Source organism: Massilia sp. TSP1-1-2 (assembly GCF_049896185.1).
Lineage (GTDB): Bacteria > Pseudomonadota > Gammaproteobacteria > Burkholderiales > Burkholderiaceae_D > Telluria_A.
Genome location: NZ_JAFCTU010000022.1, coordinates 1 through 53,592, shown reverse-complemented (window position 1 = coordinate 53,592; position 53,592 = coordinate 1). Strand labels below are relative to the sequence as shown.

Annotated in this window: 58 protein-coding genes, 1 tRNA gene and 3 pseudogenes (1 of these 62 only partly in view); 36 read left to right on the top strand and 26 right to left on the bottom strand. The window is 62.2% G+C overall.

The window, feature by feature from the left end; genetic code table 11:
- The 13 genes from atpA to ACP7BV_RS18260 all read left to right on the top strand — a co-directional run.
- Positions 1-462, top strand: the 3' end of a protein-coding gene (gene atpA, locus ACP7BV_RS18320; RefSeq protein WP_426105841.1) for a F0F1 ATP synthase subunit alpha. It extends 1,080 nt beyond the left edge of the window; 462 of the gene's 1,542 nt are visible here — the last part of the coding sequence; its start codon lies off the left edge, out of view; it ends in the stop codon at positions 460-462.
- 62 nt (positions 463-524) lie between these two features.
- Positions 525-1,400: a F0F1 ATP synthase subunit gamma gene (atpG, locus tag ACP7BV_RS18315; protein WP_426105840.1), complete on the top strand. Its 876-nt coding sequence runs from the start codon at positions 525-527 to the stop codon at positions 1,398-1,400.
- A 32-nt stretch (positions 1,401-1,432) separates the two neighbouring features.
- Positions 1,433-2,833, top strand: a complete 1,401-nt coding sequence (gene atpD, locus ACP7BV_RS18310; protein WP_426105838.1) for a F0F1 ATP synthase subunit beta — start codon at positions 1,433-1,435, stop codon at positions 2,831-2,833.
- Positions 2,834-2,855: 22 nt separating this feature from the next.
- Positions 2,856-3,281 carry a F0F1 ATP synthase subunit epsilon gene (locus tag ACP7BV_RS18305; protein ID WP_426105837.1) on the top strand — a complete coding sequence of 142 codons (426 nt, stop codon included), beginning with the start codon at positions 2,856-2,858 and terminating at the stop codon, positions 3,279-3,281.
- A gap of 178 nt (positions 3,282-3,459) precedes the next feature.
- On the top strand, positions 3,460-4,050 hold the full coding sequence (locus tag ACP7BV_RS18300) for a hypothetical protein (protein WP_426105836.1): 591 nt from the start codon (positions 3,460-3,462) through the stop codon (positions 4,048-4,050).
- Positions 4,051-4,129: 79 nt separating this feature from the next.
- A complete protein-coding gene (locus tag ACP7BV_RS18295) occupies positions 4,130-4,504 on the top strand; it encodes a hypothetical protein (protein ID WP_426105834.1) in 375 nt (124 codons plus the stop codon).
- Between the two features lie 139 nt (positions 4,505-4,643).
- Positions 4,644-6,311, top strand: a complete 1,668-nt coding sequence (locus tag ACP7BV_RS18290) for a serine hydrolase (RefSeq protein ID WP_426105833.1) — start codon at positions 4,644-4,646, stop codon at positions 6,309-6,311.
- Between the two features lie 257 nt (positions 6,312-6,568).
- Positions 6,569-7,360: a DUF2726 domain-containing protein gene (locus tag ACP7BV_RS18285; RefSeq protein WP_426105831.1), complete on the top strand. Its 792-nt coding sequence runs from the start codon at positions 6,569-6,571 to the stop codon at positions 7,358-7,360.
- Between the two features lie 232 nt (positions 7,361-7,592).
- On the top strand, positions 7,593-8,378 hold the full coding sequence (locus tag ACP7BV_RS18280) for a hypothetical protein (protein WP_426105830.1): 786 nt from the start codon (positions 7,593-7,595) through the stop codon (positions 8,376-8,378).
- Between the two features lie 131 nt (positions 8,379-8,509).
- Positions 8,510-8,929 (top strand): CoA-binding protein, encoded by a 420-nt coding sequence (locus ACP7BV_RS18275; RefSeq protein ID WP_426105828.1) that lies wholly within the window; start codon positions 8,510-8,512, stop codon positions 8,927-8,929.
- A gap of 15 nt (positions 8,930-8,944) precedes the next feature.
- Positions 8,945-9,781, top strand: coding sequence for a PPK2 family polyphosphate kinase (locus tag ACP7BV_RS18270; RefSeq protein ID WP_426105827.1), 837 nt, complete (start codon positions 8,945-8,947; stop codon positions 9,779-9,781).
- Between the two features lie 92 nt (positions 9,782-9,873).
- Positions 9,874-10,470, top strand: coding sequence for a glutathione peroxidase (locus tag ACP7BV_RS18265; RefSeq protein ID WP_426105825.1), 597 nt, complete (start codon positions 9,874-9,876; stop codon positions 10,468-10,470).
- A gap of 3 nt (positions 10,471-10,473) precedes the next feature.
- On the top strand, positions 10,474-11,646 hold the full coding sequence (locus ACP7BV_RS18260; RefSeq protein WP_426105823.1) for an esterase/lipase family protein: 1,173 nt from the start codon (positions 10,474-10,476) through the stop codon (positions 11,644-11,646).
- On the opposite strand, the gene ACP7BV_RS18255 is transcribed toward ACP7BV_RS18260, so the two are convergent.
- A complete protein-coding gene (locus ACP7BV_RS18255) occupies positions 11,643-12,038 on the bottom strand; it encodes a rhodanese-like domain-containing protein (protein WP_426105822.1) in 396 nt (131 codons plus the stop codon). The genes ACP7BV_RS18260 and ACP7BV_RS18255 overlap by 4 nt on opposite strands.
- Before the next feature lie 92 nt (positions 12,039-12,130).
- Here ACP7BV_RS18255 and ftrA point away from each other — a divergent pair, with 92 nt between their 5' ends.
- On the top strand, positions 12,131-13,093 hold the full coding sequence (gene ftrA, locus ACP7BV_RS18250) for a transcriptional regulator FtrA (RefSeq protein WP_426105821.1): 963 nt from the start codon (positions 12,131-12,133) through the stop codon (positions 13,091-13,093).
- An 85-nt stretch (positions 13,094-13,178) separates the two neighbouring features.
- Here the strand turns inward: ftrA and pabB are convergent, their stop codons facing one another.
- The 3 genes from pabB to ACP7BV_RS18235 all read right to left on the bottom strand — a co-directional run bounded on the left by pabB (position 13,179) and on the right by ACP7BV_RS18235 (position 16,429).
- Positions 13,179-15,002 (bottom strand): aminodeoxychorismate synthase component I, encoded by a 1,824-nt coding sequence (gene pabB, locus ACP7BV_RS18245; protein WP_426105820.1) that lies wholly within the window; start codon positions 15,000-15,002, stop codon positions 13,179-13,181.
- A 41-nt stretch (positions 15,003-15,043) separates the two neighbouring features.
- Positions 15,044-15,622 (bottom strand): nucleoid occlusion factor SlmA, encoded by a 579-nt coding sequence (gene slmA, locus ACP7BV_RS18240; protein ID WP_426105819.1) that lies wholly within the window; start codon positions 15,620-15,622, stop codon positions 15,044-15,046.
- Between the two features lie 78 nt (positions 15,623-15,700).
- The gene (locus ACP7BV_RS18235; protein ID WP_426105818.1) at positions 15,701-16,429 is read right to left on the bottom strand and encodes a pyrimidine 5'-nucleotidase; all 729 of its coding nucleotides are present in this window, start codon (positions 16,427-16,429) and stop codon (positions 15,701-15,703) included.
- 41 nt (positions 16,430-16,470) lie between these two features.
- Here ACP7BV_RS18235 and ACP7BV_RS18230 point away from each other — a divergent pair, with 41 nt between their 5' ends.
- On the top strand, positions 16,471-17,358 hold the full coding sequence (locus tag ACP7BV_RS18230) for a TraB/GumN family protein (protein WP_426105817.1): 888 nt from the start codon (positions 16,471-16,473) through the stop codon (positions 17,356-17,358).
- Positions 17,359-17,384: 26 nt separating this feature from the next.
- On the opposite strand, the gene ACP7BV_RS18225 is transcribed toward ACP7BV_RS18230, so the two are convergent.
- Together ACP7BV_RS18225 and argB are read right to left on the bottom strand one after the other, a co-directional pair.
- Positions 17,385-17,459 (bottom strand) — tRNA-Thr (locus tag ACP7BV_RS18225).
- Between the two features lie 40 nt (positions 17,460-17,499).
- Entirely contained in the window at positions 17,500-18,426 is a 927-nt protein-coding gene (gene argB / locus ACP7BV_RS18220) for an acetylglutamate kinase (protein ID WP_426105816.1), read from the bottom strand.
- A 325-nt stretch (positions 18,427-18,751) separates the two neighbouring features.
- Between argB and ACP7BV_RS18215 the strand changes: the two genes are divergently transcribed.
- The 4 genes and pseudogenes from ACP7BV_RS18215 (at position 18,752) to ACP7BV_RS18200 (ending at position 19,745) form a co-directional block, all read left to right on the top strand.
- Positions 18,752-18,946, top strand: coding sequence for a cysteine-rich CWC family protein (locus ACP7BV_RS18215; protein ID WP_426105815.1), 195 nt, complete (start codon positions 18,752-18,754; stop codon positions 18,944-18,946).
- 58 nt (positions 18,947-19,004) lie between these two features.
- A pseudogene (locus ACP7BV_RS18210) lies at positions 19,005-19,088 on the top strand (DUF29 domain-containing protein); the annotation flags it as partial.
- Between the two features lie 4 nt (positions 19,089-19,092).
- Positions 19,093-19,437: a DUF29 domain-containing protein gene (locus tag ACP7BV_RS18205; RefSeq protein WP_426105814.1), complete on the top strand. Its 345-nt coding sequence runs from the start codon at positions 19,093-19,095 to the stop codon at positions 19,435-19,437.
- Positions 19,438-19,475: 38 nt separating this feature from the next.
- On the top strand, positions 19,476-19,745 hold the full coding sequence (locus tag ACP7BV_RS18200) for a SemiSWEET transporter (RefSeq protein ID WP_426105812.1): 270 nt from the start codon (positions 19,476-19,478) through the stop codon (positions 19,743-19,745).
- A gap of 36 nt (positions 19,746-19,781) precedes the next feature.
- Here ACP7BV_RS18200 and ACP7BV_RS18195 read toward each other — a convergent pair whose 3' ends face one another.
- Both ACP7BV_RS18195 and ACP7BV_RS18190 read right to left on the bottom strand, forming a co-directional pair.
- Positions 19,782-21,050, bottom strand: coding sequence for an extracellular catalytic domain type 1 short-chain-length polyhydroxyalkanoate depolymerase (locus ACP7BV_RS18195; RefSeq protein ID WP_426105811.1), 1,269 nt, complete (start codon positions 21,048-21,050; stop codon positions 19,782-19,784).
- A 22-nt stretch (positions 21,051-21,072) separates the two neighbouring features.
- Complete coding sequence (locus ACP7BV_RS18190; RefSeq protein ID WP_426105810.1) at positions 21,073-21,486, bottom strand: CopG family transcriptional regulator; 414 nt, start codon at positions 21,484-21,486, stop codon at positions 21,073-21,075.
- Positions 21,487-21,620: 134 nt separating this feature from the next.
- Here ACP7BV_RS18190 and ACP7BV_RS18185 point away from each other — a divergent pair, with 134 nt between their 5' ends.
- The 6 genes from ACP7BV_RS18185 to ACP7BV_RS18160 all read left to right on the top strand — a co-directional run bounded on the left by ACP7BV_RS18185 (position 21,621) and on the right by ACP7BV_RS18160 (position 25,011).
- Positions 21,621-21,983 carry a VOC family protein gene (locus ACP7BV_RS18185; protein ID WP_426105809.1) on the top strand — a complete coding sequence of 121 codons (363 nt, stop codon included), beginning with the start codon at positions 21,621-21,623 and terminating at the stop codon, positions 21,981-21,983.
- Positions 21,980-22,402: a thioesterase family protein gene (locus ACP7BV_RS18180; protein ID WP_426105808.1), complete on the top strand. Its 423-nt coding sequence runs from the start codon at positions 21,980-21,982 to the stop codon at positions 22,400-22,402. Before ACP7BV_RS18185 ends, ACP7BV_RS18180 begins: the two co-directional genes overlap by 4 nt.
- Positions 22,399-22,608, top strand: a complete 210-nt coding sequence (locus ACP7BV_RS18175; protein WP_426105806.1) for a DUF1289 domain-containing protein — start codon at positions 22,399-22,401, stop codon at positions 22,606-22,608. Before ACP7BV_RS18180 ends, ACP7BV_RS18175 begins: the two co-directional genes overlap by 4 nt.
- Positions 22,605-23,048, top strand: coding sequence for a hypothetical protein (locus ACP7BV_RS18170; protein WP_426105805.1), 444 nt, complete (start codon positions 22,605-22,607; stop codon positions 23,046-23,048). The genes ACP7BV_RS18175 and ACP7BV_RS18170 overlap by 4 nt, the downstream gene beginning before the upstream one ends.
- Positions 23,045-23,965 (top strand): MBL fold metallo-hydrolase, encoded by a 921-nt coding sequence (locus tag ACP7BV_RS18165; RefSeq protein ID WP_426105804.1) that lies wholly within the window; start codon positions 23,045-23,047, stop codon positions 23,963-23,965. Before ACP7BV_RS18170 ends, ACP7BV_RS18165 begins: the two co-directional genes overlap by 4 nt.
- A 92-nt stretch (positions 23,966-24,057) precedes the next feature.
- Positions 24,058-25,011: an NAD(P)H-dependent flavin oxidoreductase gene (locus ACP7BV_RS18160; RefSeq protein ID WP_426105803.1), complete on the top strand. Its 954-nt coding sequence runs from the start codon at positions 24,058-24,060 to the stop codon at positions 25,009-25,011.
- Between the two features lie 378 nt (positions 25,012-25,389).
- Here ACP7BV_RS18160 and ACP7BV_RS18155 read toward each other — a convergent pair whose 3' ends face one another.
- From ACP7BV_RS18155 to ACP7BV_RS18095, 13 genes and pseudogenes are all read right to left on the bottom strand, one after another.
- On the bottom strand, positions 25,390-26,385 hold the full coding sequence (locus tag ACP7BV_RS18155) for a cupin-like domain-containing protein (RefSeq protein WP_426105900.1): 996 nt from the start codon (positions 26,383-26,385) through the stop codon (positions 25,390-25,392).
- Between the two features lie 112 nt (positions 26,386-26,497).
- Positions 26,498-27,739 (bottom strand): annotated as a pseudogene (locus tag ACP7BV_RS18150) (glycoside hydrolase family 18 protein); the annotation flags it as partial.
- Positions 27,740-27,758: 19 nt separating this feature from the next.
- Positions 27,759-27,941 carry a hypothetical protein gene (locus ACP7BV_RS18145; protein WP_426105903.1) on the bottom strand — a complete coding sequence of 61 codons (183 nt, stop codon included), beginning with the start codon at positions 27,939-27,941 and terminating at the stop codon, positions 27,759-27,761.
- Between the two features lie 50 nt (positions 27,942-27,991).
- A pseudogene (locus tag ACP7BV_RS18140) lies at positions 27,992-28,153 on the bottom strand (glycoside hydrolase family 19 protein); the annotation flags it as partial.
- A gap of 332 nt (positions 28,154-28,485) precedes the next feature.
- On the bottom strand, positions 28,486-29,067 hold the full coding sequence (locus tag ACP7BV_RS18135) for a hypoxanthine-guanine phosphoribosyltransferase (RefSeq protein WP_426105802.1): 582 nt from the start codon (positions 29,065-29,067) through the stop codon (positions 28,486-28,488).
- Positions 29,068-29,177: 110 nt separating this feature from the next.
- Positions 29,178-30,449, bottom strand: coding sequence for a phenylacetate--CoA ligase family protein (locus tag ACP7BV_RS18130; protein WP_426105800.1), 1,272 nt, complete (start codon positions 30,447-30,449; stop codon positions 29,178-29,180).
- Positions 30,446-30,799, bottom strand: a complete 354-nt coding sequence (locus tag ACP7BV_RS18125; protein ID WP_426105799.1) for an MmcQ/YjbR family DNA-binding protein — start codon at positions 30,797-30,799, stop codon at positions 30,446-30,448. Before ACP7BV_RS18125 ends, ACP7BV_RS18130 begins: the two co-directional genes overlap by 4 nt.
- A gap of 188 nt (positions 30,800-30,987) precedes the next feature.
- Positions 30,988-31,809: an ABC transporter ATP-binding protein gene (locus tag ACP7BV_RS18120; RefSeq protein ID WP_426105797.1), complete on the bottom strand. Its 822-nt coding sequence runs from the start codon at positions 31,807-31,809 to the stop codon at positions 30,988-30,990.
- 4 nt (positions 31,810-31,813) lie between these two features.
- Positions 31,814-33,118 (bottom strand): ABC transporter substrate-binding protein, encoded by a 1,305-nt coding sequence (locus ACP7BV_RS18115; protein WP_426105796.1) that lies wholly within the window; start codon positions 33,116-33,118, stop codon positions 31,814-31,816.
- 20 nt (positions 33,119-33,138) lie between these two features.
- Positions 33,139-34,197 carry a branched-chain amino acid ABC transporter permease gene (locus ACP7BV_RS18110; protein WP_426105795.1) on the bottom strand — a complete coding sequence of 353 codons (1,059 nt, stop codon included), beginning with the start codon at positions 34,195-34,197 and terminating at the stop codon, positions 33,139-33,141.
- Between the two features lie 3 nt (positions 34,198-34,200).
- On the bottom strand, positions 34,201-35,097 hold the full coding sequence (locus ACP7BV_RS18105) for a branched-chain amino acid ABC transporter permease (RefSeq protein ID WP_426105793.1): 897 nt from the start codon (positions 35,095-35,097) through the stop codon (positions 34,201-34,203).
- Entirely contained in the window at positions 35,094-35,942 is an 849-nt protein-coding gene (locus ACP7BV_RS18100; protein WP_426105791.1) for an ABC transporter ATP-binding protein, read from the bottom strand. The genes ACP7BV_RS18105 and ACP7BV_RS18100 overlap by 4 nt, the downstream gene beginning before the upstream one ends.
- A 5-nt stretch (positions 35,943-35,947) precedes the next feature.
- A complete protein-coding gene (locus ACP7BV_RS18095) occupies positions 35,948-37,894 on the bottom strand; it encodes an AMP-dependent synthetase/ligase (RefSeq protein WP_426105899.1) in 1,947 nt (648 codons plus the stop codon).
- 138 nt (positions 37,895-38,032) lie between these two features.
- Between ACP7BV_RS18095 and ACP7BV_RS18090 the strand changes: the two genes are divergently transcribed.
- From ACP7BV_RS18090 to ACP7BV_RS18065, 6 genes are read left to right on the top strand one after another with little or no spacing between them, the layout of a single operon-like run.
- Positions 38,033-38,692: a Crp/Fnr family transcriptional regulator gene (locus ACP7BV_RS18090; RefSeq protein ID WP_426105790.1), complete on the top strand. Its 660-nt coding sequence runs from the start codon at positions 38,033-38,035 to the stop codon at positions 38,690-38,692.
- Positions 38,693-38,745: 53 nt separating this feature from the next.
- A complete protein-coding gene (locus tag ACP7BV_RS18085; RefSeq protein WP_426105788.1) occupies positions 38,746-40,557 on the top strand; it encodes a M24 family metallopeptidase in 1,812 nt (603 codons plus the stop codon).
- Complete coding sequence (locus tag ACP7BV_RS18080) at positions 40,557-40,820, top strand: hypothetical protein (RefSeq protein ID WP_426105786.1); 264 nt, start codon at positions 40,557-40,559, stop codon at positions 40,818-40,820. The genes ACP7BV_RS18085 and ACP7BV_RS18080 overlap by 1 nt, the downstream gene beginning before the upstream one ends.
- A 22-nt stretch (positions 40,821-40,842) precedes the next feature.
- A complete protein-coding gene (locus ACP7BV_RS18075; protein ID WP_426105784.1) occupies positions 40,843-41,589 on the top strand; it encodes an MgtC/SapB family protein in 747 nt (248 codons plus the stop codon).
- A complete protein-coding gene (locus tag ACP7BV_RS18070; protein WP_426105783.1) occupies positions 41,589-42,200 on the top strand; it encodes a DUF924 family protein in 612 nt (203 codons plus the stop codon). Before ACP7BV_RS18075 ends, ACP7BV_RS18070 begins: the two co-directional genes overlap by 1 nt.
- Complete coding sequence (locus ACP7BV_RS18065) at positions 42,200-43,030, top strand: Rossmann-like and DUF2520 domain-containing protein (protein ID WP_426105781.1); 831 nt, start codon at positions 42,200-42,202, stop codon at positions 43,028-43,030. Before ACP7BV_RS18070 ends, ACP7BV_RS18065 begins: the two co-directional genes overlap by 1 nt.
- A 112-nt stretch (positions 43,031-43,142) precedes the next feature.
- Here ACP7BV_RS18065 and ACP7BV_RS18060 read toward each other — a convergent pair whose 3' ends face one another.
- The gene (locus ACP7BV_RS18060; protein ID WP_426105779.1) at positions 43,143-44,627 is read right to left on the bottom strand and encodes a sensor domain-containing diguanylate cyclase; all 1,485 of its coding nucleotides are present in this window, start codon (positions 44,625-44,627) and stop codon (positions 43,143-43,145) included.
- A gap of 298 nt (positions 44,628-44,925) precedes the next feature.
- On the opposite strand from ACP7BV_RS18060, the gene ACP7BV_RS18055 reads away from it, so the two are divergent.
- Positions 44,926-45,288, top strand: a complete 363-nt coding sequence (locus tag ACP7BV_RS18055; protein ID WP_426105777.1) for a hypothetical protein — start codon at positions 44,926-44,928, stop codon at positions 45,286-45,288.
- Positions 45,289-45,334: 46 nt separating this feature from the next.
- Here the strand turns inward: ACP7BV_RS18055 and ACP7BV_RS18050 are convergent, their stop codons facing one another.
- The gene (locus tag ACP7BV_RS18050; RefSeq protein ID WP_426105775.1) at positions 45,335-45,913 is read right to left on the bottom strand and encodes a molybdopterin-dependent oxidoreductase; all 579 of its coding nucleotides are present in this window, start codon (positions 45,911-45,913) and stop codon (positions 45,335-45,337) included.
- 46 nt (positions 45,914-45,959) lie between these two features.
- On the opposite strand from ACP7BV_RS18050, the gene ACP7BV_RS18045 reads away from it, so the two are divergent.
- Both ACP7BV_RS18045 and ACP7BV_RS18040 read left to right on the top strand, forming a co-directional pair.
- Positions 45,960-46,556: an alpha-ketoglutarate-dependent dioxygenase AlkB family protein gene (locus ACP7BV_RS18045; protein WP_426105774.1), complete on the top strand. Its 597-nt coding sequence runs from the start codon at positions 45,960-45,962 to the stop codon at positions 46,554-46,556.
- A gap of 191 nt (positions 46,557-46,747) precedes the next feature.
- On the top strand, positions 46,748-47,314 hold the full coding sequence (locus ACP7BV_RS18040; protein ID WP_426105772.1) for a porin family protein: 567 nt from the start codon (positions 46,748-46,750) through the stop codon (positions 47,312-47,314).
- A gap of 78 nt (positions 47,315-47,392) precedes the next feature.
- Here the strand turns inward: ACP7BV_RS18040 and ACP7BV_RS18035 are convergent, their stop codons facing one another.
- Together ACP7BV_RS18035 and ettA are read right to left on the bottom strand one after the other, a co-directional pair.
- A complete protein-coding gene (locus ACP7BV_RS18035; protein ID WP_426105771.1) occupies positions 47,393-47,896 on the bottom strand; it encodes an REP-associated tyrosine transposase in 504 nt (167 codons plus the stop codon).
- Between the two features lie 147 nt (positions 47,897-48,043).
- Positions 48,044-49,711, bottom strand: coding sequence for an energy-dependent translational throttle protein EttA (ettA, locus tag ACP7BV_RS18030; RefSeq protein ID WP_426105770.1), 1,668 nt, complete (start codon positions 49,709-49,711; stop codon positions 48,044-48,046).
- A gap of 226 nt (positions 49,712-49,937) precedes the next feature.
- Between ettA and ACP7BV_RS18025 the strand changes: the two genes are divergently transcribed.
- Together ACP7BV_RS18025 and ACP7BV_RS18020 are read left to right on the top strand one after the other, a co-directional pair.
- Positions 49,938-50,990, top strand: coding sequence for a hypothetical protein (locus tag ACP7BV_RS18025; RefSeq protein ID WP_426105768.1), 1,053 nt, complete (start codon positions 49,938-49,940; stop codon positions 50,988-50,990).
- Positions 50,991-51,144: 154 nt separating this feature from the next.
- Positions 51,145-51,924 carry a YfaP family protein gene (locus tag ACP7BV_RS18020; protein ID WP_426105767.1) on the top strand — a complete coding sequence of 260 codons (780 nt, stop codon included), beginning with the start codon at positions 51,145-51,147 and terminating at the stop codon, positions 51,922-51,924.
- Positions 51,925-51,943: 19 nt separating this feature from the next.
- Here the strand turns inward: ACP7BV_RS18020 and ACP7BV_RS18015 are convergent, their stop codons facing one another.
- Positions 51,944-53,296, bottom strand: a complete 1,353-nt coding sequence (locus ACP7BV_RS18015; protein WP_426105766.1) for a hypothetical protein — start codon at positions 53,294-53,296, stop codon at positions 51,944-51,946.
- Between the last annotated feature and the right edge of the window lie 296 nt (positions 53,297-53,592).

The window sequence follows — 53,592 nt, the reverse complement described above, 5'->3', positions numbered from 1 at the left end:
AACTCCGGTGTGCGTCCTGCGATTAACGCCGGTATTTCGGTATCCCGCGTCGGTGGCGCTGCCCAGACCAAGGTCATCAAAAACCTGTCCGGCGGTATCCGTACCGACTTGGCGCAGTACCGTGAATTGGCTGCGTTCGCGCAGTTCGCTTCCGACCTCGATGAATCGACCCGCAAGCAGCTCGACCGCGGTGCCCGTGTTACTGAACTGCTCAAGCAGTCGCAGTACTCGCCGCTGCCGATCTCGCTGATGGCCGTGTCGCTGTTCGCAGTGAACAAGGGTTTCTTCGACGATGTTGAAGTCAAGCGCGTACTGGCTTTCGAAGCCGGCCTGCATGGCTACATGAAGACCAAGCAAGCTGCCCTGCTGTCCAAGATTGAAGAGACGAAACAGCTGGACAAGGATGGCGAAGCTGCCATGGCTGCCGCTGTTGCTGACTTCAAGAAATCCGGCGCATATTAATTGACTGACGGCGCCGCCAGCAGGTAGGGCGGCGCCCGATAGCGCATAAGGGGTAAGGACTCATGGCATCAGGCAAAGAGATACGAGGCAAGATCAAGAGCGTAGAAAATACGAAGAAGATCACGAAGGCGATGGAAATGGTCGCCGCATCGAAAATGCGCAAAGCGCAAGATCGCATGCGGGCAGCCCGTCCCTACAGTGACAAGATTCGTAATATCGCCGCCAATCTTGCTGGCGCGAATCCGGAATACACGCACCCGTTCATGGCGCATGCCAAGACCGTGCAAGCAAAAGCAGTTGGCTTCATCGTCGTCACGACCGACAAGGGTCTGTGCGGCGGCATGAACACCAACATTTTGCGGATGGTGACGCAAAAAACGCGCGAGCTGGAAACAGCTGGCAACAAGGTTGAAGCAGTTGCCATTGGCAACAAGGGTTTGGGTTTTATGAATCGGGTTGGTGTCCGGGTCGTGTCGCATGCGATTCAGATCGGCGACACCCCGCACCTGGAAAAGTTGATCGGACCTGTCAAGGTCATGCTCGACGAGTACCAGGAAGGCAAGCTCGACGCAGTCTACATCTGCTACACCAAGTTTATCAACACGATGAAGCAAGAACCGATCGTGCAGCAATTGCTGCCGCTGTCGGCCGACAAGTTAGAAGGCGACAAGGGGAATCACTCTTGGGACTATATCTACGAGCCGGAAGCGCAAACCGTGATCGATGAACTGCTGGTGCGTTATGTAGAAGCACTGGTGTACCAGGCGGTTGCTGAAAATCTGGCGTCCGAGCAATCGGCGCGGATGGTCGCGATGAAAGCGGCAAGCGACAACGCCGGTAGTGTTATCGGTGAACTGAAGCTGGTCTACAACAAGACCCGCCAGGCTGCGATTACCAAAGAACTCTCCGAGATCGTCGCCGGTGCGGCAGCGGTCTAACCCGTTTTTAAATATATATAGAAGGAACGAACATGGCTGATGGCAAAATCGTTCAGTGTATTGGCGCTGTTGTTGACGTTGAGTTTCCACGCAACGCAATGCCTAAGGTTTTCGACGCACTGAAAATGGCAGGCTCCGAACTGACCCTGGAAGTACAGCAGCAGCTGGGCGACGGCATTGTCCGTACCATTGCACTGGGTACCTCCGACGGCTTGCGTCGCGGCATGGCAATCCAGAACACCGGCAAGCCAATCATGGTACCGGTCGGCAAGGCTACCCTGGGCCGTATTCTGGACGTGCTGGGCAACCCGATTGACGAATGCGGTCCTGTATCGCACGAGCAAACCGCATCGATCCACCGCGTGGCCCCTGCGTACGACGAACTGTCGCCATCGCAAGAGCTGCTGGAAACCGGCATCAAGGTGATTGACCTGGTGTGCCCGTTTGCAAAAGGCGGTAAAGTCGGCCTGTTCGGCGGCGCCGGCGTGGGCAAGACGGTCAACATGATGGAACTGATCAACAACATCGCTAAAGCTCACTCGGGTGTTTCCGTGTTTGCCGGTGTGGGTGAGCGTACTCGTGAAGGTAATGACTTCTACCACGAGATGGCTGATGCCAAGGTTGTCGATCTGGAAAATCCAGAGAACTCCAAAGTAGCGATGGTCTACGGCCAGATGAATGAGCCGCCAGGTAACCGTCTGCGCGTGGCGCTGACCGGCCTGACGATCGCTGAATCGTTCCGTGACGAAGGCAAAGACGTGCTGTTCTTCGTGGACAACATCTACCGCTTCACGCTGGCAGGTACCGAAGTATCCGCACTGCTGGGCCGTATGCCATCGGCCGTGGGTTACCAGCCAACGCTGGCCGAAGAAATGGGCCGTCTGCAAGAGCGCATCACTTCGACCAAGACCGGTTCGATTACTTCGGTGCAAGCCGTGTACGTTCCAGCGGACGATTACACCGATCCGTCGCCAGCAACCACCTTTGCTCACTTGGATTCGACCGTTGCACTGTCGCGTGACATCGCTTCGCTGGGTATCTACCCTGCGGTCGATCCACTCGACTCGACCTCACGCCAGCTGGACCCGCTCGTCGTCGGCCAGGAACACTACGACACCGCGCGCGCTGTCCAGGGCACCCTGCAGCGCTACAAGGAATTGCGTGACATTATCGCGATTCTGGGCATGGACGAATTGGCGCCTGAAGACAAGCTGCTCGTTTCCCGTGCACGTAAGATGCAGCGTTTCCTGTCGCAGCCGTTCTTCGTTGCTGAAGTGTTTACCGGCGCGCCAGGCAAGTACGTTTCGCTGAAAGACACGATCAAAGGCTTCAAGATGATCGCATCGGGCGAACTGGACCACCTGCCGGAGCAAGCGTTCTACATGGTTGGCACGATCGAAGAAGCAATCGAAAAAGCCAAGAAGCTCAACTAAGTAAGAGCCGATAGGACACCTTATGGCAAACACAATTCACGTTGACGTGGTATCGGCCGAAGAGCTCATCTTTTCGGGCGAAGCCGAATTCGTCGCGTTGCCGGGTGAAGCGGGTGAGCTGGGGATTTATCCCAAGCACACCCCGCTGATTACCCGCATCAAGCCGGGTGCTGTACGGATCAAGGTTGTCGGCCGTGACGAAGAAGAGTTCGTCTTCGTCGCCGGCGGCATCCTGGAAGTACAGCCGAACGGTGTGACGGTTCTGGCCGACACCGCAATTCGCGGTCAAGACCTGGACGAAGCAAAAGCAATGGCCGCCAAAAAAGCTGCTGAAGAAAACTTGGTCAACAAGGATTCCAAGGTCGACTACGCGATGGCGCAAGCTGAACTTGCCACGGCGATCGCGCAACTGGCGGCAATCGCCAAGCTGCGCAGCACCAGGCGTTAAGCTGGCAATACATGCAGTACAAGAAAGGCAGCTTCGGCTGCCTTTTTTTATTCGCGGCATCCGATGGCAGCGACACCGTAGTCCTTGCCCAGCATTTTTGTTTAAATGTTTACCAAGGGCATTGTCGGGTACCTCATAATGAGTCGTTATTCTTTCGCTACCACCGCCAAGGCCACCCATGAAATTTGCCGTATTGCCTATCGCGTTAATCTGTCTCCACACCACAGTCGCCAGCGCACAAACGCCGAATGACTGGTCGCTCGTGATACAGCAACAGGGCAAGCAATTCAGTATTCAATCGCCGATCAAACTGAAGAAGGCGCCTTTTGAATTTGTCTTCCAGGGTCCGAACGAGATGGCCTACGGCATCCTGGCGTCCAGCCAATGCGAAGAGCTCGTAGCGCTCAAAACCGAGGCGCAGATCGCAGCAGCAATTCGGCCGACAAATATCGGGGCTGAATCGAACGCCCGGAACGATCGCTTTTTGGTAGTCAATGTAGCTGGGGAAGTCCAATCCGGCGACAACACCGCGCATGTGTGGCGTGAAGACAAGGACAACCAGCAATACAGCTTTCAACGCTACGTACCGACGCCAAAGAGCGGTGCGAGCGCGACACGGGAGGTCACGACGTTTATGTTCCAGACCTCCGACATGATGGCAATGAAGCAGTATCCTGAGCCACGGCTGTGCGTGCTGGTCACAGGATTGCCGCCGGTCGGCCACATGGCCCACGTTAACCCAAAGCTCGTCCAGATTGTCTTCAAGTGATCCCCTCGCCTTGCGAGCAACAGAATATCCCGATCCCGACAGTCCATACCGCGCACGCAAGCAACACCACGGAGCAACCATGATCGATCTTCAGGCAAGCGATATTCGTCCATTCCTCCCTGCGCGGGACTTTGAAATGTCCAAGGCGTTCTATGTCGGTCTGGGTTTTACCATTCCCTGGTCGGACGCCAACATGGCATTGCTGGAAGTGGGCAACCAGCGTTTTTACCTGCAGCGCTATTCGGTCAAGGATTGGGCGGACAACAGCATGCTGCACATTACCGTGGCCGACGCCCAGGCCTGTTACACCCAGATCACCGCGCTGCTGGCCACTGGCAAGTTTCCCGGCGCCCGCGTGGCCGAGCCCAAGCAGGAACAGTACGGCGCACTGGTCACCTACGTGTGGGACCCGAACGGCGTTCTGTTACACCTGGCGCAGTGGGACAAGCAATAGCGGGCGAGAAATGCACGCCGCTCGCAGCACCTGCGTGTACGTTCATCGGTAGAAATCGACTGTCCGTCGCATTGGCGGGGCCATCCTCACGGCGCGGGAATATAGTCAGGGCTGCTTAATTCACACATTAGGGATAGACATGCTCAAACTTTCGCCGCTGTGCCTCGCCGCGCTTTTACTGCTTCAGTTGCCGCTTGCCGCGGTCCACGCCGCACCGGTCGCCGCTGTCGTCGATCAGGCGCTGGCCGCGCGTATCGATGCGCTCGTGGCGCCCTACTACAAGCCGGGCCAGCCGGGAGCGACCCTGATTGTCGTCAAGAACGGCAAAACGCTGTTGCGCAAGGCCTACGGCATGGCGGACGTCGAGCACCAGGTCGCAATGCGGCCTGAGGCCACGCTGCGACTGGGATCGATCACCAAGCAATTCACCGCCGTGGCCATCATGATGCTCGCTGACGAAGGCAAGCTTGCCACAACGGACCCGATCACTAAATTTTTGCCCGACTACCCGACCCAGGGCAAAGTGATCACCATCGAACACTTGCTCACGCATACATCGGGCATTGTCAGCTATACCGGCAAACCGGACTTTCGCACCCAGTCGCTGCGCGACGTGACGGTGCCGCAGATGATCGACTATTTCAAGAATGATCCCATCGAATTTACTCCCGGAACCAAGCACGAGTACAACAATTCCGGCTACTTCCTGCTCGGCGCAATCATCGAAAAGCTGTCGGGACAGTCGTACGCCAAGTTTGTCGAACAGCGTATTTTTATTCCACTAGGCATGACCCACACTGCCTACGAAGGCCATGAGCGCGCCGTCGTGCTGCGCGCCGCAGGACATGAACAAACCCCTGCAGGCTTCGGGCCGAGCCAGCCACTGAGCATGAGCCAGCCCTACGCGGCCGGCTCGCTGGTATCGACCGTGGACGACCTGGCCAAGTGGGATGCAGCCATCAGCGCCGGCACGCTGCTTAAACCAGCAAGCTGGAAACAGGCATTCACCCCCTATATCCTGGCCAATGGCACATCGACCGGCTATGCCTATGGCTGGGCAGTGGGCAAGTTGCGCGGCAGCCAGGCCGTGTCGCACGGCGGGGGCATCAATGGCTTTTCTACTTACGCCGTGCGGCTGCCCGCCGAAAAAGTGTATGTTGCCCTGTTGACCAACAGCGACAGCGGCATGCCGGCGCCAAGTCTGGTGGCGCGCCAGGCAGCGGCCGTGGCCATTGGCAAGCCGTTCCCCGAGTACAAGGCCATTGTGCTGGGCGCGGCCGCGCTCGACGCCTTTGACGGCAGCTACAAGGTGGACGAAAAATCGAGCCGGGTAGTGCGGCGCGAAGGTGATCGCCTGCTCATGCAGCGTACTGGCCGCGGGGCGGTGGAACTTATTCCGTTTTCACCAGACAATTTTTTCGTCAAGGAATCGACCGATACCTTCACCTTCCATCGCAACGCCCAGGGCCAGGTCGACCAGGTCACGCTACATGCTGACGACGCCGACATCGTCTTCCCCAGGACGGGTGCGGCGCCGGCGCCGCGCGTGAGCGTCACGCTCGGCCAAGCCGCGCTCGACACGTTTGTCGGGCGCTACGAGTTAAAGCCAGGTTTTGTCCTGGCGTTGACGCGCGATGGCGATCAACTGTTCGGCCAGGCAACGGGGCAACCCAGGTTGTTGTTGACGCCAGTGTCGCGTACCACTTTTTACGTCAAGGAAATCGACGGCGAGATTCGTTTCGACGCAGGCAATGCCCAGTTGACGCTGCTGCAAGGGGGGCGCGCGGTGGTGGCCAAGCGCCTGTAATGGTCGCCCGCCGCTTTAGCCAGGAGCGGCGTTGGCAGCGAAACGCGAGCGCGGCACCCTCATCACAGCGGCGCCATCTTTCTATCGAGAAATATCGCCACAGGTAAACAATGTCGGCAGGCGTCCAGCTGGGCGCGGCCGCCCACGAAAGCGTATTCATATTGCAACGGATGATGTAATTTTATCTTGCTTGATGAGCAATCTGAACGCACACTGATCCCTTATGTCGAATTGCATCAGGAAATGGGGCGCACATCATGCTATCTCGCTTGCTCAAAAAGTCGCAGCAGCTGGGTCCGGCCTACGGAAAAAAGCCTTATATCAATGCCGAGCAACTGGCGTTTTACCAACGCTTGCGCCAGGCGCTGCCTAATTGCACTGTTTTCCCCGATGTCGCCCTGTCCGCCCTGATCAAACCCCTCGCCGACGATACCCGCCAGTTACGCCAGCAACAGGAAAAACTGGCCGGACGCCGCCTTGCCTATGGCGTGTTCACCGATATGCTCGAATTACTGTGCGTAATAGAACTGACCAGCGCCGGCGAGCAGTCCGAGGAGCGAGCACTCACTCTGGCGTGCCTGCAAGATGCCGGCATCCCTTGTTTTAGTTGGGAGCAAGCAAACTTGCCGTCGCGCGACCAGATTTTGCGGACCATGGCGGCGTTCACCGACATCGCGCCCGCCAGGCTCCAGCCTGCTGCCAACAGCGTCATGCGCAGCGATTTCCCGGCGCCCGACAGTGTCTTGCCGGTGCGCGGCCCGGCGGTTTTCTCGCTGACGGTCGAGGAGCTGCAAAAGCTCACGCCCAACGGCCACGTCAAGGCAGCCTATCCCCACATCTGGGAGCGCATTTGCCTGTTCTGCCCGGAGCCGCGCCATCTTGAGCAGTACCTAAGCTCGCTTTCGCTGCAAGACCGCAGCAGCAAGCGCACGGGCTTTTCGGAAAGCGTGATCGTTGAACTGGCCGACCTGCAAGGCGCCAACGCGCGCTTCATTCCCACCCAGGTCCGCGTGCGCGGGGCCTGGAACGATATCTTCGAAAACCGCTGAGCACCAATAAAGCAGCCGGGGCCGCCTTAACCGCCGGGCTTGCTTGTAAGTTGCGCTCAGAATCACGCCTGAAAACGGCTGCCCGCTGCCGGAAAACGACAGAGCTAGTGTCCGAGAATGGCGCGCGGATTTTAAATTTGCACAACGCTTGTAGCGGTTTTACTATTTTTTTCTTGTGTTAATTGGATAGAAATCGCACACTAACAGCCCATCCATTAGTTAATAAGCCGCCATGCTTTCGCGCCTGCTGAAGAAAAATACGAGTCCTGAAGCTATCCCGGCCTTTACCAAAAAGCCGTTTTTCAGAAGCGAACAAAAGGCGTTCTATGGCCGTCTGAGACGCGCCTTGCCGAAGTGCTATGTGTTTCCCGACGTGGAATTGCGCGCACTGATGACGCCGATTAGCAACGATACCAAGCAGCGCCGCTCGGAAAAGGAATACCTGGTCGGACGCAAGGTCGACTACGCCGTGTTCGACGCCCGCCTGAGCCTGATCTGCGTGATCGAACTGAAGACCGGCGGCGTGATCGACAATACGCCCGGCTCGAACGCCCAGCTGTTCAAGGGCGCCAGCATCAGGCATTTTTGCTGGGACAAGCAAAAGCTGCCGACCAGCGAGCAGATGATGCGCCTGTTCGGTTCAGTGGTGCTGCCGGCCAAAAAAGATACGGCGGCCGGTGCTGCCGTCTCGAACTCGGAGTTTGGCGGCCCGCACAGCGAAGTGATGATGCCGCGCCGCGCCTCGCTGACCATCGAGGCGCTCGAACAGCTGGCCCCGCTCGGACACACCAAGGCGGCCTACCCGCACGTGTGGGAACGCATCCGCATGTTCTGCACCGAGCCGAACCATCTGGAAGACTATCTGCTGTCGCTGTCGATCCAGACCCGCGCCAGCAAGCGCGCCGGCTTCCCGGTCGAAGTGCTGACCGAAATTAACGACATCGAAGCGGCCAACGCCCCCTTCATCACCCGCCTGCCGGAAAAGCCCAGCTGGAACGACGTATTCGCAAACCGCTGAAAGGCTCGAATGTTGAAAGGCTCGCACGTTAAAAGGCTCGCACGTTTTAGCGCTCGAACGTTTATCCGTTCGCGGTTTTGATGGCAAATCTGCTACTCTGGCGATGACTTAACATTAACCAGGGCAAGACGATGAAAACCGTTCCGCAGATTCTCAAGGACAGCAAGACGATTGCCATCGTCGGCCTGTCGACCAACCCCGAGCGCGCCAGTCACGGCGTGGCGCATTACCTGCAGCAGCACGGCTACCGCATCGTGCCCGTCAACCCCACGTATGCGGGGCAGGACATCCTCGGTGAAAAAGTCCACGCCGGCCTGCAGCAGGCGGCCGACGCGCTGGCCGCGAGCGGCGCGCGCATCGACGTCGTCGACTGCTTCCGCAAGTCCGAAGACATGCTGCCGGTGGCGCGCGAAGCGGTGGCCGTTGGCGCCGGCTGCCTGTGGATGCAGATCGACGTGGTCAACCAGGAGGCCGCCGACCTGGCCGCAGGTGCGGGACTCGATGTCGTGATGGACCAATGCATGAAGGTCCAGCATGCAGCGATGCAGTAAGTCAAAGGAGAAAATGTGAAAGCACGTGAACGGTTCAGGGCGGGTGCCGACGTCAAGCTACGCGAAGGCGATGCCGGCAGCACCCCGCTGCGCGACCCCAAGGACCGCGACAAGCTGTCCAAGGACGAGATCAAGCAGCAGGAGCGCGACACCACCGCGCAACTGACGGCGCACATCGCGCAATGCCAGGAGATGCTGTATGCGCAGCGCCAGCGCAAGCTGCTGATCGTGCTGCAAGGGATGGACACGTCCGGCAAGGACGGCACCGTGCGCGCGCTGTTTAGCCAGATCAATCCCATGGGCCTGCGCGGGGTGACTTTCAAGGCGCCCAATCCGCAGGAACTGGCGCACGACTATTTGTGGCGCGTGCACCAGCAAGTGCCCACCAAGGGCGAAATCGCCATTTTCAACCGCAGCCATTACGAAGACGTCCTGATCACCATCGTGCAGGACATGATCGACGAAAAGGAATGCAAGCGGCGCTACGCGCATATCCGCGATTTCGAGCGCATGCTGGCCGAAACAGGGACCGTGATCGTCAAGATCTTCCTGCACATTTCGCGCGACGAGCAGCGCAAGCGCCTGCAGGAGCGGCTGGACGACCCGGACAAGCAATGGAAATTCGACGAGGGCGATCTGGTCCAGCGTCTGAAGTGGGACGACTACCAGCGCGCCTACGAGCGCGCCATCATGGCCACCGATGCCGACCACGCGCCGTGGTACATCATCCCGGCCGACTCCAAAACCCACCGCAATCTGCTGATCTCGACCTTGCTGCTCGAGATCATGCAGGGCTTGAAGCTGTCGTTTCCGGAACCTGATCCGCGGCTGACCAAGATGAAGGTCGTTTGACGAGACCTGCAGCCGCTTTTCCTGGCAACGGGCAGTTGCGCCCGAATTGGCATAGAATGAACCTCCACCTTCGTCATTGCCAGGAATCGCCCATGCTCAACACTTCCGCCATCCTGCGCGCCGCTTTCGGCGCCACCGTCCTGGCCAGCACCTGCGCCATGGCGCAGACACCGGCGCCGGCTGCGCCGGCTGCGCCGGCGGCCCAGGGTTGCCCCGCGTTGCTCAATCAATCCTTCAAGCGCCTGCAGGACGACGCGCCCCAGAACCTGTGCCAGTACGCGGGCAAGGTGGTCCTGGTGGTCAACACCGCCAGCTACTGCGGCTACACCAAGCAGTACGAAGGCCTGGAAAAATTGTATGCAAAATACGGCGGCAAGGGACTGGTCGTCCTGGGCTTCCCGTCCAATGACTTCGGCAAGCAGGAGCCGGGCAATGCCAAGGAAATCGCCGACCTTTGCTACAACACCTACGGCGTCAAATTCCCCATGTTCGCCAAATCCGTAGTCAGTGGCGCCGCCGCCAATCCGCTGCACGCGCAGCTGATCAAGGCCACCGGCGAAGAGCCGAAATGGAACTTCACCAAATACCTGATCGACCGCAAGGGCAAGGTCATCGGACACTTCCCGAGCAAGGTCACGCCGGAAGACGCCAAGCTCGTGGCCAAGGTCGAACAGGCGCTCGGTTCCTAGGTCATGGCCGCCAAACGCGCCATCGGCGCCGACCTGGCCGGCGCCTCGCGCCTCGCGATCGAAGCGCTGACGGGCGTGACCGAGCTGGTCGAAGCGGTGCACATGAATGTACTGAACAAGGCCATCGGCACGGGCGTGGTGCGGCCCGTGGCAGGCGTGACGTCGCTGGTGTACCGCAGCGTCAAGGGCGTCACGCGCCTGGTCGGCGGCTCTCTTGATGCGGTGCTGGCCAGGCTGGTGCCCGACCTTGGCGAACCGGCCGCCTGGGCCGGGCGCGACGCGCTGCTGGCCGCCCTGAATGGCGTGCTGGGTGACCGCCTGGCAGCGAGCGGCAATCCACTGGCAATTCCCATGCGCTTGCGGCAGGGCGGCAAACCGCTCGCGCTGCATGCCCTCGCCGCGCCGTCGGGGCGCATCCTGGTGCTGGCCCACGGCCTGTGCATGAATGACCTGCAGTGGCAGCGCGACGGCGTCGACCACGGCGCCATGCTGGCCGCCGAAGGCGGCTACACGAGCGTCTACCTGCACTACAACAGCGGGCGCCACATCTCCGTCAACGGACGCGAATTCGCGCAGCAACTGCAGGCGCTGGTCGATGGCTGGCCGGTGCCGGTGGCCGAACTCGTCATCCTTGGCCACAGCATGGGCGGCCTGCTGGCGCGCAGCGCCTGCCATTACGCTGCTCAGGCAAAGCAGGGCTGGCTTGGCCACCTGAGCAAAATGGTTTTTCTCGGCACGCCGCACCTGGGCGCCCCACTTGAACGGGGCGGCAACTGGGTTCACCTGTTCACCGATCTGTCAGCCTACAGCGCGCCGTTTTCGCGTCTGGCCAAAATCCGCAGTGCCGGCATTACCGACCTGCGCCACGGCAGCGTGCTCGATGACGACTGGGATGGCCAGGACCGGTTTGCGCATGGCACGCCGCTGCCGCAGCATGTGCCGCTGCCGGAAGGGGTGCGCTGTTATGCGCTTGCGGCCACCATCGGCAAGCGCGAAGGCGACCTGGCCGACCGTTTGCTGGCGGGCGATGGCCTGGTGCCTGTATCGAGCGGTCTGGCCGAGTCCGACGATCCTGCTCGCAGCCTGGCGTTTGAGCGGCATGTGGTGTACCAGACCAATCACATGCAGCTGCTGTCGTCCCCGCAAGTGAGCGAGCGCCTGCTGGCGTGGCTTTAAGCGCCCGTCGCCAACGCAAATCCTTCGTCGATCCAGCCGGTCACGCCACCCGCCATCATCTTGACCGGCTTGCCAAGCTTGGCCAGGCGAATCGCCGCGCGCGCCGCGCCGTTGCAATGCGGGCCGGCGCAATACGTGACGAAGAGCGTGCCTGGCGAAAATTGTTCAAGCCTCGATCCGATGATTTTGCGCTGCGCCATATCGACCGCTCCCGGCACATGGCCGGCGGCGAATTTCTCGCTGCCGCGCACGTCGAGCAGCACGAAGTCAGGCTCGCCGCAGTGCAGGCTGTGGTGCACATCCCAGCAATCGGTCTCGAAGGCGAGGCTGCTCTGGAAATGGGCCAGCGCGGCGGCGCTGGGCGCTGGTGGGACTTCGGTGACGATGGACATGGTGGAGCTCCGTGGTTGGCGAGTTCTCATTGTCGTGCGCCTGCGCCTGGGCCGGCAGTGGCGCAAACGCCATTGTGCGGTAAGATCGCGCCATGAAAAAGCATCTTGTCGTTGTCCTTGCCTATGACCGCCTGTGCACCTTCGAGTTCGGCTGCGCGGTGGAACTGTTCGCGCTCGAGCGTCCCGAGCTTGGCGTCGAGTGGTACCAGTTCGCCGTGTGCGCGATCGAACCCGGACCAATCCGCGCCGCCGGCGGTATCACCATCGTTGCCCCGCATGACGCCACGCTGCTGGCGCTGGCCGACACCATCGTCATTCCCGGCTGGCGCGATGCCGACGAAGCGCCGCCGCCGGCCTTGCTGCAGCAGCTGCGCGACGCACACGCGCGCGGTGCGCGCCTTTGCTCGATCTGTTCGGGCGTCTTCATTCTGGCCGCCGCCGGCCTGCTCGATGGCCAGCGCGCCACCACGCACTGGCGCTACGCCGACAAGCTGGCCCGCCGCTATCCGGCCATCGATGTGCAGAGCGACGCTTTGTATGTCGATGCCGGCCAGCTGATTACGTCGGCCGGGTCGGCCGCGGGGCTCGACATGCTGCTGCATCTGGTGCGGCGTGACTATGGCGCGCATGTGGGCAACCTGGTGGCGCAGCGGCTGGTGGTGCCGCCGCATCGCGAGGGCGGCCAGGCGCAATTTCTGCCGCGCCCCATGGCCCATGACGAGAAAGGGCGGCTGACCCGCTTGATGGATTGGGTGCGCAGCCATCCGGCCGAGCGGCATAGCGTGGCCAGCATGGCCAGCCGCGCGGCAATGAGTGTGCGCACCTTGCAGCGCCAGTTCCAGGAAGCGACCGGGTTCGGGCCGGCGCAGTGGGTCACGCGCGAGCGCATTGCGCTTGTGAAGGATTTGCTCGAGACCAGTGAACTGCCGCTGGCGCTATTGGCCGAGAGGGCGGGGTTTGGGTCGGAGGAATCGCTGCGGCATCATTTTAGGCGGCTGACGTTGACCACGCCCGCGGCCTATCGGCGCCAGTTTGCCGAGGCCAGCGCTGTGTAGCTTGGACAAGGCCGAAGGCGCCTGGGTGGCCCCTTTTTTGACAAGCGCCGAGACGCGCAATGCGGGCGGCCTGCTCTCTTCGGCGCTACAGTGTGGCGGGAATCGCGCCTCTGAGGGAATTGCACACGATGATGCGGGTGGCGCGGGCGAACATCGCTTTCGTGATCACGCGCTCCTCTGCCTGCCACGCGGGGTCGGCCAGCATGGCGGCGCGCATGATCCCGGGCAGCACGCCCGCCGACAGGGGCGGCGTGCACCATACCCCGTCCAGCATCACGAACACATTGCTGCGCCCACCCTCGGTCAGCTCACCGCGCTCGTTGAAGAACAGGCAGTCGAAGCCGCCGCGCGCCTCCGCCTCGCGCCACGCCGCGTCGTAAAGCGCGCGCACACTGGTCTTGTGGCGCAAGAAAATATCGTCCGCACGGGTGACATGGTCGCTGACGAATACCTTCACCGGCCCGGCCGGAACGATCAGCGCGCCGCTGCAGATGGCCAAGCTCCCATCGGGCCCCAGCCCCAGGCGCAGCCGGAACAGTGCGCCCGGCGCAAACTGCGCGCATGCGCCTTCCAGCGCCTCTCGGGCCTTTTCCACCTCGAACGGGTAGCCGAAATAACGCGCCGACGCCTGCATGCGCGCCAGGTGCGCCTGCACGCGCGCGCACCCGTTCACGCTGGCCTGCATCGTCTCGAAGATCTCGAACTCGTTCGCCAGCCCCGTCAAGAAGCGCGCCTTGAGCTGGCATTCCGCGTATTCGTCCTGCGCGTCGCTGTCGAACACAATGCCCGCGCCCACGCCCATTTCGCCGCGCCGCGCGCCGCCTTGTTCGCTCTGCAGTGCAAGCGTGCGGATCGGCACCGACAGACAAAAATCACCCACGGCCTGCTCCTGCCCGGACGGGTCGAACCAGCCAATTGCGCCGGTGTAGAGGCCGCGCGCGGCCGGTTCAAGCTCGCCGATGATCTCCATCGTGCGCCGCTTGGGCGCGCCGGTGATCGAGCCGCACGGGTACAGCGCTGCGAACACTTCGGCCAAGGTGACGCCGGGCCGCAGCTGCGCGCGCACGGTCGACGTCATCTGCAGCACGCTGCTGTAGCGCTGCACGTCGAACAGCGCCGGCACCTGCACGCTGCCGGTGAGCGCAATGCGCCCCAGGTCATTACGCAGCAGGTCGACGATCATCACATTTTCGGCGCGGTTCTTGGCATCTGCGGCCAGCGCGGCGGCGCGGCGCGCGTTCTCGGCCTCGTTGTCGCTGGCCGGGGCGGTGCCTTTCATCGGCCGCGTCACCAGTTCGCCGCCGGCGTGGCGCACGAACAGTTCGGGCGACAGCGACAGGATGGCGCCGCCGTCAGGCAGGCCGACCAGCGCGCCATACGGCACCGGCTGGCGCGCGCGCAGCCGCGCATACAGCGCATGCGGCGAGCCGAAGGCGTCAAAACGCAGCCGGTACGTGTAGTTGACCTGGTAGGTGTGTCCAGCTTCGATGTAGGCGTGGATGGCGCCGAGTGCGCGCGTGAACTCGGCCTGGTCGATATTCGCATGCACGTTGGCGATGCCGGCCGGGGCTGCGCCGGCGCCGGCAGCTGACTCCAGCCACGCCTTCACTTCAGACGGGGACAGGTGCGTGCACTGTTCGAACAGCAGCACTTGCGCCAGCGGGCCTGGCAGCGGATGGGCGTCAAGCCCCATCAGGTGGCAGCCCAATTCATACGTCAGTAGCGGCACTGCGAACAGGCCGCGCTGCAAGGCCGCCTGCATCTCGGCCAGCAGCTGCGGCCAGCCGGCGCCGTCATGGCAGGCGAGGGTGCCGGCATGCGCGCTGTACAGGCGCGAGCGCGCGTGGCGCGGGTCGAACGCGCTGGCGTCGTCCAGCAGGGCAAAGCAGGCGCTCATTGCGGGCAGCATCGGGTGGCGAGCATTAGGCGGCGAGCATCAGGTGGCGAGCATCAGGCGGCCAGCATGAGCGCCAGGTGCAGCGCGCTGCCTTCGCCCGGCTGGTGCCGAAAGCCGCTCTTGGCAAAGCGGTGCCAGCGGCCTGTCACGTAGCTCACCAGCAGGCCCGCGCGCGCGGTCACGTCGGCTTCCTGGCCGTGGCCCTGGGTGACGGCCAGGCGCAGCGACTGCTTGCAGGCCAGTTCCACCTTGTCGTAGAACTGGTTCATGCGCAGCTGCAGGCGTTCGTCTTCGCCCACCAGCGCGTCGCCGATCAATACCCGCGTCATGCCCGGGTTGTTGGTGGCAAAGCTCAGGAGCATCTGCAAGGTCGCATGCAGCTGGTCGACGCCGCCCGCTTCGCGCTCCGCGATCTGGTTGATCAGACCGAACACGCTCGACTCGATAAAGTCGATCAAGCCTTCGAACATCTGCGCTTTGCTGGCGAAGTGGCGGTACAGCGCGGCCTCCGATACCTCGAGCCGCCGGGCCAGCGCCGCGGTGGTGATTTTTTCGCCCTTGGGCTGCTCCAGCATCGCCGCCAGGGCCTGGAGGATTTGGAGTTTGCGCTGACCCGGCTTGGTGCTTGCCATGTAATCTCGATGGTGAAGGGGGAGGGATCTTCAGTTGCTACTTCAGTTTCAACTTCAGTTTCAACTTCAGTTTCAACTTCAGCGCAGCCGGTGCAGACGGGCAGGCAGCTGGCGTAACGATTTTACTTTGACATCCACAAATGCGGGGCGCTTTCGCATCCGGGGCAAGATGGCGCTGCCGATCGGGTCGCTCATCTGCAGGTACTGCGTGACCCACACGGTGCGCAGCCCGACTTGTTTGGCGCTGCGCAGGTTGGCCAGCGTGTCTTCGACCAGGATGCAGCGGCGCGCGCTGGCGCCATGCTTGCGCATCAGGCGGCGCAGCATCAGCTTGGACGGCTTGGGCCGCAGCTGGCCGTGCACGCGCATGTCTTCGATGGCGATGTGGTGGCTGAAGTGCCGTTGCAGGCCGAGGTGGCGCAGCACTTCGCGCGAATAGCGCGTCGGCGCATTGGTCAGCAGGATTTTGCGGCCGGGCAGGCGCCTGAGCATGCGGCCCAGGCCACGCTCGAAGCGCATTATGGCGCGCAGGTCGGCCAGGTCATGGGTCTGGTGCAGAAAATCGGCGGCGCTGACGTTATGATGCTTGATCAGGCCGAGCAGCGTGGCGCCGTAGCGCTTCCAGTAACCGATGCGCGCCGCGTCGACCGCCGCCTGGCTGGCCTCGGTCACGCCGTCGCCCAGCAAGCGCGCGATAAAGGTGTTCATGTTGGCGCTGATGCTGGGGAAGATCGCGTGCGAGGCGTCGTGCAGGGTATTGTCCAGATCAAACAGCCACAGGGGGGGGGACGCGGTAATATTCGGCACAGGTTACGCTTTAGGCAAAGATTGTTCATCAAGGAAATTGCATGCGACGTCAGATTATAGTGGTGTTCTTCAGTCTGCTCTGCCTGGCGCTGCCGCCGACATGGGGCGCGGACCGCGGAGCGTTGTTCAAAGTCACCGCGTATAACCACACCATGTATCTATTTGGCACCATGCATGTCGGCACGCCGGAATTTTACCCGCTCGAGCCGCGCATTGCCGATGCCGTCAAGGGCGCGTCGACACTGGCCCTCGAAATCGATCCGGGCCTGGATCCGGCCATCGCCGCCCACGCGCTCAAGACGTACGGCATGACCATCCCCGGCGCCACCCGACAGGCCCTGGCGCCGGCCATGCGCGCCCGGCTCGACCGCGCGCTGGCCAAGGCCCACATCGATCCCGAAGCGGTGGTGCCGCTCAAACCGTGGCTGGTGGCCACGGTGCTTGCCATGGCCGAGTACGCCCGCCAGGGTTACCGCACCGACCTGTCGGTCGACGCCCACCTGGCCCAGCTGGCGCGTGCAAGCAAGGTGCCGGTGGTGGGTCTGGAGTCGGCCGGCTCGCAAATGAGCTTGTTCAATCGCCTGACCATGGCCGAGCAAGTGGGTTTTCTGGAAGAGAGCATCGGCCTCATCGAATCAGGCAAGCAGGGCGTGGAAGTGAGCAAGATCGTCAACGCCTGGCGCACCGCCGACCAGGGAGCGTTCGACGAGATCGCGGCGCGCGCGTCGAGAGACACCAGCGTGTCGGGAAAGTTCGTCAAGCATATTTTGCTGGAGGAGCGCAACAATGCACTGGCGGAAAAACTGGCGCAATTGCTCGAGCGCGAAGCCAGCACGGTCGCCGCCATTGGCGTATTGCATTTGATAGGAGAAAACAGCGTACCGTCGCTGCTGGGCGAGCGCGGCATGTCGGTGGAGCGGGTGTATTAAAGCGGAGGGAAGGAGGCAAAAGCAGTTGGTGCCCTTTACGTGGATTGAACACGTGGCCTCTCCCTTACCAAGGGAGTGCTCTACCACTGAGCTAAAAGGGCGGTACCGGTGCGGCGCGGTTTGGCTGCGCCGCCGAAAATATTAGTGCGACCGGATCATAGTTCCAAAAGCTTGTTCGGTCAAGACTTCGAGCAGTAAAGAGTGCTCGATGCGACCGTCGATAATGTGCACCGTGTTCACGCCCGACTTGGCAGCGTCCAGCGCGGACGAGATTTTTGGCAGCATGCCGCCGGAAATTGTTCCATCAGCAAACATCTCATCGATCTCGCGGGCCGACAGGTCGGTCACGAGGTTGCCTTTTTTATCTTGCACGCCGGCGATGTTGGTCATCATGATCAACTTTTCAGCTTTCAGGATTTCCGCAATTTTGCCTGCAACTACGTCGGCATTGATGTTGTACGCCTGGCCGTCTTGGCCGAAACCGATGGGCGAAATGATCGGAATGAACGCGTCGTCCTGCAGCGCCTTGACCACGGCCGGGTTGATGGCGTCGATCTCGCCGACAAAACCGATGTCGAGAAACTCGCCCGGGTTTTCCTTGTCGGGCATCGCCATTTTGCGCGCGCGGATCAGGCCGCCATCTTTGCCGGTCAAGCCCACGGCCTGACCGCCGTAGTGGTTGATCAGCATCACGATATCCTGTTGAACTTCACCGCCCAGTACCCACTCCACCACTTCCATGGTTTCTTCGTCGGTAATGCGATGGCCTTGCACGAAGGTGCCTTGCTTGCCGATTTTTTTCAGGGCATTGTCGATCTGGGGGCCGCCGCCGTGTACCACGACCGGGTTCATGCCGACCAGTTTGAGCAAAATGACGTCGCGCGCGAAGCCGTGCTTGAGGCGCTCGTCGGTCATCGCGTTACCGCCGTATTTGATGACAATCGTCTTGCCATGGAAATTGCGGATGTAAGGCAGCGCCTCAGCCAGGATCTGCGCCTTGATCTGCGGAGAGACCTTGGTCAAGTCGTCTGTCTGGTCGTTGGGTACAGCGGGCAAAGGTGCGGTCATGGCGGGTCCGTTTTGGAAATTTTGCGAGATTTTACAGGCATAGGGCGAACCCCGTAGGCATTATAGGGCCTAGCAGTCTGTCGGACTAAACGCAGGCGGCCGAGAAATCCACCTGACCGGGCCATATTTCACCGCTTTTTCGGTCAATAGAACCACTATTGACCTTCAAAATCGTCGAAATCTGTCCTCGGCCAGCTGAATTTCCGGCTCGCCTCGTTTAGACCGACAGACTGCCAGTTGTTGTATTTTAATTCTTGATCCGTCAGGCTGAACTTCACATGACTACAACCGTCCCTCCAAAGGCCCTTTTCCCAAGGGCTGCGCAATGAGCACCTGCCCCCGCTGCGGCGCCACCTTCGGCTGCGCGATGGCCGACGCGCTTGACGCTCCTTGCTGGTGCACCGCCTTTCCCGCCGTGGTGGCGGTGCCCGGCGTGGATGCCAGTTGCTGGTGCCCTGCCTGCCTGAAACTGCACATCGGCGCGCAGCAAAGTTCGCCGGAAACGCCACCGCGCGATTGAGGGCGGGACTGGTGTTCCCTTGTCTGCGACATGCAATGCGTTTCGGGAGGTAGCTGGAATGGGCAAACTATACAACACCGATATCGTCGCCTGGGCAGAGGAGCAGGCTGCCTTCCTGCGACGCGGGGAGTGGTCCAGCCTCGACATTGCCAACCTTGCCCAGGAGATCGAGGACGTGGGCAAAAAGCGAGCAGCGAGAACTGAACAGCCGGCTGGCCGTTCTGCTGAGCCAATTGCTCAAGTGGCAGTTCCAGCCTGGGTTGCGCGGCAAGCGCTGGCGTTCCACCATGACAGTTCAGCGGCGCTTGATCGCGCGCAGACTGCGTAAAGCGCCGAGCTTGCGGCGTTCGCTGTCGGACGAGGAATGGCTGGAAGACGCATGGGACGACGCCATCGGCCTGGCCATCGGCGAAACTGGTCTGCACGAATTCCCTGACGAGCCAATCTGGCGCTTGACTGACATCCTTGATCCAGCATTTTTGCCAGACTGAACTATAATTGGGCCTATGCCAGTTATTGAAAGTTCGGGATGAATTTGGATGTGAACCACCTCGGTTTTGCCGCTGCGGTGTGCACCACAGGTGCGTTTGTTCCACAGGTGCTGATGGTATGGCGCGAACGCGGCGCACCGGGCGTATCCATCGGCATGTACCTGATGTTCATCGCTGGCATTGCATTATGGTTTCTCTACGGCCTGGCGCTGCGTTCGTGGCCAATGGTCATCGCCAACGGCATCACGCTGTTGCTGGCCTCTTGCGTACTGGGCATGAAACTGTATTTCGAGCGCGCCGGCCGGTGAGCCGGCGCGCATCGGCTACGCCGTGGGTTAAACCACTCAGGCCCGCTTGGTCTGGAAAAACCGCATCATTTCCCGGCTAGCATCCGGCCCCTTGCCGTCGGTATAGCTGCCGTGCGCGCTGCCGCCCGACCAGGCATGCCCGGCGCCATGGATCAGCCACTGCTCGGCCTGCGGCGAGCCGTCGGCGCGCTGGTGCACGGTACGGGTATAGGCGTGCCCGTCCGGAACTCGCCCCGGCTCGACCACGATCTCCTTGGATGCCGCATGTGCGCCCCGCTTGATGATTTCCTCGCCGCAGGCCGGGTGCACGGTCGTGTCCTTGTCGCCGTGGAAAACAATGATCGGCACCGACTTGGCGCCCGGCTTGCCGGGAGCAAAACTGCCCTTCATCGCCGCCAGCGCCGACGGCAAGTCCTTGGCCGACGCAAACGGCAAGCCCGAGTGCACGCCGACGGCCGCATACAGCTCCGGATACAGCGTGCCCATGATGGTCGCCATCGCCCCGCCCGCCGACAGCCCGGCCACATACACCTGGTCGCGGTCGATGGCATGCTCGTGCATGATGGTTTCGGTAATGCCCGCGATGATGGACGGCTCGCCCTGGCCGCGCGTCTGGTCGACCGCGCTGAACCAGTTCCAGCAGCGCGAGGCATTCGCCTGCTGCGACTGGGCAGGATAAACCACCAGGCAACCCATTTCCTCGGCCAGCAGGTTCATCTGCGTGCCGTTGGCGAAATCATCCGGATCTTGCGTGCAGCCGTGCAGCATGACCACCAGGGGCACCTTGGCGCCGCTGTGCGTGCTGGGAATATACAGCTTGTAGGTGCGCGTCCCGGCGGCATTGGTAAAACTGCCGTCGATAAACTTGCCGGGCAGGGCAGGCGCGGGCGTACGCACTCCGGCCATTCCACCAGGCAAATCAAAATCGGGCATCTTGAACTTCTTGAAGCTGCCCGCGCCGCCCGCGCGGTCCAGATTGGCCATCATCTCGGGCATCAGGCTTTTCAGCTTTTCCGTCATTTCTTCCATTGGCGTGCGGGCGGCCGGCGGCGCGCTTTCCGCCTGGGCTTGCGGTGCCGGTTTAGCGCTGGCTTGCGGGGCCGCTTTGGCGCCGGCTGGCGGCGGATTGATGTCGCGCATGGTCGGTCCGGGCGGCGCCTGCGCCGCCTGCGCAGGTGCGGCATTATTAGGCTGCAATATCTTTAAGGCATCCTGGATCACGGCAGTCGCTGCTTGCGGCCCCTTGCCAGACAAGGCCCGGGTTGCCGCGCGCATGCGGTCCATCAGTTTTTCATTGAATTTCATGTGTGTTCCTTCCTTGGGCAGTTCACAAAATGCGTCCCGCCAGTGCAGTCTTGATGACATTGCTTGCTTGTAGCGAGCCAAGCACGAAAATGGAGTCGATGGTGGCCAGCGCCAGTTCCACCGATACGTCGTTGGCGATACTGGCCAGGCCCAGCACCTGGATCTGCAAGCGCTCGCCCGCTTTTAAAGCGGCCTCGAGGTCTGCCCGGGAATAATGATGCATGCCCAGCACTAGGCTCTTGCGTGCAACCGTCTGGCGCACCACGTCCGCGTGCGTGTTGAGCAAGTTGCGAATTGCCGTGCGGATCAGATCGGTACGATTCGAATAAAACCCTTCATTGACCAGCAAATCGATCTGGCCCAGGTCAATCAAACCCAGGTTGATGGTGATCTTTTCCGATTCGGAAAATTTCGGTTTCAAGTCGTGGGCGTTCATATATCTCCAAATAACATCCTTGTGGCATCCGTACGCCATCTGTATGGATGGTAGTGTACCTGTTTGGGTCATCAGGTCAAGCGTGATTCGCTTGAATGCGATAATGTGGCATTCGAGTCACAGCGGAGCGGCAGATGGCATTTATCACAGGAATCGATCACGTCCAGCTGGCCATGCCCGTCGGCGCCGAAGACATTGCGCGCCGCTTTTACAGCGGCGTGCTGGGGCTGGCCGAAATCCCCAAGCCGGCGCTGCTGGCCGTGCGCGGCGGCGTCTGGTTCGCGTGCGGGAGTGCGCAATTGCACCTGGGCGCTGACCCCCACTTCCAGGCTGCGCGCAAGGCCCATCCGGCGCTGCTGGTGGCCGACTTTGACGCCTTTGCCGAGCATCTGGCCAGCCACGGCGCGCAGCTCAAGCCTGAAGAAGAGGTAAGCGGGCGCCGGCGCGCCACCTTGGCCGACCCGTTTGGCAACCGCCTTGAACTGATCTGCGCATGAGTCCAGAACTGAAACCCGGCCTGCGCTTTGACTGGACCTACGTGGTGCCCGCGCGCGCCACCGTGCCGCAGCTGTATCACGACACCGCGTTTTGCCTCGACATGCCCGACGTGCTGGCCACCGGCTACATGGTCGGCATGATGGAACTGGCCTGCGTGCACGGCATGATGCCTTTCATGGACTGGCCGCGCGAACAGAGCGTCGGTACACAAGTCGACTTTGCCCACTTCGCCCCCACGCCGCCCGGCATGAAGCTGCGCATCGCAGGCGAAGTGCTAGCAGTGGAAGGGCGGCGCGTCAAGTTCAAGATCGAGGCGTGGGACGACCTGGAACGCATCTGCGAAGGCACGCACGAACGGCAGGTGATCGACCCGCAGCGCTTTGCGGCGAAGGTCGCACAAAAGAAGGCTGCCGCATGACGCGCCAGGTCCTCGCGCCCGAACTGCAAACGCCGGTGCCCTCGCCTTGCATCAGCATGTGCAAGATGGCGCCCGATACGGGCTTGTGCGAAGGGTGCCTGCGCACCATCGACGAAATCATCGGCTGGGCGTCGCAGCCGGACGACTACAAGCGCGCGGTGTGGGCCGAGATCCGGCGCCGTGAAGCGGCAACGGACTTCACATGAGTTTTTACCAGCCCGCCAAGGCGGTTACCGGCCCCGCCTATGGCGCCGGTTTCAAAGGAACCGCAACGACCATCACGCTGGCGCTGGTGGCCTACACCGCCAGCGTGTTGTGGCGCTTTCCGCTGCTCTCGTTCGGCCTGGGCGTCAAGGCCCTGCTGCTGGGCGCGGCCGTCATGCTCGGCGTGAGCTATTACTGGTTTTTGCGCGCCCAAGTGACGATCGACGCCCGAGGCATTCGCCAAAGCTGGGTGGTCGACAAGCAGGTGCTGTGGGACGAAGTGCGCGGCGCCAAGATGATCGGCATTCCCTATCTGTCGTGGCTGTTCCCGCCGCGACTGGTGGTGCGCACCGGCAGCGCGTTCATGACCTTCAATGGCGGCTCGCCCAAGGTGCTGATCGAGTTCGCCAAAATTTCGCTGGCCTTCCAGATGAAGAAATGAGCGCCATCAGCCTGCCTGCGACGATCCGCGTGTTCGAACGCGGCTGGCTCTCGTCGAACAACATCCTGTTCACCGGTCCCGGGCCCGCCACGCTGGTCGACAGCGGCTACCTGATTCACGCCGCGCAGACGCTGGCGCTGGTCGAACACGTGCTTGGCGAGCGTCCCCTTGAACGGCTGATCAACACCCACCTGCATTCCGACCATTGCGGCGGCAACGCGGCGCTGCAGGCGCGCTACGGCTGCCGCACCTTGATCCCGGTCGCCGAAGCGGACAAGGTGCGCGCCTGGGACGAGGCGGCGCTCAGTTTCCAGGCCACCGGCCAGCAGTGCGAGCGCTTCGGCTTTGACGGCACGCTCGCGCCGGGCGACCCGCTCGAGATGGGCGGCATGCACTGGCAAGTGCTCGGCGCGCCAGGGCACGACCCGCATTCGCTGATTTTTTACTGCCCCGCCGAAGCTATTCTGATCTCGGCCGACGCGCTGTGGCAGCACGGCTTTGGCGTCATCTTCCCCGAGCTCGAAGGCCAGTCCGGCTTTGCCGAAGCGCGCGCCACGCTGGCGCTGATCGACGCGCTCGACGTGCGTCTCGTCATTCCCGGCCATGGCGCGCCGTTCACCGACGTCAAGCCGGCGCTGGCGCGCGCCTTTTCACGGCTCGACTTCCTGCAGGCCGACCCGGTGCGCAACGCCGAAAACGCGATCAAGGTCATGCTCAAGTTCCTGCTGCTCGAGCGCCAGCATTTTGCGCTGGACGCGCTGCCGGCGATGTTCGCGCACAATCCCGTGATCGAAAGCGCGCGCCGGCGCTACCTGGACAAAACGCCGGCCGAGCTGGCCGCATGGGCGGTGCAAAGTCTGGTGCGCGCCGGCGTGGCGCGGCGCGACGGCGGGCAGCTGGTCAATCACGACCTGTAAATATCGCGGCCTTTTTCTGGCACGATCGTTCTTTTTCCGAACTATAATGGGCAGGAATTGTTCCCTTTCATTTTTTTCGATTGTGAGATGTCATGGCCCTGCCTGTCGCGCTGCAAAACCTCTTCCTTCCCGTCATCGCCTCGCCCATGTTCATTGCCAGCGGACCGGCTTTGGTGGCGGCGCAGTGCAAGGCTGGCATTGTCGGCTCCTTCCCAGCGCTCAACGCGCGTCCGGCCGAATTGCTCGACACCTGGCTCACTGACCTGAAGCAAGAGCTGGACGACTACCAGGCCGCCCATCCCGGCAAGCGCGTGGGTCCGATTGCCGTGAACCAGATCGTGCACCAGTCAAACGACCGGCTCGCGCACGATGTCGAGATGTGCGTCAAGCACCAGGTGCCGATCATCATTTCATCGCTTCGCGCGCCGCCCAAGGAAATGATGGACGCGATCCACAGTTACGGCGGCATTGTGCTGCATGACGTGGTGTCGATCCGGCACGCGCAAAAGGCGCTGGAAGCCGGTGTGGACGGCCTGATCCTGGTGGCCGCCGGTGCGGGCGGGCACGCCGGTCCTTTGTCGCCGTTCGCGCTGGTCGGTGAAGTACGCAAGTTTTTCAGCGGCCCGGTCGCCTTGTCCGGATCGATCGCCAGCGGCGACGGCATCCTGGCCGCGCAAGCGATGGGCGCGGACTTCGCCTACATTGGCTCGCGCTGGCTGGCAACGAAAGAATCGAACGTGACGGACGCGTACCGTGACGCGATCGTCGACGCGTCGGCGGCGGACATCGTCTACACCAACCTGTTTACCGGCGTGCACGGCAACTACCTGAAAAAATCCATCGTCAATGCCGGGCTCGACCCGGACGCCTTGCCCGAGTCGGACAAATCAAAAATGAGTTTTGGCTCCGGCAGCGCCAAGGCCTGGCGCGACATCTGGGGCGCGGGGCAGGGCGTCGGCATGATGGACGACGTGCCCACGGTGGCCGAGATGGTCATGCGCCTGAAAGCCGAATACGACGCCGCCCGCGCCCGCCTCGCCTTATAGCAATAAAGAAACCGCCGTGCAACCCGGGTCAGCCCGATTTTGCCCACGCAATCGGGGTCAGACCTCCAGATTCGCGCAATTGTTTCTGGAAGCCAGAGGTCAGCTTCCATGGTTGATTCGCTCAAACCGGCAATAGACCATCCGAACTTCTTCCGGAGCGGCATCCCGCCGAATGAAAAAGTTGGAAAATTGGGGTCAGACCTCGCGATTTGAGTAATTGTTTCCCGAATCGCGAGGTCTGACCCCGGGTTTGATTTGATAAAGCCCGTCTTTGGCCGAATGAAATCTGTAGTATCCGGCGTATCGCAAATTAAAAAAATCTTTTCACCGTGGCGCTGTGGAAAACAATTACTTCATCACGGAGGTCTGACCCCGAGGTTAGAAGTCGTGGTTGGCGGGGTAGTTGGTGTAGAAGTCGTTGGGCCACAGGAAGTTGGTGGAGGCGAGGGTGACGGAGATGTCGAGCGCTTCGACGTGGTGCCACCAGCCGACCGGCAAAAACAGGATTTCGCCCGGGGCCAGGATGCAGTCGTGGATCTTGACGCCGGCCATCGCGGGAAAGCGCGCCAGGTCGACATCGCGCGCGTCCAGCTCGGTAAAGCAGTGGCGGTGGTTGTAGACCTTGGCCAGATCGCACGGCGCAACCAGCCGCACCCGCTTGCGCCCCATGATCTGCGCCATGAAGTTGTTGGTCAGGTCGTGATGCAAGGGGGTGATGGTGCCCGCCGGACCGAACCAGAAAAAGCCGCGCCGCGCCGGGTCGTCGTCCAGGTACTCGGGCAGCGCGCCAACGTCGTCCCACAGTTCTTTCAGCGCCGCGTGGTTGTGCGAGTCGTTGTTGGCCGTCATGTAAAAGTCGTTGCTGCTGCCGCTGTTGCGCACCAGCGCAACATAGTCGCCAAACTTGAGCTGGCGCTTGTGGGCAATGCTGTTGAGCTCGTATTGGGGATCGGCATCGCGCCCAAACTGCACTTCTACCATGCGTTCGCCCAAACGCTCGGCAAAGTAGTCGAGCGTCCATGTTGTGCGCGCAGGGTAGTGTTCCAGCATGCCGGTGATGATCACCGGACGATTCATGCGGTAGTGCTGCTGCAGAAACTCGGCGCCGGACAATTTGTCGCGCCGCGGTATGGCGTCGTCGCCCAGACGGTTCAGCGTTGACTGGATCTCCAGCACCCAGTCGCGCTTGGCCACTTTGTTGGCCAGGCGTCGCGCGCCTTGCAGATAGGGACTGCGCGCCGCCGCGTCGATTTCGCCATGCGCTTCGGCGCGGGCAATGCCATTGTTGACCAGGATCGTGGCCAGCGCCTCGGGCGCCGCGCCCAGCATCAGGTTCTCGGCGATCCAGCGCCGCCAGTCGTCGTTCACCTTCATGATCGGCCGTGCTTGTGCTTGTGCTTGTGCTTGTAGCTTCACAGGGTCTGCTCCCGCCAGTTGATGGTAAAAAAGCGCCGCCGGCTTGTCGCCGGCGGCGCCCGTCAAGCGCTTACCGTCCTTGCCAGACGGCGCTGGTCAGCTCGCCGCTGGCGTCGCCGTCCAGCTCCCACGAGAAGGCGCCGCGCAGGCTTTGGTCGCGCACGTATTGCATCTTGGTGCGGATCACGGTCGGGTCATCGTAGCTCCACCATTCACCCGTGCCGGTCAACAAGAACAATTGTTTCGTGGATGGATGATACCAGCGCTGCCCGGTCTTGGCCTTCAACAGCTTGTAGTCTTCGATGCCGCTTTCGTAGGCACCCGTCGCGCCGCCAGTGCCGGCCTGGTACAGACCGTTTCCGGCAGGACCTGCCGCCACGCCTTTCCAGCCACGTCCATAAAACGGTACGCCCAGCAAGATCTTATTGCGCGGCATGCCGGCGGTGACCAGCGCGCTGATCGCATCATGCGCGTTGTACTTGGCCACGTTGCCGGTCGATGGATCGGCGGCGTCGTGGAACAGCGCGGAGTGGAAGTTGGTCGTCGTTTCCCACGCACCGTGGAAGTCGTACGTCATCACGTTGACCCAGTCCATGTACTGCCCGTACTGCGCCGGCTCGGTCTGTGCGATCTTGTCGGGACCGGCGCCAATGGCCGCCGTCAGCGCATACCGTTTGCCGTCGAGCGTGCCTTGCGCATTCAATTGCGCGCGGAACTCGGCCATCAAGAGCGTGAAGTTGTGCTTGTCGTTGACCGCATCGACCGTGTTGTAGGCCATGCCGCCGCCGCCCGGGTATTCCCAGTCGATGTCGATGCCGTCGAAGACGCCCTTGCCCGCGCCCGGACCGCCGCGCCCATCCTGCACCGGCAAATCGCCCGCGATGAACAGCTTGACGCACGAACGCACCAGTTGCTTGCGCAGGGCATCAGTCTTGGCTGCAGCCGAGAAGTTTTTGGACCAGCTCCAGCCGCCGAGCGAAATAAAGATCTTCAGCTTGGGGTGGGCCGCCTTGAGCAGCTTGAGCTGGGCAAAATTGCCCGACAGCTTGGCGTCCCAGGCAATTGCCTTGCCATCGACCGTGCGCACCGGCGAGCGCTGGTAGTCGGAATAGGCGTCGCCGCCATTGCCGTTGCCGCTTTCGGCCGCACTGAGCATGTCGCACTCGTAGCCGCCGTTTTTGGCATAGGTGTTGCCAAAGGCGTAGTTGATGAAGGTCAGCTGGTCGGCCACGCTGGTTTGCACGCCAGCCACCGGGGTCTTGGTGGTGTGGATGTCTGCCACTTCGTAGTTGCGGCCATACACGCCCCATTGCGCGAAGTAGGAGCCGACTTCACGGGTGCCGACCGGTGTCGGCGTTGGCGTTGGCGTCGGCGTCGGCGTAGGTGTTGGTGTCGGCGTAGGTGTTGGTGTCGGCGTTGGTGTCGGCGTTGGTGTTGGTGTAGGCGTTGGTGTTGGTGTAGGGGTCGGCGTCGGCGTAGGTGTCGGCGTCGGCGTGGCCGTCGTCAGTTTCCACGGCCCCCATTCTTCGGTTCCGGGTACATTCCCTTGGGTCCACCATTTCGCCTCATAGCCCTTGCCTTGATAAGTAACGCAATTGCCTACCGTGTAAATCTGCGTCGAATTCCATTCCGCGCATGCAGCGAGCGTGCTGACCGTGGTGGCCAGCGCCTTGGGCTGCGCAGCGGGGCCTGTTCCCGCGTCGCCGCTGCCGCAGCCTGCGAGCATGGTGCCGATGAGGGCGACCAGCAAGCCGCCTTTTCCTGAAGTGTGCATTGTCTCTCCTGTTAGTTGTTCTTGGTTTGGTGCCAGGTGAGAATGCGACCGTAAAAATTGGTAGTCAAGTGGTTTTATAATATTGGAAAAAGCAACAGACCAGTTGCTTGAACGGGAAAGGCCGTCAGCCCGTTATCTCCCAGCGGGAAAGGCTTCCAATAGACGCAAAATCAGGTAATACCAATTTAGTGCCAATAAGCACTGGTATGGCTGCGAAAAATAACAGAACAGTAAAGCAATGGCGCTGCATGCTCCGTGCGGCGCCCGTTGTGCGAGATCGCGCCTTAGCGCGGCGCGAGGTCTTCCGGCCGGACCGCCCACAGCGCGGGCAGGTTGCGCCAGTAGCCATACACGTCCATGCCGAAGCCGATCACGAACTTGTCGGGGATGGTGAGGCCAACAATGTCGGCCTGCACCGGCTTGCTGCGTTTGAGCGCCTTGTCGGCGAACACGGCGATGATGACTTCGGCCGCGCCCATGTCGAGCAGGCGCTGCTTGACATGCGCCAGCGTCTCGCCTTCGTCAAGAATGTCGTCGAGCACGATGATGGTGCGCCCTGCAACGTTGGCGCGCGGGATCACTTTCCACACGACCTTGCCGCCCTGGTCGTCGTCGCCATAACGGGTGACGTGGATGTAGTCAAATTCGAGGGGGAACTTCAGCTGCGGCAACAGTTGGCCGACAAACACGACGGCCCCGCCCATGACGCCCAGCACCAGCGGAAACGTCTCGTCGCCCGCTGCATTGAAGCGCTCGTTGAGCTTGTCCGCAACGAGCGCGACGGCGCGCGTGACGGCCGCTTCATCGACAATCTGTTCCGCATTTTCCAGCAGTGAACGGGCGCGCTCGACATGAAAGGTTTGCATAATGTTCGGCTCAGAAAAGTACACAAGGCAATTATCGTGCATATCGCACTGCAGCATTGCCGCGCACCGTTGCTTTTCTACGCCAAATGCACAGCGCCGCGGCGATTCGTCTAGCGGTAGTCGCGCAGGTCTTCGATCAGCACGCCGTCGTCGGCCAAGGTGCCGCGCGCGACCAGTTCAACCTCGCCGCGCAGCTTGGTTACTTCGCGAATCGTGTGCACGATGGCGGCCGTCATGCCGGCCATGGTCCCGGCCGAGGGCAGCGCATCGACTTCGCAGCGCAGCGTCATCATGTCCTGCGCCATGCTGCCCGACACCACCAGGCGCGCCTTGACGATGTGCGGGTGGCGCCGCGCGATGTTGTCGACCTGCGACGGATGGACGAACATGGCGCGCACCTTGGTGGTCTGGTCGGCCCGTCCCAGCCAGCCGCGAATGCGCCCGTTGGTGCGCCCGCAAGGCGAGGGCGGCGCCTCGTGCAGCATGGCCGACATGTCGCCGGTGGCAAAGCGGATCAGCGGATAGTCGTCGTTGAACAGCGTGACGACCACTTCGCCGATGTCGCCCGGCGCGACCGGCTCGCCACTGCCGGGCCGCACGATTTCGACGATCACGTCTTCATCGAGCACCATGCCGGGGTTGATGGCGCCGTCGGTGGCCGTTTCGTAGGCCACGCTGCCCAGGTCCGCCGAGGCGTAGGTCTGGAACACCTGCGGCACGCCGTTCGCGCGCAGCCAGGCGCGCAGCGATTCGGGCAGCGCCTCGGCGCCCATCAGGGCCCGCTGCAGGCTGCTGATGTCGGCGCCCATGTCGCGCGCCTTGTCGATGATGATGCGTAAAAAGGAGGGCGTGCCCACGTAGGTATCCGGGCGCAGGTCGGCAATTGCCTGCACCTGCATCTCGGTCTGCCCGGCGCCGGCGGGAATGACGGCGCAGCCGATGCGCCGCGCCCCGCCTTCAACCATGAAGGCGGCCGGCGTGAAGTGATACGAAAAGCAGTTCTGCAGCAGGCCGCCTGAGCGAATGCCGGCCGCGTACATGGGCCGCGCAAAGCGCCACCAGTCCAGGCCGCGCCCTTCCGGATCGAAGATCGGCCCGGGCGAGACGAACACGCGCGAGAGCTGGCCCACGCCGGTTGCCGCCAGGCCGCCGAAGGGCATGGCGATCGCCTGCAGCGCTTTCAGGTCGGCCTTGCGCGTGATCGGCAGCTGCGCCAGCGCGGCGCGGCTGTTCACCTGCCGCGCGTCCACGCCAGCCAGGATCGCCGCCCAGCCGGGGGTGCCCTGCGCGCGCGCCACCAGCGCCGGCAGGTGCGCCATCAGGTCGCGTTCGCGCTCTTGCGGGTCGCGCCGTTCCAGCGCATCGAAGGTGTCGTCGTTCATTGGGCCTCTAGAATTTCGCGCTGCAGTTTTTTGGTCAGTTTGGCAAACACCAGCTCGTAGGACCGGCGCAGCAGCGCGCCCGCTTCCTTGTCGCTGAGCGCTTTTGCGTTCTCCACATACACCCACTTGGCGCGCGCGAGGTAGGGCGCCGGGATGATGCCCGGACGGTCCGTCAGTTCCAGGAAGCGCTCGTCGTCGACCTTGAAACTCATGCTCTTCGCAGGCACCTCGGCGACGGTAACGGCGAACATTTTCAGGCCGACCGAAAAGACCAGGTCGGCGCCCCATTTGGTGTCTTCGGTGCAGCCGGGGAAAGTGCGGCACAGCGCCTTGGCTGCTTCAAAATCCATCTCGGTTCCTATGTCCCAATGTTCCTAGCAGCTTGTCGGACTTAACGAGGCGAGCCGGAAATTCAGCTGGCCGAGGACAGATTTCGACGATTTTGAAGGTCAATAGTGGTTCTATTGACCAAAAAAGCGGTGAAATATGGACCGGTCAGGTGGATTTTTCGGCCGCCTCCATTAAGTCCGACAGGCTGCTAGGCCAGCCAGCGTTTGCGGCGGCGATAAAATTTCATGTCGCGAAAGCTGGTGCGCCCGGCGCCCGAGACGCCCAGATAAAATTCCTTGACGTCCTCGTTGGTGGCCAGTTCGCTGGCGGCGCCTTCCATCACGACCCTGCCGTTTTCCAGGATGTAGCCAAAGTCGGCGTAGCGCAAGGCGACGGCCGTATTCTGTTCGGCCAGCAGGAAGGACACGCCTTCCCTCTGGTTCAAGTCCTTTACGATGCCGAAAATTTCTTCGACAATCTGCGGCGCGATGCCCATCGACGGTTCGTCCAGCAGGATCATCGACGGCTTGGCCATCAGCGCGCGGCCAATGGCGCACATCTGCTGTTCGCCGCCGGACGTGTAGCCGGCCTGGCTGGCGCGCCGGTCGCGTAGGCGCGGAAAATACTGGTACACCGCCTCCAGCGACTGCTTGATCTCGGCGCGCGACGCCTTGCGCGTGTAAGCGCCCGTCAGCAGGTTTTCCTCGATGGTCAGATGGCCGAAGCAGTGGCGCCCTTCCATCACCTGCGACAGGCCGCGCCGCACCAAATCGCTGGGCGTGAGCTGGTCTACGCGCTCGCCCTTGAACATCACCTCGCCCTTGGTCACGTCACCGCGCTCGCCGCGCAGCAGCGTCGAAATGGTTTTCAGCGTGGTCGACTTGCCGGCGCCATTGGCCCCGAGCAGGGCCACGATGCGCCCTTTCGGAACCTTGAGCGACACACCTTTCAGGACCAGGATCACGTGGTCGTAAATGACTTCGATGTTGTTGACCGACAGGTAGTCGGCGCCGGCGGCGATGTTCATCATGTGCTTACTGTTTCATGCACGCCGGCGTGATCTTCTTGTCGGCCGCATACGCCGCCGACGATTCCTCGACCAGCCTGCGCGTGAGCGCTTTGTCGCCCACCACCCAGTTCGGCGTGACGGCCACCCATTTCTTGCCGTCCCACTGCTGCACCTTGACCGCACCCGAACCTTCATGGTCGTCGCAGCTGGTTTTCACCGGCGGGAACATGCCCAGTACGCCCAGCGCCTTCTGGCGCGCTTCGTTGACGTCCAGGTTTTCCAGGCCCCAGCGCACCTGCTCGCCCGTCATGGTTTTGCCCTTTCCGAATTTTTCCTGCGCCTTGCGGATCGCCTCCACCCACAGCACGCCCATCGTCAGCCCGCGCATGTGGTACACCGAGCCGATCCGGGCCGGATCGGCCAGGTTGCCCTTGCCGGCGGCGTAGACCTTTTTGCGGATGTCGTCGATCAGCGGGTAGTTACCCGGGGTGTTGAAGGTCATCGCGCTGTAGCCCTTGGCAGCTTCGCCGGACGGAATCATGTCTTCTTCGGAGCCGGCCCACCACACGCCGAGCATTTTCTCGCGCGGGAAGCCGTTGCGCTGCGCGGTTTTGATGGCGACCGAATTCATCACGCCCCAGCCCCACAGGATCACGTAGTCGGGCTTGGCCTGGCGGATTTGCAGCCACTGCGACTGCTGCTCGCTGCCCGGCGGGGCCACCGCGATCTTGATCAGCTCAAAGCCGTACTGCTTGGCCTGCGCTTCGAGCACCGGCAACGGCTCCTTGCCGAACGCCGAGTCGTGGTACAGGTGGACGATTTTTTTGCCTTTAAGTTTGTCGTAGCCGCCGCTCTTGTCGGCCAGGTACTTGATCATGGCCGCGGCCTGGTTCCAGTAGCCGGTCACCAGGGGAAAGGTGTACGGGAAGACCTTGCCGTTGGCCGCGTCCGAGCGCCCGTAGCCGAGCGTGGTGAGCGGAATTTTATCGCTGCCGACGCGGTCCATGATGCCGTAGGCGATGCCGGTCGAGAGCGGGTCAACCAGGGTGGCGCCGCCGTTCTTGGTTTTCAGACGCTCGTAGCATTCGATGCCGCGCGACGGGTTGTATTCGGTCTCGCATTCTTCCCAGGCGATCTTGACGCCATTGACGCCGCCGTTCAAGTTGACCAGGTTGAAGTAGTCGATCGCGCCGCCGTAAAAGCCGGAGCCGCCGGCCGCGTAGGGACCGACGCGGTAGGATGGCAGCGCCACGAACTGGTCGGCCGCCTGGACCTGCGCAAAGGCGCCCAAGAGCGCCGCGCCGAGCATGATTTTTTTAATTGTATTCATGAAAATCGTCTCCTCGATAGTTAATGCGGGAACGGCCATAGCCGTAGTTTTTCCTTGCCTACTTGCCACAAGCGCGCCAGCCCGTGCGGCTCCACGATCAGGAAAAAAATGATCAGCGCGCCAAACACCATCAACTCCAGATTCGATGCAACCGAGGTGGGCAGCGACAAGGCGTGCGCCAGAATATTTAGAAACACCGGCAGCAGCACGATAAAAGCCGCGCCCAGGAACGAGCCCAGGATCGAGCCGACGCCGCCGATGATGATCATGAACAGGATGCGAAACGACAGGTCCAGGTTGTAAGCCTCCGGTTCCACCGTTCCCAGGTAAGCGTAGGCGTACAGGGCGCCCGCCACGCCGCAGTAGAACGAACTGACCGCAAAGGCCAGCAGCTTGGTGCGCATCGGCCTAAAACCGATGACTTCGGCCGCCACGTCCATGTCGCGCACCGCCATCCACGAGCGGCCCACGTTCGAGCGCACCATGTTCTTGGCCAGCAGCGCCATGAGCGCCACGATGGCCAGTACCAGCAGGTATTTGCTGGCCGGCGAATCGAAGCTGTAACCAAGGATGACGATCTTTTGCGCCGTGATCACGCCCGAGCTGCTGTAGTTGGTCAGGTAGGGAATCTTGGTCAGGCACCAGAGAACGAAAAACTGGGTGGCCAGCGTGGAGGCGGCCAGGTAAAAGCCGCGGATGCGCAGCGACGGCAGGCCAAAGGCGATGCCCACCATGGCCGCCGCCAGGCCGCCCAGCACAAAGGCGAGCAGCATCGGAATGCCGGGCAGGCGCGCGATGAAGTTAAACGAGGCAAACGCGCCCACCGCCATGAAGGCGGCGCTGCCGAGCGAGAGCTGGCCCGCGTAGCCGGTCAGGATGTTCAGGCCGAGTGCGGCCAGCGCAAAGATCAGGAAGGGGATCAGGATGGCCGAGAGCAGGTAAGGGGAGGCGAGCAAGGGCACTGCCACCAGCGCGGCGAGCAGCAGGGCGGCGAGGGCCACGCGGTCCTGGCGGATCGGGAAGACTTGCCCGTCGGCCTGGTAGCTGGTCTTGAATTGTCCGGCTTCACGGTAAAACATGGGTCAAATTCTCCGGATGATTTTTTCGCCGAACAGGCCCTCGGGCCTGACCAGCAGGAACAGCAGCGCCAGCACATACGGGAACCAGCCTTCGATGCCGCCGCCGACCATGGGGCCCAGGTACACTTCCGCCAGTTTTTCGGACGCACCGATGATCAGGCCGCCCACGATGGCGCCGGGAATCGAGGTAAAGCCGCCCAGGATCAGCACCGGCAGCGCTTTTAACGCAATGAAGGTGAGGGCGAACTGCACGCCATTGCGCGCGCCCCACAACAGGCCCGCCACCAGCGCCACCAGCCCGGCCACCGACCAGACTACGGCCCAGATCTGCTGCAGCGCAATGCCCACCGCCTGCGCGGCCTGGTGGTCGTCGGCGACGGCGCGCAGGGCGCGGCCCACCTTGGTTTTGGAAAACAGCAGCGCCAGCGCCGTGACCAGCAGCGCGCAGATACCGGCGGCGGTGACGTCGAACTGGGAGACGATGATGTTGTAGTGCTCGAGCAGGTAAGCGATCGGGATGTCTTCGATCGGCAGGTCGAGCTTGTGCACTTGCGAGCCCCACAGCAGCTGGGCCAGGCCTTCGATGAAAAACGCCAGGCCGATGGTGGCCATGAAGAGGGTGATTTCGGGCTGGTTGACGAGCGGGCGCAGCACCACGCGTTCAATCGCCAGGCCAAGGGCGACCATCACGACCATGGTAATGGGGATGGCCAGCCAGATCGAGATGCCGAACTTGTCGATCATGCCCACGCAGGTGAGGGCGGCGAAGAACACCATCGCGCCCTGGGCGAAGTTGAAGACGCCGGAGGCCTTGTAGATCAGGACGAAACCGATCGCCACCAGCGCGTACATCACGCCGGAGAGGAGGCCACCGATTAACACTTCGAAGAAAAAGCTCATTGTTGATCCTGAACGGGAATGCGGAGCGTTTCGTCGGCAGGCAGCTTGCCGCCTGAAACCCCGACTCCACCTCCCAAATAAGCGTCAATCACATCCTGATTGCCCCGCACCTCGTCGGGCGTGCCATCCCCGATCTTGCGCCCGTAATCGAGCACCACCACCCGGTCTGATATATCCATCACCACCCCCATGTCATGCTCGATCAGTACGATGGTGGTCCCGAACTGGTCGTTCACATCCAGGATAAACCGGCACATATCCTGCTTTTCCTCGACATTCATTCCCGCCATCGGTTCGTCGAGCAGCAAGATATCCGGCTCGGCCGCCAGGGCCCGCCCCAGCTCCACGCGCTTTTGCAGCCCGTACGGCAGGCGGCCCACCGGCGTCTTGCGGATCGCTTGAATTTCCAGGAAATCGATGACCTGCTCGGCCTTTTCGCGGTGCGCGATTTCTTCGCGCCGGGCCGGGCCCCAGTACAGCGCCTGCATCAGAAAATTCGACTTCATCTTCAGGTTGCGGCCCGTCATGATGTTGTCCAACACCGTCATGCCCTTGAACAGGGCGATATTCTGGAAGGTGCGCGCAATGCCCGCCTTGGCCGCGCCGTAGCAATCCATATTGCGCCGCTGCTGGCCATGCAAGATGATGTTGCCCTTCTGCGGCCGGTAGACGCCATTGATCACGTTGAGCATCGAGCTCTTGCCCGCCCCGTTGGGCCCGATAATGGCGCGAATTTCATTGCGGCGCACGTCGAACGAAATATCGGTGAGCGCCTTGACGCCGCCAAACGAGAGCGAGATATTTTGCAGCTCGAGGATCACGTCACCGGTGACGCGTTCATTCATGTTCATCACGCCGCCCTCGCCACGGATGGATACGTGGTGGCGCCGCAGATGCGCAGCTCGGCGCTGACCAGTCCCACGCGCCCGTCTTCGAACTTGACCTGGGTGGCGATGAACTGGCTGGCCTTGTCTTCGTACAGCGCGTCGATCAGCACCTTGTACTTGACGGCGATGAACTGGCGCCGCACCTTGCGCGTGCGGGTCAGTTCGTCGTCGTCCGGATCGAGCTCCTTGTGCAGGATCAGGAAGCGGTGCACCTGCGTGCTCGCCACCAGCGGCTCGGCCGCCAGGTCCGCATTGACTTGCTCGATGCAGGTGCGAATGAGCTGGTACACCGCTTCGTGCGCTGCCAGTTCGGTATAGCTGGAGTAGCCGATATTGCGCCGCTCGGCCCAGTTGCCGACCGCTTCCATGTCGATGTTGATGAACGCGCAGACCTGTTCGCGGGCGTCGCCAAAGGCCACCGCCTCCTTGATGAAGGGGAAGAACTTCAGCTTGTTTTCAATATAGTTGGGCGCGAAGATGGCGCCCGTGTTCATCCGGCCCACGTCGGCGGCGCGGTCGATGATCTTGAGGTGGCCCTCGCCATCGAACACGCCGGCGTCGCCGGTATGAAAGTAGCCGTCCTGGTCGATCACTTCGCCCGTGGCGTCGGGCCGCTTGAAGTAGCCGGCCATGGTCGAAACCGAGCGCACCAGCACCTCGCCGTTGGCGGCCAGTTTCACCTCCACTCCCGGCGCCGGCAAGCCCACGCTGTCGAACTTGATGTTCCCGTCCGGCTGCAGGCATACGTAGGCGCAGGTTTCGGTGGAGCCGTACAGCTGCTTGAGATTCACGCCGATCGAGCGGTAAAAGCGGAACAGGTCGGGCCCGATGGCCGCGCCGGCGGTGTAGGCCACCCGCACCCGCGACAGGCCCAGCACGTTTTTCAAAGGGCCATACACCAGCAGGCGCCCCAGCGCATACAGCATGGCGTCGGCCACCGGCACTGGTTTACCGTCGAGGATGGCCGCGCCGCTGCGCTTGGCAACGGCCATGAAATAATGGAACATGCGGCGCTTGATGGCGCTCGCGTCTTCCATGCGGATCATCACCGTGGTCAGCATGTTCTCGAACACCCGCGGCGGCGCAAAATAATAGGTGGGGCCAATTTCGCGCAGGTCGATCAACACCGTGTCGCCCGACTCCGGGCAGTTGACCGTGAAGCCCGCCACCAGCGCCTGCGCTAGCGAAAACAGGCAGTCGCCCACCCACGCCATGGGCAGGTAGGACAGGATGTCTTCGTGGTCGGTCAGCTTGTCGAAGGCCACTGCGCCCGTGCCGGCCGCCAGCAGCGCGGCGTGCGACTGGCATACGCCCTTTGGTTTGCCCGTGGTGCCCGAGGTGTACAGGATGATGGCGATGTCGCTCCCCTGGCCGGCGGCGACGGCGGCGTCGAATGCGCCGGGATTGGCCAGGTCCCACGCGCGGCCCAGTTCCTGCAGGCGCACCAGCGAAACGAGCGATCCTGGCGACCCTGCGCCATAACGCCGCATGCCGCGTTCATCTTCATAAGCGATATGGGCAATGGCCGGGCATAGCGACTGCAGTTCGCGCAGCTTGTCGACCTGTTCCTGGTCCTCGACAACGGCAAAGGCGATCTCGGCGTCGTTCAGTACGTACGCCATGTCGGCGGCCGGCGCATCCTGGTACAGCGGGACCGGCACGCCGCCCAGGCACTGCGCGGCCAGCATCGCCCAGTAAAGGCGCGGGCGGTTGTCGCCGATGATGGCCAGGTTCATGCCGCGCTCAAAACCGAGCGCGGCCAGCCCGCAGGCCAGTTCGCGCACTTCGGCGCTCACCTGCGCCCAGCTCCAGGTCTGCCAGATGCCGAGGTGTTTTTCGCGGAAGGCCGGCCTGCGCGGGCGTACCCGGCCGTGCGCCAGCAGGCGTCGCGGAAAGGTGTCCTGTTGCATGCCGTCGTTTGTCTGCACCCGCTTCTCCTCTGATCTACCCTGGTGCCGGGCGATTGTGTGTGATGATATTAGCTTGCGTTTGATTCGCGCGTTGTCTTTTGAACGACAATTGCACCACTTTCGATGTTGCGCCGCACAATGACAGAGACCACACAGACCTTGATCGACCATCTACGTTCCACCATCTGGGCGCGTTGCTTGACCTGCCTCGAAATGGCGCGGGTCGAAAGAGATTGCGTCGAGCAGTTCGTGCCCAAGGGCGGCTTTGTCTGCAAACGCGGCGAGGTGCTTGACCACTGGACCGGCATCATTGACGGCCTGGTGAAGATCAACAATTGTTCGTCGGAAGGCAAGAGCGTCACCTTCGCCGGCGTGCCCGCCGGCGGCTGGTTCGGCGAGGGTTCGCAGCTCAAGGACGAGACGCGCAAGTACGACGTGGTGGCGCTGCGCGCCACGTTCGAGTGGCTGCTCGAGGTCAGCCTGCCGTTCAACCGTTTTTTGCTGATGCAGCTGAACGAACGGCTAAGCCAGTTCATCGGCCTGGTCGAAAACGACCGCACGCTGGACGTCGACACCCGCGTGGCGCGCTGCCTGGCGGCGATGTTCAACGCGCATCTGTATCCGGGCCTCGAAAAGGAAGTGCAAATTTCGCAGGAAGAGGTCGGGTTTCTGTCGGGTGCGTCGCGCCAGCGCGCCAACCAGGCCTTGCAGCTGCTCGAGCGCGAAGGCTTGCTGCGGCGCGACTATGGCGCCATCCGCGTGCTCGACCTGGACGGGCTGCGCCACTTCCAGGCGTGAACGGCTCGCTTTTGGGGTTATGATTGAGGCGACGCCGCCATCCTAAATAATCTATGACTACCACTTCGCCAGACCGCGATGCCCGCCTTGCCGCATTGCGCGCCGCCATGCAACACGAACATATCGATGCGCTGATCGTTCCTTCGGCCGACCCGCACCTGTCCGAATACCTGCCCGGCCACTGGAAGGGGCGCGAGTATCTATCCGGCTTCACCGGCTCGGTCGGCACCTTTATCGCCACCGCCCATACGGCCGGGGTCTGGACCGACGGCCGCTACTGGACGCAGGCCGAGACCGAGCTGGCCGGCACCGACATCGCGCTGATGAAAATCCCGTCCGGCGCCAGCCTGCTGCACATCGACTGGCTCGCCTCGCACATGGCCCCGGGCCAGACGGTGGCGGTCGATGCGCGCGTGCTCGGCCTGGCCAGCGCGCGCTTGCTGGCCGACGCCATGGCCGCGCGCGGCATCACGCTGCGCACCGACATCGACCTGCTCGAGACGGTCTGGCAAGCGCGCCCGGGCCTGCCCGCCGAACCCGTGTACGAGCATGTGGCGCCGTACGCCGTCCTTGAGCGCGCCGCCAAACTGGCCGCCGTGCACGAAGCGCTCGTCGCGCTGCGCGCCACCCACCATTTCATCTCCACGCTGGACGACATCGCGTGGCTGTTCAACCTGCGCGGCAGCGACGTCACCTACAACCCGGTGTTTCTGGCCCACGCCCTGATCGGACCGCAGGGCGCAACGCTGTTTGTCGGCGACGGCAAGGTCAGCCCCGAGCTGCGCTTGCGCCTGATGGCCGACGGCGTCGAGGTTGCGTCCTACGCCGACGCGGTGGCCGCCTTGCAGCACCTGGCCGCCGGCGTGGTACTGCTGGTGGACCCGCGCCGCATCACTTCGGGCATGCGCGGCGCGGTGTCGGCCGAGGTCAGGGTGATCGAAGCGATCAATCCCAGCACGCTGGCCAAATCGACCAAGAGCGAGCCGGAAGCGGCCCACGTGCGCGCCACCATGGAGCAGGACGGCGCTGCCTTGTGCGAGTTTTTCGCCTGGCTGGAGTCGCAGCTGGCCGACCCGGAGCGCGCGCCGCTGACCGAAACGGCGATTGACGACCATATCACGGCGGCGCGCTCGCGCCGGCCCGGTTTTGTCAGCCCGAGCTTTGGCACCATCGCCGGCTTTAACGCCAACGGCGCCATCATGCATTACCGCGCCAACCCTGACACCTGCGCCGTGATCGAAGGCGACGGCCTGCTGCTGATCGACTCGGGCGGGCAGTACCTGGGCGGCACCACCGACATCACGCGCGTGGTGCCGGTGGGCGCCGTTACCAGCGCGCAGCGGCGCGACTTTACGCTGGTGCTCAAGGGCTTGATCGCGCTGTCGTCGACCCGCTTCCCGCGCGGCACCCGCTCCCCGGCGCTGGACGCGATCGCGCGCGCGCCGATCTGGTCGGCCGGCGTCGACTACGGCCACGGCACCGGCCACGGCGTGGGCTTTTTCCTGAATGTGCACGAAGGGCCGCAATCGATTTCGGCCACCACCATGCCCGAGGCGCACACCGCCATGGAACCGGGCATGATCACCTCGATCGAGCCGGGCATCTATCGCCCCGCGCGCTGGGGCATCCGGATCGAGAACCTGGTGCTTAACCGTAGTGCGGGTGAAGGGGAATTCGGCGAATTCCTGTACTTCGAGACGCTGACGCTGTGCCCGATCGACGCGCGCTGCCTCGACCTGGCGCTGCTGCGCGCGGACGAAATTGCCTGGCTCAACGACTACCACGCCGTGGTGCGCGCGCGCCTCGCGCCGCACGTGAGCGGATCGGCCGCAGCCTGGCTGGAATTGCGCACGAGGGCCATCTGATGTCGACCGCTCGTTCAACCCGCGCCAGCAACGCCGTCGACCGCCTGAAGGTTCGCAGCGGCAACGCCGGCTACTCGATGGCGCGCACCGGCGAAGGCTTGTTTTCCTTGTCCGAAGCGCCCGGCGAGCCGCCGCTGTGCGCGCCGCTCGAGCTCGACGAATTTGTCGCCTTTGTCAACAAGCTGGGGCCGCAGGTGGCGCGCCGCGTCAGCAAGTTCGACGTCGCGTTTGAAAAGCAGCTGGTCAAGAAAAAACCTGAATGACAGCTGTCGCTGGAGGAAACCCATGCTCACGTCCGACCTGATCGCGGCCTACTGGTCGACACCGGAAATCGTCACCAACCTGGTGATTTTGCTGCACCTGGCCGGGGCCCTGATGCTCGGCTTGTTGGTCGGCTACGAACGCTCGTATCACGGGCGCGCCGCGGGCATGCGCACCTACGGCCTGGTGTGCATGGCCTCGACCGCGCTGACCATCGTTGGCGGCTATCCCGGCTTCTGGTTCGGCGGCAGCGGCGCGGCCTTGATGACAGCGGCCGATCCGACCCGCATCATCCAGGGCATTGTCACCGGCATCGGGTTTCTGGGCGCTGGCGTGATCATGCGCGAAGGCTTCAATATCAGCGGGCTGACGACGGCAGCGTCGATCTGGACTTCGGCGGTGATCGGGATCCTGGTCGGCGTCGGCTTTTACCTGGCGGCGATGGGGCTGGCGTTTTTCTCGGCCATGGTCATGATTTATTTGTCCAAGATCGAAGCCTGGCTGCCGTCGCGCCATGCGGTGGCCATCACGATGCGCTTTAAAAAGGATTACGTGCCGCGTGAAGATGCGCTGCGCACGATCGCGCTGGCGCGCGGCTACGCGATTGCTGGCGGCTCGCTCTACATCAGCAGCGCCGCCGGCACGCAGGAATGGCGCTTCGTGGCGCTGGCGCTGTCCAAAAAGAGCGGAGCGTCGCTGGCCGAACTGGCCAAGGAACTGGCGGCGTTTGCCGGTATCGACAGCTTCCAGGTCTCGCACGCCCGCAACTGATGTTGCGAACAATAGCCACCGAGACCGCCATCATGACAGCACAGGACGTACTTGATTTCTGGTTTCTCCCGGCCGGAGACCCGGCCTTTGGCCAGCAGCGCGCCGTGTGGTTCCGCAAGGACGACGTCTTCGATGCCGCCATTGGCGCGCGTTTCGGCGGCCTGATCGAACAGGCGGTGGCGGGCGGCCTGCGCGAGTGGGACGGGCAGGGGCCGGCCGGCACGCTGGCGCGCATTTTGGTGCTCGACCAGTTCACGCGCAATGCCTGGCGCGGCACCGCCGCCTCGTTTTCAGGCGACGCGCTGGCCTTGGCCGCGGCGCAGCAGATCGTCGACAGCGGCGCCGACCAGGCCTTGCTGCCGGTGCAGCGCTGGTTTGCCTACATGCCTTTCGAGCACGCCGAAGACGCGCGCATGCAGGAGCATTCGGTAGCGCTGTTCGAGGCGCTGGCGCAGCACAATGCAGGCTTTGAAGGCGTGCTCGATTACGCGCACCGCCACCGCGGCGTGATCGCGCGTTTTGGCCGCTTCCCGCACCGCAATGCGATTCTCGGCCGCGCCAGCACGGACGACGAAGCCGCGTATCTGGCACAGCCCGGCGCCGGCTTCTGATGGCGCCCACACTGAACATTGTCGGCGCCGGCAAGGTGGGGCGCGTGCTGGGCCGGCTGTTTGCCGCGAGCGGCGCTTTCAGCGTGCAAGATGTGCTCACGCGTTCGCAGGGCAGTGCTGGCGAGGCAACCAGGTTCATTGGCGTCGGGCGGGCGGTGACGGGCCTGGACCAGATGCGCGCGGCCGACGCCTGGATGCTGGCCGTCACGGATGACCAGATTGGGCCTGTCTGCGACCAGCTGGTCGCTGCCGGCCTGCTTGGCGGCGGCGTGTTGTTTCACTGCAGCGGCGCCAAGTCATCGCTGGACCTGCAGCTGGCGGCGGAGGCCGGCGCGGCCACGGCCAGCGTGCACCCGGTGCGCAGCTTTGCCGATCCGGCGCAGGTGGCTGAACGTTTCGACGGTACCTTTTGCGGCATCGAAGGCGATGTGCGCGCGCTGGCGCTGCTTGGCCCCGCGCTGGCGGCCATCGGCGCGCGCGCGGTGCCGATCGATGCGGCGGCCAAGACGGTGTATCACGCGGCGTCGGTGTTTGCCTCCAATTATCTGGTGACGGTGATGGATGCGGCACTGCGCGCTTACCAGGCGGCGGGCATGTCCGAAGAGACGGCGCGCGCGCTGGCCGGGCCGCTTGCCACGGAGACGCTGGAGAACGTGCTGCGCATGGGGGCGGGCAGGGCGCTGACCGGCCCGATCGCGCGCGGCGACATGGCGACCGTGGCGCGCCAGCAAAGCGCGCTCGATGGCTGGGATGGCGCGACCGGGGAGCTGTACCGGGCGCTGGCGCTGGCGACGGTGGACTTGGCGCGCCGTGCGTCGCCGGGCGTGTAGAGGCAATTCATTCGGGTTACTGCGTAGCGCGGCAATGCCGGGGCCAGGTGGATGCTGGCGTTGGCGCAATGCGCTGCGCTTTTGCGCCCGACGTTTCGCGATTGTCGGAAAATTAAAACAATTGCGCGGTGCTGTCTTGTACGTAGGAGGCATTGGTGTAGTTGCGCCCCCCGTGCTTGGCGCCGTACAGCGCGTCGTCGGCCCGCGTAAAAAAGCTGTTCTCGCTTTCGTTGTCGTGATACTGCGCCACGCCCAAGCTGATGGTGACCATGAATTTACCCCCCGGCAGGCCGAAATCGTGGTCGGCCACGCGCCGGCGCAGGTTTTCGGCCACGCCGATCGCGGCGCTCAGCTTGCAGTCGCTGAGCAGCACCAGGTATTCCTCGCCGCCCCAGCGCGTGACGGCGTCGCTCTCGCGCACCACGTCGAGCGCGATCTCGGCCACCTGCCGGATCACGGAGTCGCCCACCATGTGGCCAAAGGCGTCGTTGACGCCCTTGAAGTGGTCGATGTCGAACAGGATTGCCGACAGCGGCCGCCGGCTGCGCTTGCTCATCAACGTGGTCTGGCGAAACAGCACCGCCAGCGCCTGCCGGTTCAGCAGTCCAGTCAACGCGTCGGTGCTGGCCATCTTGTGCAGTGCGCGCTGGAAGCGGTTGACCGTCAATAGCGTCACCACCAGCACCAGCAGCATGACGCCGAAGCTGACGGCAAAGTTGATCGCGAAGATGCGCGTGAGCGGGTCGATGTTGCCGCTGACATTCTGTTCCACCACCAGGTACCACTTTAGTTCCGGCACGTAGCGCGAGTTGACCAGCACATCGGACTTGCCGTTGCGGTACGCCAGGCTGGTGGGCTCGGTGCGCCGGTTCAGGATGGCGGCGGCGATGTCGCGCATGCCGCTGCGGGTGGTCAGATGGCCTTCATCGACGGCCACGGCGGCGCCCGAGAGCACCACCTTGCCCGCGCCATCGACAAAATAAATGCTCGCGCCATAGCGCGCCTGGTAGCTCGAGAGTACTTGGTTGAGCGTTTCAAGCGTGACCGAGACGCCGGTTACGCCGACGAACTTGCCTTGCGCATCAAGCACGCGGTGGTTGATGAACAAGGTAGGCAAGCCCGAGTAGCGGGTCTCGACGTCGACGTTGGTTTCGAATTTCTCGCCTTTCATGGTTTTCATGCGGAAGAACCAGCGATCCAGCGCTCGCCCTTCCTGCAAGTCGTCGGGCGGCCCATAGGTGTGGTACAGCTTGCGGCTGGCGTCGGCCCCGATGAAACTGCCCACGATGGCGTACTTGCGCTTGATGCCGGACAGGTAGTCCAGGATGGCTGCCTCATCTTTTTCGCCGCTCCTCATCCAGTCGACCATGCGCGGATCCTGCGCCATCATGGACGAAATGAAGACGGGGTACAGGATGTCTTTCTGCAGCCCCGAATGGATGATGTCGCCCGTCAGCGGCAAGGCTTGCTCCGAGATGCTGTGTTCGATCGCTTGACGCGAGGCCATGTAGGCGGCAAACGAGGTCGTCAGGAAGCCGCCGACCAGTATCAGCGTGATCCAGCCCAGCAAGCGGTAATTCGCTGCAAACAGGCGCATGGCGGCCACTTCATGTTGAATTGACGTAAATCAAACTCCGAGTATGACCCAGAGCCAAATGTGGGGCAATGCAATGTTGCCGGATATGTTGTTTAAATGCCTTGAGGAAATTATTTAACCTTGTCGAAACCGTTATCGCCGGATGAGCGCGAGCGCCACGGACGGGCAAAAAGATGCAAGGATGCATCGACAAACACAAAAATTCCCCATAAGCTAGGTCGCTTGCCATGCCTGCGCGACACTTGCCAAAATGGCAGGGTGCGCGGCCGAAGGCTTCACTGGGTAGGGGGAGACTGGTATGTTATTTCTGAAAAGCACGTCCGTGACCAAGGCGCCGGGCATCTATGAAGTGGACCTGGCCGCCAAGCCGCCCGGCAAGACCTTCGGCATTTTCATGGCCACCGATCCGTCCAATCCGCCCACCGCCATCATCGATGCGTTGTTGGGGATGGGATTTCACAATACCTATCAGCAGGCGTACACGCACAAGGACAAGGGCAAGGTGCTCGACATGCACTACCAGAAAAACGGCAGCGACCTGTTCAACGGCTGGAAAACGGAAGAGTGCGCCGCCAACCTGGCCGCGATCGAGGCCCTGTTTGCCACCATCGACATCAAGCTCACCCCCCGCGTGATGACCTTGGCCGAGGCCTACGCATAGTGCTTCAAGCTGCGTGGGTCAAGCTGCATGGGTCAAGCTGCATGGATCAAGCAACATCGATGTGATACAGCGACCACGGGCAGCCGCCAAAGCGCTGCGCCAGCGGCCTGGCCGCCAGTTCGGGCACCCTGTCCGCATCCGGGATTGCCCATAGCGGCCCCAGGCCGCCGAGCGCCATCGGCTGACCATCCAGATGGGTGGCCACGATAAAGCGCTGCGCGCGCGCCTGCGCCACCGTCAGCGCCGCAACGTAGCCGTCGACCGCCCGCAACAGCAGCTGCACACCGCCGGCCGGGCGCGCGCCAGCGATGGCCAGCACATCGGTCAACAGCGGGCCGCGCAGCACGTGGACTTTGGCGTCGTATTCCAGCGTGGTGCGGTTTGTCGTGGCCGGCAGTGAGAGCAGGGACGCAAAATCAAAGGTGCGCGCCGCCGCAAATTGCACTTTTTGCTTGAACATCATCAGGTCGCGGGTGGGATCAACTGCGCCGCGGTTGGCGCGCGCGATGGCGCCGCTGACGGTCAGTAGAGCGGGTCCGGCCGTCGCGGGCGCCGGTGCCGGGGCTGCGGCGGCAAAAGGTGCGCTCGCAGCGAGCGCGGCGCCCATGAACTGGCGTTTATCCATGAGAAAATAGGGTCCGGTTGACGTTTTCCCATGATAGCGCTTTCTTATGGACCTGTTTTCCCCAACTGCAGCCCTGACCCCCATTCCCCTGGAAGACGGCGAACTGTCGATGCTGACCCAACTGCCGCTCGGCCTGGATAATGCGGCCGTGATGGCGCGCCTCGTGGCCGAGACCGACTGGCGCGAAGAATCGATCACGCTGTGGGGCAAGCAATTCCTGCAGCCACGGCTGACCGCCTGGCACGGCGACGCGGGCTACGCCTATTCGGGATTGACCATGACGGCGTTGCCGTTTACACCGTTACTGGCGCACATCAGGCAAGCGGTAGAGGCTGCAACGGGACGGCGATTCAATAGCGTGCTGCTGAACTATTACCGGAACGAGCGCGACAGCATGGGCATGCACAGCGACGACGAAGCGGCGCTGGGACCGGCGCCGGCCATCGCGTCGCTCAGTTTCGGCGCCACGCGCACGTTCATCTTGCGCCACAAGGGCAGCAAACGCACCGTCAAGCTCGATTTGACCGACGGCTGCCTGCTGCTGATGGCCGGCGCCATCCAGGCCAACTGGTCGCACGGCATCAACAAGACTACCCGCTCACTGGGGCCACGGCTTAACCTCACTTTCCGCTTTATCTGCTAACTTCTGGCAATTTCTAATAATACATATGCATGTATTTCTGACCGGAAAGTCAGTTATTTGCGCTTTTCCTTACATTTGCTTACGTTTTTTACGGATTGAGCATGCCATTGCACTTTCGACGATGCTATCTTGGCTACCTCGCGATTCATTGTGAATTGCGGACCAGACGGTTTTAAAAAAAGGATCCGAACATGAAAAAGCTTATTTTTGCAGTACTGGCCGGCGTGGCCGCCATGAGCGCAGCTCAGGCACAACAAATTTCCAGCCCGTACATTGGTCTTGGCGTTGCCAGTGCCGACCATGACTTCAAGATCGGCGCGGCCGGTTCGAGCAGCTCGGACGGCTGGAAAGCATCGGGCAAGATTTTCGGCGGTTTTGACGTGAACCCGATGTTCGGCGTCGAGGCAGGCTACACCGACGTGCGCAAGGCTGACCACACCTACACCATCGGCGCCACCACCGGTTCGGCCACCACGGAAGGCAGCCGCTCGTACCTGGCAGCCAAGGCAACTATGCCAATGAACGATGCGTTCTCGTTGTACGGCAAATTGGGCGTGGGATACAGCAAGACTAAGATGCGTTCCACCACGCTGGGCAATGCCAACGACAGCGACACCGAGGTGTACGCCGGCCTGGGTGGACAGTACAAGATCAGCGACAAGGTTGCGCTGTCTCTCGAGTATGAGCGCTATGGCAAGAACAAGGACTTTGGCGTGAAGGCGAACGCCGTCACCCTCGGCGCCCGTTACAGTTTCTAAGGTGTTGAAACGCTTTAGCTGAACGCTCTAGCCGAAACGCTCTAGCCGAAACGCTCCTTGCCAGTCTAATTGGCGTCGTCAAAAAAGAAGGCCCTGCGGGGCCTTTTTTGCGTGCGCGTCCGGGATCAATCCGGCGGCGGCGAAGCGATGCACCGACGACCAGGGCCAGTCGGCGGCAGCGGCGCATATGCCGTGGGCGACGGGGTTGGCATGGACATAGTCGACCAGCGCACGGTACTCGTCATCGGTGGCGATGCGGCGTGCGCGGTAGTGGCGCTCCCAGATGGCGTCGGTGGCGCGCGGTGCCCTGGCCTTGCGCACGGCCTTGGAAAAGGCAATCTTGACGGCGCGCCAGCGGCTGGCGCAATCATGGTCGCCCGGGGGCAGCGTCCAGATGGCGTGCGAATGATTGTGCAGCACGACCCAGGCGTCAACGTGGAAGGGCCGTTTGCTGCGCGCGAGCCGGATTGCTTCGCCAAAGGCGGAGATGTGTTCGGTCAGCAGGGCGCTGTCGGGGTCGGACAGGCGCACGGTGAACAAGTAGCTGTGGCCGGGAACGCGATTGTGGCGGTAAGTGCTCATGCCGGCCAGTGTGCCGGGAGAGTGGGGATGGGGCGCCGATTCGGTCAATCGGGTTGGGGGAACGAATCAGCCCCCGCAGCGTCCTCGCGTCGTCGCGAGGACGCGAGGACGCGAGGACGCGAGGACGCGAGCAACTGCGCTGAACCCTTACACCGTCAGCGGCTTGTAGCGAATCCGCTTCGGCTTAGCGCCTTCTTCGCCCAGACGCTTCTTCTTGTCGGCTTCGTATTCCTGGTAGTTGCCGTCAAAGAAAGTCACCTGCGAATTGCCTTCAAACGCGAGGATGTGCGTGGCGATCCGGTCCAGGAACCAGCGATCGTGGGAGATCACCATCACGCTGCCTGCAAATTCAAGCAGCGCATCTTCCAGCGCCCGCAAGGTTTCCACGTCCAGGTCGTTGGACGGTTCATCGAGCAGCAAGACGTTGCCGCCCTGTAGCAAGGTCTTGGCCAGATGCAGACGGCCGCGCTCGCCGCCGGACAGGTTACCCACGATTTTCTGCTGGTCCGATCCCTTGAAGTTGAAGCGGCCCAGGTAGGCGCGCGAGGGCATGTCGAAGCGGCCCACGGTCAGCATGTCGGCGCCGCCCGCAACATCGTCGAACACGGTCTTGGTATTGGTCAGGTCGTCGCGCGTCTGGTCGACGATCGACACGCGCGCCGTCTGGCCGATCACCACCTCGCCGCTGTCAGGCTGCTCTTTGCCCGTAATCATCTTGAACAAGGTCGATTTACCGGCGCCGTTCGGGCCGATGATGCCCACGATCGCGCCCGGTGGAATGACGAATGACAGGTTGTCGATCAGCAGGCGGTCGCCAAACGCTTTCGATACATTCTTGAATTCGATGACGTCATTGCCCAGGCGCTCTGCCACGGGAATGAAGATCTCGGACGTTTCGTTGCGCTTCTGGTACTCGTGCTCGGACATTTCGTTAAAGCGCGCCAGGCGGGCCTTGCTCTTGGCCTGGCGGCCCTTGGGATTCTGGCGCACCCACTCCAACTCCTTGGCGATGGTTTTCTGGCGCGACGATTCCGTCGCTTCTTCCTGCTTGAGGCGCGCGCCCTTTTGCTCGAGCCACGAGCTGTAGTTGCCCTTCCATGGAATGCCATGGCCGCGGTCCAGTTCCAGGATCCATTCGGCAGCGTTGTCGAGGAAGTAGCGATCGTGGGTGATGCCCACCACGGTGCCCGGAAAGCGCAGCAAAAATTGCTCGAGCCAGTCCACCGACTCGGCATCGAGGTGGTTGGTCGGCTCGTCGAGCAGCAGCATGTCGGGCTTGGAGAGCAGCAGGCGGCACAGCGCCACGCGGCGCTTTTCGCCACCCGACAAGATGCCGACCTTGGCGTCCCACGGCGGCAGGCGCAGCGCGTCGGCGGCCATTTCCAGCTGCAGGTTCAGGTTGCCGCCGTCGGAGGTCGAGATGATCGCTTCCAGGCGCGCCTGTTCTTCGGCGAGCGCGTCAAAGTCGGCGTCTTCGTCGGCATAGGCGGCGTACACGGCTTCGAGCTTGGCTTGTGCTTCGAACACTTCGCCCAGGCCCGATTCCACGATCTGGCGCACCGTCATTTCCGGATCGAGTTCGGGTTCCTGCGGCAGGTAGCCAATGTTCAGGCCCGGCATTGGCACGGCTTCGCCCTGGATGTCGGTGTCGATGCCAGCCATGATCTTGAGCAAGGTCGATTTGCCGGAGCCGTTCAAGCCCAGCACGCCAATCTTGGCGCCGGGGAAGAAGGACAGGGAAATGTCCTTCAGGATCTGGCGTTTAGGTGGGACGATTTTGCCCACTTTGTTCATGGTGTAGACGTAATTGGCCATTAAGGACTCTCGGGGATTAAACGGAAGGTCAACAGGATACAATAAATGGGCCGTCGATTGGCCTTTTCACCTCGATTTCACTGCGGCAGCCCATTTCCGGCAGGTCCTGGGCGCCGGCAAAACGATGGGCTTGCCGAAAGGTGGAAGTTTCCAATAATAAATATTGCTCGCTTGACAGATGAACCCGTGGCATGATCGATGCATTCAAAAAAGCATGGAGTGCGCGATGATCATCTGGGGTAAGAAAGCCGTGTATCGCCACCTGGGCTATGTGGCGGATTTCTGTCCGATTTGCCTTTGCGCCGCGCCGTTTTCGCTGGAACGGGTCGGTATGGCCGGGCACATCTATTACATTACCGCCGGCGAGGGCGACCTGGTGGGGTACCAGCGTAACTGCCTCGCTTGCAATGTGCTGCTGAACGCCGTCCCGGATCGCTACGCCACGTTCGCGAAAAAAGTCGAGCCAATGCCCGAGCTGATCAGGCAAACCTTCCCCAGGCTGGCCGAGTTCCACAAGGATCGCCTGGTGCTCGAACACCAGGTCCGCACTGCGCTGTCGACCATTGCGGAGGACACGCGCCGCAGCCTGATCATGGAGCCTTTCCAACTCCTCGCGCCCAAGGTCGTCACTTACTTCGCCGCCACCCACTTTGAAATGGGCCGCACCTTCATGCGGCGCGAAATTGTTCCCGTGCTGGCCAAAACGCTCGCGCGGCTGCGCCCGACCGAGCAGGAACTGCAAGCCGTGCTGACCAGGCTGGCGCAGATGCGCGAAGTCATCGGCTCGCGGCTCAAGCTGGCCGACCTGATGGCGGGACTGGACAGCGTCCGCGCGCACACCCCGGCCGGCGGCGGAACGGTGTTCGGCACGCGCGACAGCGCAAATCCTTATGCTCACGCCGGCGCGACCATGCGGGCGCCGGGAATGCGCGCCGGCGGCGCTTTGCTGCCGTATGAAAAGGCAGCGCGCATTTTCACCGTGCTGGCCTGGATAGAGGTGGCCGGAATCGTTTTGCTGGGAGGTGGCGAACTGTTTTCAGGCAAGCCGCTGAGCCACGAGTTAATGTGGGTCATGGCTGTCCTGACCGGCGTGACCGGGGCGATGTTTTATGCAAGCGCGGAAATCAAGCGCCATACCAAACTCGGGCGCATCCTTGGCATTGTCCTTGGCTCCCTTCTGCTGTTTTGGTTTCCCATTGGAACGATCATTGGGGCCAGCGCCTTGTGGTATCTGATCAAAGGCTGGGGCGACGAGGAAAGCGCGGCACAGACGGCGTAAACCAGGCGACCAGCGCGCGACAAGTTCTCAGCCATCGCGCTTTCCTTGCGGCGTCTTAATTTTTGCCGAGAGTAAGGCAAGCTCAGGCTACAATGCTGTTATTGCTTCTTTTGCATCATTGCTTGGGAGCGCAACCGGCACCTGTGGAGTCGCAATGAGAATGTCCTGGAAACTGTGCGTGCTGCTGCTGGCGAGCACCCCTGCCGTCGCGCAAACGATTGTCGCGCCGGGCGGCGGCTGGAATCGCAGGGGCCTGGTCGACAAGACCGATGACGCCACGCTGGCCTACCCGTATTCGCCGATCGACCGCGGCGCCCAAACCAAGCGCAACATGATCAAGGGGAAGATCGCGGCGGCCGGCGGCAAACGGCTGCACCAGCTGATCGTCAACGGCAATCCGCTGCCGTTGCAGACCGATGCGCAGGGCAACTATGCACGGCCGTACCGTTTCGGCGCCGGCTCCAACAGCGTGGAGATGCGCTCGCCGGACGGCAAGTCGCTCAGCCGCGTGCAATTTTACGAAACCGACCAGACCCAGCCCAAGCCGGCAATCCGCATCATTTGCGCGTGGGACGACGTCGAGGCCGAAATCGACATGCACATCATCACCCCTGACGGCCAGCACGCGTATTTTGGCCATCCGGTGCTGACCAACGGCGGCGGGCTCGACGTCGACAGCGTCGACGGACCGGGGCCGGAAATGTTCACCATGGCGTCGCCCCAGCGCGGCGCTTACCACGTGTATATCAATTACTGGGGCAAGCTGGGCGCCAACGTTTACCACTTCGATGAAACCAACCGCAACATGCAGATCATCACGGCGCGCCTGACGATGGTGTTCAACGAAAACACGGCGCGCGAAAAACGCGAAACGCTGGTGCTGCCGCTGCGCAGCATTGGGGACTTAATGCTGGTGAAGTCCTTCGTCTACTGATACGCATTGCTGCTCGGGTCTACGCGAATCGGTTCAGGATATTGCCGTCGTATTGCTCGGGCCACGCGCCCTCTACCTGGTTGGCTTTGAGGATGATGCGCTCGATAATCAGCGCCGCAGTTCCGGAGACCTCGGCCGGCTTGATGTAGCCTTTCGCAACAAAATGCTGGCACAAGTCTTTCAGCTTCATCGCCGGTCCTCCCTCATAGCTTACCTGGGTATCTTCTTCGTCCTTGAACAGCTCGTCGAGCGTCTTGATGCGTTTTTCCGACCAGTAAATATTCGGCGCGTCAGCCTCGCCGGGCAGCGCTTTCTTGAAAATCTTCTCGTTCCTTACCGTCGGATTGGCCGTGGGGATGCCCTCCGCGTTTTTGGTCTGCAATTTCTCGAGCTGCGTCATCAACATGTCTTCGCCGCCAGCCACCATGAAAGCCGGATAGATGCCATCGTTTTTCTTGCGAAACGGTGCCTTGATCGAGACAAATTGCTGGGTCGGTGCGAACGGGCTTGGGCTCGGTTGGGCGCTCGCACCGGCAAAGTCGATCGTGCTGTTCCTGGCAGGCAGATCTTTCTTTTTAACCGAGAGGGCTTGTTGCTGTTCGTTCAGTACTTCACCGGGAACACTTTTTCCTTTCGGCAGGTCCCGGGTATAGGTGCCGGTGAGCTGCTCGGACGTGGAAGGAATCTTCGCTTCCCGCTTGGGAAAGCCGACTCCGTAGCCGATGACAGGTTTTTTTTGCGTCCGGTGCAATTCTAGAACTTTGTTCGTGACATCCGACGAGCTCGGTCTCGTCATTTCCGTGGCCACCACGTCCTGATCCATCATGATCAACCGTTGCGGCGCATATGGCAGGCAATCGGCATACGACAACACGGCAGCGCGCGCAGCGCCAAAGCCCGTCAGCTGGCCCCCGTCCCACCCGACCAAAAACAGGTTGCGGTACTGGCCAAATTGCGCGCTCAAGGTTTTGCGGTAAGTGTTGTAGTCGCTATTGTGGACGAACAGATAAACCGGTTCGTTGCGCGCGGTAGCGGGATGCCAGGCCAGCGTATAGCCACGGGCTTGCTCAAATTCTTGCTTGATCCGCTGGGCATTGCCGCCACTGAGCACGAAGATGGGAACGTTATGCGGCCTGAGGTTTCGCTCGCGCATCTGGTCGTGTCGAAACGAAAACCAGGCCGCCGTATCCAGCATGTCGTTGCGAACGAGCGCGAGTCGCTGGCAACTTGCGATCCGTCGTTCGACGATGGCCAGCATTTCCGCCTTCTCGCCCAGCGGCGTTACCTTGGGAAACATGACCGGCGTATACTTCGATGCCGGACGTGTTTTCTCGTTCATCCAGGCTGGGTTTTGTTTCAGTGAGATCGCCATCTTGTCTCCCGCAGACGTGACTTGCTTCGTGACGCGCGACATGCCGTGGTGCGCGAATCCACAGTCGCGACGCTGATCCCTGAAACAGCCTGGTCAGCGTGGCATGCGGGAAACGGTGGCCTTGATAGGGTGGTTTTGGCAACCTTTCTCCGCTATCGGCAATGATGCGCTTTCATCAATGTGCTGTCAACGCAAGATCTTGCTGCGGGGATTTGTCTGCTAGTGTAGTGCGTCAAACAGATTGAAGCTTATTAAGTTTGGCACGAGCGCGCGTGACTTTGGCAAGAATGTCGGTC

Excerpts from the sequence above, each read along its gene's own strand:
- ACP7BV_RS18035 (WP_426105771.1), bottom strand. The coding sequence starts at position 47,896 with ATGAGCACTTACCGCCACAATCGCGTTCCCGGCCACAGCTACTTGTTC.
- ACP7BV_RS18195 (WP_426105811.1), bottom strand. The coding sequence starts at position 21,050 with ATGAAATTCAATGAAAAACTGATGGACCGCATGCGCGCGGCAACCCGG.
- ACP7BV_RS18285 (WP_426105831.1), top strand. The coding sequence starts at position 6,569 with ATGCTATCTCGCTTGCTCAAAAAGTCGCAGCAGCTGGGTCCGGCCTAC.
- ftrA (WP_426105821.1), top strand. The coding sequence starts at position 12,131 with ATGAAAAAGCATCTTGTCGTTGTCCTTGCCTATGACCGCCTGTGCACC.
- ACP7BV_RS18295 (WP_426105834.1), top strand. The coding sequence starts at position 4,130 with ATGATCGATCTTCAGGCAAGCGATATTCGTCCATTCCTCCCTGCGCGG.
- ACP7BV_RS18060 (WP_426105779.1), bottom strand. The coding sequence starts at position 44,627 with ATGCGCCTGTTTGCAGCGAATTACCGCTTGCTGGGCTGGATCACGCTG.
- ACP7BV_RS18080 (WP_426105786.1), top strand. The coding sequence starts at position 40,557 with ATGTCGACCGCTCGTTCAACCCGCGCCAGCAACGCCGTCGACCGCCTG.
- ACP7BV_RS18100 (WP_426105791.1), bottom strand. The coding sequence starts at position 35,942 with ATGAATGAACGCGTCACCGGTGACGTGATCCTCGAGCTGCAAAATATC.
- ACP7BV_RS18165 (WP_426105804.1), top strand. The coding sequence starts at position 23,045 with ATGAGCGCCATCAGCCTGCCTGCGACGATCCGCGTGTTCGAACGCGGC.
- ettA (WP_426105770.1), bottom strand. The coding sequence starts at position 49,711 with ATGGCCAATTACGTCTACACCATGAACAAAGTGGGCAAAATCGTCCCA.
- ACP7BV_RS18055 (WP_426105777.1), top strand. The coding sequence starts at position 44,926 with ATGTTATTTCTGAAAAGCACGTCCGTGACCAAGGCGCCGGGCATCTAT.
- ACP7BV_RS18275 (WP_426105828.1), top strand. The coding sequence starts at position 8,510 with ATGAAAACCGTTCCGCAGATTCTCAAGGACAGCAAGACGATTGCCATC.
- pabB (WP_426105820.1), bottom strand. The coding sequence starts at position 15,002 with ATGCTGCCCGCAATGAGCGCCTGCTTTGCCCTGCTGGACGACGCCAGC.
- ACP7BV_RS18260 (WP_426105823.1), top strand. The coding sequence starts at position 10,474 with ATGGCCGCCAAACGCGCCATCGGCGCCGACCTGGCCGGCGCCTCGCGC.
- ACP7BV_RS18115 (WP_426105796.1), bottom strand. The coding sequence starts at position 33,118 with ATGAATACAATTAAAAAAATCATGCTCGGCGCGGCGCTCTTGGGCGCC.
- ACP7BV_RS18040 (WP_426105772.1), top strand. The coding sequence starts at position 46,748 with ATGAAAAAGCTTATTTTTGCAGTACTGGCCGGCGTGGCCGCCATGAGC.
- ACP7BV_RS18025 (WP_426105768.1), top strand. The coding sequence starts at position 49,938 with ATGATCATCTGGGGTAAGAAAGCCGTGTATCGCCACCTGGGCTATGTG.
- ACP7BV_RS18090 (WP_426105790.1), top strand. The coding sequence starts at position 38,033 with ATGACAGAGACCACACAGACCTTGATCGACCATCTACGTTCCACCATC.
- ACP7BV_RS18300 (WP_426105836.1), top strand. The coding sequence starts at position 3,460 with ATGAAATTTGCCGTATTGCCTATCGCGTTAATCTGTCTCCACACCACA.
- ACP7BV_RS18185 (WP_426105809.1), top strand. The coding sequence starts at position 21,621 with ATGGCATTTATCACAGGAATCGATCACGTCCAGCTGGCCATGCCCGTC.
- ACP7BV_RS18130 (WP_426105800.1), bottom strand. The coding sequence starts at position 30,449 with ATGAACGACGACACCTTCGATGCGCTGGAACGGCGCGACCCGCAAGAG.
- ACP7BV_RS18120 (WP_426105797.1), bottom strand. The coding sequence starts at position 31,809 with ATGATGAACATCGCCGCCGGCGCCGACTACCTGTCGGTCAACAACATC.
- ACP7BV_RS18215 (WP_426105815.1), top strand. The coding sequence starts at position 18,752 with ATGAGCACCTGCCCCCGCTGCGGCGCCACCTTCGGCTGCGCGATGGCC.
- ACP7BV_RS18305 (WP_426105837.1), top strand. The coding sequence starts at position 2,856 with ATGGCAAACACAATTCACGTTGACGTGGTATCGGCCGAAGAGCTCATC.
- ACP7BV_RS18015 (WP_426105766.1), bottom strand. The coding sequence starts at position 53,296 with ATGGCGATCTCACTGAAACAAAACCCAGCCTGGATGAACGAGAAAACA.
- ACP7BV_RS18045 (WP_426105774.1), top strand. The coding sequence starts at position 45,960 with ATGGACCTGTTTTCCCCAACTGCAGCCCTGACCCCCATTCCCCTGGAA.
- ACP7BV_RS18085 (WP_426105788.1), top strand. The coding sequence starts at position 38,746 with ATGACTACCACTTCGCCAGACCGCGATGCCCGCCTTGCCGCATTGCGC.
- ACP7BV_RS18200 (WP_426105812.1), top strand. The coding sequence starts at position 19,476 with ATGAATTTGGATGTGAACCACCTCGGTTTTGCCGCTGCGGTGTGCACC.
- ACP7BV_RS18070 (WP_426105783.1), top strand. The coding sequence starts at position 41,589 with ATGTTGCGAACAATAGCCACCGAGACCGCCATCATGACAGCACAGGAC.
- ACP7BV_RS18125 (WP_426105799.1), bottom strand. The coding sequence starts at position 30,799 with ATGGATTTTGAAGCAGCCAAGGCGCTGTGCCGCACTTTCCCCGGCTGC.
- atpG (WP_426105840.1), top strand. The coding sequence starts at position 525 with ATGGCATCAGGCAAAGAGATACGAGGCAAGATCAAGAGCGTAGAAAAT.
- atpD (WP_426105838.1), top strand. The coding sequence starts at position 1,433 with ATGGCTGATGGCAAAATCGTTCAGTGTATTGGCGCTGTTGTTGACGTT.
- argB (WP_426105816.1), bottom strand. The coding sequence starts at position 18,426 with ATGACCGCACCTTTGCCCGCTGTACCCAACGACCAGACAGACGACTTG.
- ACP7BV_RS18170 (WP_426105805.1), top strand. The coding sequence starts at position 22,605 with ATGAGTTTTTACCAGCCCGCCAAGGCGGTTACCGGCCCCGCCTATGGC.
- ACP7BV_RS18265 (WP_426105825.1), top strand. The coding sequence starts at position 9,874 with ATGCTCAACACTTCCGCCATCCTGCGCGCCGCTTTCGGCGCCACCGTC.
- ACP7BV_RS18020 (WP_426105767.1), top strand. The coding sequence starts at position 51,145 with ATGAGAATGTCCTGGAAACTGTGCGTGCTGCTGCTGGCGAGCACCCCT.
- ACP7BV_RS18135 (WP_426105802.1), bottom strand. The coding sequence starts at position 29,067 with ATGCAAACCTTTCATGTCGAGCGCGCCCGTTCACTGCTGGAAAATGCG.
- ACP7BV_RS18105 (WP_426105793.1), bottom strand. The coding sequence starts at position 35,097 with ATGAGCTTTTTCTTCGAAGTGTTAATCGGTGGCCTCCTCTCCGGCGTG.
- ACP7BV_RS18280 (WP_426105830.1), top strand. The coding sequence starts at position 7,593 with ATGCTTTCGCGCCTGCTGAAGAAAAATACGAGTCCTGAAGCTATCCCG.
- ACP7BV_RS18065 (WP_426105781.1), top strand. The coding sequence starts at position 42,200 with ATGGCGCCCACACTGAACATTGTCGGCGCCGGCAAGGTGGGGCGCGTG.
- ACP7BV_RS18050 (WP_426105775.1), bottom strand. The coding sequence starts at position 45,913 with ATGGATAAACGCCAGTTCATGGGCGCCGCGCTCGCTGCGAGCGCACCT.
- ACP7BV_RS18160 (WP_426105803.1), top strand. The coding sequence starts at position 24,058 with ATGGCCCTGCCTGTCGCGCTGCAAAACCTCTTCCTTCCCGTCATCGCC.
- ACP7BV_RS18075 (WP_426105784.1), top strand. The coding sequence starts at position 40,843 with ATGCTCACGTCCGACCTGATCGCGGCCTACTGGTCGACACCGGAAATC.
- ACP7BV_RS18230 (WP_426105817.1), top strand. The coding sequence starts at position 16,471 with ATGCGACGTCAGATTATAGTGGTGTTCTTCAGTCTGCTCTGCCTGGCG.
- ACP7BV_RS18095 (WP_426105899.1), bottom strand. The coding sequence starts at position 37,894 with ATGCAACAGGACACCTTTCCGCGACGCCTGCTGGCGCACGGCCGGGTA.
- ACP7BV_RS18175 (WP_426105806.1), top strand. The coding sequence starts at position 22,399 with ATGACGCGCCAGGTCCTCGCGCCCGAACTGCAAACGCCGGTGCCCTCG.
- slmA (WP_426105819.1), bottom strand. The coding sequence starts at position 15,622 with ATGGCAAGCACCAAGCCGGGTCAGCGCAAACTCCAAATCCTCCAGGCC.
- ACP7BV_RS18180 (WP_426105808.1), top strand. The coding sequence starts at position 21,980 with ATGAGTCCAGAACTGAAACCCGGCCTGCGCTTTGACTGGACCTACGTG.
- ACP7BV_RS18190 (WP_426105810.1), bottom strand. The coding sequence starts at position 21,486 with ATGAACGCCCACGACTTGAAACCGAAATTTTCCGAATCGGAAAAGATC.
- ACP7BV_RS18110 (WP_426105795.1), bottom strand. The coding sequence starts at position 34,197 with ATGTTTTACCGTGAAGCCGGACAATTCAAGACCAGCTACCAGGCCGAC.
- ACP7BV_RS18290 (WP_426105833.1), top strand. The coding sequence starts at position 4,644 with ATGCTCAAACTTTCGCCGCTGTGCCTCGCCGCGCTTTTACTGCTTCAG.
- ACP7BV_RS18155 (WP_426105900.1), bottom strand. The coding sequence starts at position 26,385 with ATGAAGGTGAACGACGACTGGCGGCGCTGGATCGCCGAGAACCTGATG.
- ACP7BV_RS18255 (WP_426105822.1), bottom strand. The coding sequence starts at position 12,038 with ATGTCCATCGTCACCGAAGTCCCACCAGCGCCCAGCGCCGCCGCGCTG.